This is a genomic window from Candidatus Methylomirabilota bacterium, assembly GCA_035709005.1.
In the GTDB taxonomy this organism is placed as follows: domain Bacteria; phylum Methylomirabilota; class Methylomirabilia; order Rokubacteriales; family CSP1-6; genus 40CM-4-69-5.
The window spans coordinates 1-53,458 of record DASTFB010000076.1 but is presented as its reverse complement, the minus strand read 5'-3'; the positions used below and the strand labels follow the sequence as shown (position 1 = coordinate 53,458).

The following is a 53,458-nucleotide window of genomic DNA, read 5'->3' as shown; positions in this document are numbered from 1 at the left end:
CTAGCGCCGGTACCGCGGCAGCGTCTTGAGCGGTCCGAAGAACACGGGCCGGGCCATGCGGCCGACGGGCACCTCGATGAGCACCGGGCGGTCCATCTGCACGGCGTCGGCCACCAGCCGGCCGACCTCGGTCGGCTCCTTGGCCCGGCGGCCCACGACGCCGTAGGCCTCGGCCAGGCGGACGAAATCGGGGTTGTGCAGGTCGGAGGCGAACTTTCCGCCCCAGTGCTCGTCGAGGTCCCGGCCGACGTTGCCCAGGGCGTTGTCGTTGAACACGACGGCGACCACGTTGATCTGCTGCTGGACCGCCGTCGCCATCTCCTGGCCGTTGTAGAGAAAGCCCCCGTCGCCGCAGATGGCCACCACGGGCTGGCGGGGGCAGGCCACCTTGGCCCCCAGCGCGGTCGGGTACTCGAAGCCGAGGTTGCCGGAGTACGACGACGTCAAATACGTCCGCGGCCGGTAGACCGGCCAGAACGGGCGTGAGAAGTAGCCGATCTGTGTCATGCCCGCGACGACGATGGCGTCCTCGGGCGTCCCGGCCCGCAGCGATTTCAAGATCGACGTGTTGGGCTCCTGCGTCATGTGCGAGGCGGTCTCGGCCCGGAGCGCTTCGCGCTCGGCCTTGCGCGTGGTGCGGGCCGCTCCTCCCGCGCGCAGTCGCTCGAGGAGCTGCTCGAGCGTGGCCCGGGCGTCGCCGACGAGCCCGACCGTCTTGGCGTGGTTGCGGCCGATCTCCGCGCCATCGACGTCGATCTGAATCAGCTGCTGCGCCGGTTGCAGCGCGGCCAGGGCCAGGCGGCTGCCCACGGCCAGCACGACATCGGCGGCGTCGAGATACGCGCGCAGCGGACTCTTCGGCCAGAGCCCGGCCCCCAGCGACAGATCGCTGGCGTCGCTGACGGCGCCTTTGCCCTCGGCGGTGGTGGCCACGCCGGCTTCCAGATAACCGGCCACGGCGGCCAACGCCTCGTGGGCGCCCGAGAGATGGATGCCGCCGCCCGCGTAGATCACGGGGCGCCGGGCGGCCAGCAGCAGCTCGGCGGCGCGGGCCACGTCGGCGGCCGGCGCGGCCGGGCGGGGCGGGTGGCCGGCAGCCACCAGCTCCACCTCGGCCTCGTCTTCCATCACGTCCCAGGGCATGTCGACGATCACCGGCCGCGGCCGGCCCGTGCGGAGCTGGCCGAAGGCCTCGTGCACCAGGCGGGGGGCGTCGGCGACCTGACGAATGCCCGCCCGCCACTTGCTGACGCCGGCCATGGCGTCGAGCTGGTTGTCCAGCTCGTGGAGCACCCCGATGTGCTTGCCGATCTGATGACGGGGGATCTCGCCCGCGATCATGAGCACCGGGGACGACGCCGAATACGCGGTGTTCAGCCCGGACGCCGCGTTCAGCAGCCCGGGCCCCGGCACCACCAGCGCCACGCCCACGCCGCCGCCCGCCCGGGCGTAGCCGTCGGCCATGAAGCTCGTGGCTCCTTCGTGACGGCAGGTGATGAATCGGAGCTCGGGCTCGTCGCGCAGGGCGGCGATGATGCCGTAGAGCTGCACCCCGGGCAGCCCGAACACCACCCGGGCGCCCTCCCGGACCAGCGTCTTGACGATCGCCTCGCCGCCGGTCATGTCACTTCCCCTTGATCTTCACGTAGCCGTTCCTCCGTGTCGCGGGTTTTCCGGCGGCTGGCAGCATGGAGCCGCAGGGTAGACAAGTCAAGCCGGATACTCACCAGCACGGCATTGCCACGAGAGACGCCGTGAGCGTGTCCCGCGAGCGCGTGCTGGCCCTGATCCTCGTCGGCCTCACCATCCTCACCTTCTATCTGTGCTACCTGTTGGTGCGACCGTTCCTGCCCGCCCTGGCCTTCGCCCTGGCGCTGGCCGTGATGACCCACCCGCTGCATCGGGCCATCAAGCGTCGCGTCCGCTGGCGCGACGGCGCGGCCGGCCTGGCCGTGGCCGCCGTCGGCCTGGGCGTGGTGACGCCGCTCATTCTGGTGGGCCGCACGCTGCTGGTCCAGCTGGGCACCGGGATCAAGCTCCTGCAGACGGAGCTGCAGAGCGGCCACTGGCGCGAGGTGCTCGGGCGCAGTCCCGCCCTGGCGAGCGTGATCGAGTGGCTCGAAAGCGAGGGAGCTCAGGGAGCGGCCGCCGAGAAGGCAGGCGAGACGTGTGGCGGCGCCGCACGGCCCACGGCCGCGTGGCCGAGACGCCCGTCGACTGATGCTCAGCCCTCGAAGAACGCGCGAAGCTCCGTGTACGTCTCCTCGGGAGCCTGCTCGGCGGGGTAGTGTCCGCACGGCAAGGCCACGCAGCGCACGAGGTCGCTCACGTAGGCCGCCCAGGCCTTCTCGTAGCCGAACAGCCGGGCGGTGTGGCTCTGGCCGCCGACCAGCACCAGCACCGGGCACGTGATCCGGTGCCCGGCCTCGAAGTCCTTGGTGTCGAGCTCGAAGTCGATGGTGGCCGCGGCGCGGTAGTCTTCGCACACGCCGTGGATGCTCTCGGCCGTGCAGCAGCGGATGTACTCGCGGAGCGCCTCCTCGGCGATCCCGCCCTTGCCCATGCCGTGGGAGCCGAGCTTGAGCCGGATGTAGTACTCCTCGTGCCCGGCCAGGAGCCGCTCGGGAAAGTCGTAGGGCTGGGCCAGGAAGGCCCAGTGGTAGGAGTTGAGCGCCCACTCGCGCGTCACGTGCGTCCACACGTGGTGGGTGGGCAGGATGTCGACGGCGGCGAGCTTGAGGATCCTGTCCGGATGGTCGAGGGCCATGCGGCACGCCGTGCGGGCGCCCCGATCGTGACCGGCCACCATGAACCGCGCGAAGCCGAGAGCCTCCATCACCTCGACCTGATCCAGCCCCATGCGGCGGAACGAGTAATTGGCATGGTCGGGCCGACCGCGCGGCTTGCCGCTGTCGCCGTAGCCTCGCAAGTCCGTCGCCACGACGGTGAACTCCTGGGCCAGCCGGGGCGCGATCAGACGCCAGTGGATGTGCGTGAGCGGATTGCCGTGGAGCAGGAGCAGGGCCGGCCCCGAACCGCCCACGACGCCGTGGATCGTGACCTCGGGATCGCTGGTCGGGATGTCGAAGCGGCGGAAGTCCTCGTACATGGCGGGCGTCATAGTAGCGTCATTGCCTCGAAAGCGCACGCCCCAGCGCCGCCCGCAGGCGCGCGGGAGACACCCGGCGCAGCACCACGGCGTCCCCACCGACGAACCCGGCCAGCGATCGCAGGGCCTCGGCCAGCCCGTCGAGCGCCTCGTCCGGGTCGAGGCCGGCGGGGAACCACGGCTCGAAGTGCACGTGACGAACCTCCAGGTGACGCTCGGCGCGGTGGGCCTTGGCGTCGACGCGCCCGATGAGCCGCCCCCGGTGGAGGATCGGTAGCGTGTAGTAACCGTGCACCCGCTGGTCGCCCGGAGTGTAGACCTCGATGCGGTAGTCGAAGTCGAAGAGGCGCCGGACGCGCTCGCGCGACCAGAGCAGTGAGTCGAAGGGCGAGAGCAGCGTCGTCCCGGCCGCGAGCGGACCGCCCGGCCGCGTGCGGGCCAGCGCCGGCAGGTCGCGCGTCAACGCGAACCAGCGGCCGGGCCGGCCCTCGACCACGACCTCCGTGACCTCGCCGCCGGCCAGCATGGCGCGCAGCACGGCCCGGCGCCCGCTCGGGCCGAACCGCGGGAACGTCAGATAGGCGGCCAGGTCACGCTCCGTCGCCGCGCCCATCGCGTGCAGCGAGCGCTCGAGATGCCAGCGCGCGAAGTCCTGCGCCGAGACCGGGGCGCAGCCCAGCACGGCAGGAAGGGCGCGCTCCAGGAGGTCGTAGCGCTTGTGGAAGTGCCGGCGGGAGTGGACGGTCAACGCGCCCGTCATCCACAGATAGTGCAGGGCGTGCTGCACCGGCTTCCACGACCACCACCCGCCTCCGCCGGACGGGCGGCGCCCGTCGAAGTCGGCGCTACCCATGGGGCCCTGGGCCGACACCTCCGCCTTCACCCGGGCCAGCACGCGCGGATTCCGGCGAAGGTAATCGGACCAGCCGGTGTGTCGCAGGCGGTAGTCGAGCATGGCGCGGCGCCACCACGGCAACATCGTCGTCGGCACCAGGCAGGCCGCGTGCGCCCAGTACTCGAAGAGCAGCCGACGCCGATACACGACGCCGTCGAGCCACGCGCGATCGTACGGGCCGAACCGGCTCCACACGGTCAGGTAGTGGGCCCGGTCGAGGACGTTGATGGAATCGAGCTGGAGCCCGCCCACGTCCTCGACGAAACGGCCCAGGCGGCGGGCCGTCAGCCGGGCCGCGCGTGGCCGGGCCAGGTGCTGGCGCTCGAGAAACAGGGCGGTGACGGCGCCCGGTGAAAGCAGCCGGTCGGCGGACTTCACCGGCCCCGGCACGAGCCCCCACCGGCCGCGAAAAGTGGCGTATAGTCGCGACCCCGGGCGCGGACGACGCCCGGGCTCGGGAGGAGATGCCCATGCGAGACGGTTTTCGCGCGTTCGACGCCGACACGCACGTCAACCCCGCCGCCGAAGTCCTGGAGCGGTACGTCGATACGAGCTTCCGGCCGCGCCTGGCCGAGCTGGCGCCCTATCGAATGCCGGGCAGCCCGATCGGCGGGACTCCGAACACCCACCAGTACCGGGTGGGCACGAAGTTCTTCCGGCGCGTCCTGGGCCAGGCGGGCCCGCACGAGACCTTTACCGGCCGCGGCACCACCTGGCGCGGCGCCCAGCAGCCCCGGCCGGGCGTGCAGGACGATCGGGCCGAAAACCGTATCAAGGACATGGACGACGAGGGCACCGACGTCCATTTCCTGGTCCCCACCCTCTGGCTCAGTGCCGTCGGCTTGCCCGACGTCGAGCTCGAGCTCGGGCTGATTCGGGCCTACCACCGCCATGCTGCCGAGTTCTGCGGTCAGTTTCCGGAGCGGCTCAAGACCGCGATCGTGGCCTCCACCCGCGCCGTCGACGAGGGCGTGCGCGAGATCCGCCGGTGGGGCACCTCGAAGTGGGCGGCCGCGGTCATGCCCCTGCTCGGCAAGGACATTCCCGTGGACCACCCGGACCTGGAGCCCATCTGGCAGGCCGCGGAGGAACACGACCTGGCCGTGGTGCACCACAGCTTGACCTGGGACGCCCCCTACTTCCCCGGCTACCAGGATCTCTGGGACAACATCTTCCTCGGGCGTCTGGCCTCCCATCCCTGGGGCGGCATGCGGTTCATGGCGGCCTTCATCGGAGGAGGCATCATGGACCGCTATCCGCGCCTGCGCATGGGCATCCTCGAATGCGGGTTCGGCTGGCTTCCCTTCTGGGCCAAGCGCATGGACGAGCAGGCCGTCTACGTCGGCGGCATCGCGCCGCTCAAGCACGCCCCCAGCGAGTACATCACGAGTGGGCGATTCTTCTGCAGCATCGAGCGGCACGAGGGTGAGGACATGTTCAACTACGTGACCAGCGTCCTGGGAGACGACATCCTCATGTACGGCTCCGATTTCCCGCATTCGGAATGCCAGTTCCCCAACTCCGTGGACAACATCCTGCGCTGGTCCAGCCTGAAGCCGGACACCAGGCGCAAGTTGCTCTGGGACAACGCGGCCCGATTCTACAAGCAGACCTGAGGGCCGCGCCCGCGGCGTATCGCCTCAGAGCTCGGCGACCTCGACGGCCTGGCCGCTGGCCGCGCTGCGGGCCACCGCGTCGGTGAACTCCATGTAGCGGACGCCGTCCTCGAAGGTCGTGTGGGTGACCTTCTCCCGGCCCCGGATGGCGTTGACGAACTCCTCCTCGACGCGCCAGCCGATTCGCTGGGCGGCCGGGATGGCGATCTCGCCCAGCGCCTTGTCCCCGCCCCGGCCGCCCGACAGCCGCCTGGCGTCGGGCTCGATCCGCAACGTGCCCTCGCTGCCGAAGATCCAGGCTTCAGCCGGGGGCGCCAGAGCGGTGAGGGCGCTGAAGCGCAGGTGGCCGACGGCGCCGGTCGTCAGGGTGATCAGGATATCCACGTGGTCGGGGACCTTCACCTCGTGCCAGGCGCCGGTCTCGTCCTTGCGGCGCGGCACGGCGATACGGGTCATGGCCATGACGCGACGGGCCGGACCGACCCAGCGCATCATCGCCTCGTACCAGATCCCCATGTTGAGGATGTTGTGGCCGCTGCGCCGGATGTCCTGCCGCCAGTGCAGCGACTCGCCCAGGTCGGCGAAGCGCGCCTGCTGGGTCGCCTGCACCTCGATGGCTTGCACCTCGCCCGCATAGCCCTCGGCCAGCAGCCGCTTGAGCGTCCCATCCAGCTCCAGCGTGTGGGGGGCGGGAACGAGCTGGGCGATCAGGTGCGGCGCCCGCCGGGAGGCCTCCAGCATCCGCCGCCCCTCGGCCGCGTTCATCGCCATCCGGGCTTCGCACAGCACGTGCTTGCCGGCGGCCAGCGCCGCCAGCGTGACCTCGCAGTGGATGTACGGCCAGGTGCCGATGCAGACGGCGTCGACGTCCCGGGCCTCCACGACCGCCCGCCAGTCGTCGTGCACGCGCGCGATGCCGAACTCCTTGGCCACCCGCTCGCCCGATTCCCGGGTGCGATTGGCCACGGCGATCACCTCCACGCCGGGCTGGGCCTGGAGCTTCGGGAGATGGTGACGCCGGCAGTTGGCTCCGGCGCCCACGAATCCCACGCGGATCGGCGTGTCGGTCATGTCGGCTTGCCTCCCGTGGCCTTCCAGCGATTCACCTTATCTTGAAGCCGCGGCAACCGCTGGGCGCCGTCGACGATGAACCGCTCGTGGGTGCCGCGGCCCGCCTCGTCGAGCTCGTCACGGACCTGCACGCGGAAGGCCAGCCGCCGCCGGTCGATCTCGGTGAGCTCGATGGTGATGGTGACGGTCATCCCGACCGGCGTCGCCGCGAGGTGTGCGACGTCGACCCGGGTGCCCACGGTCGCCTGGCCGGCCGCCAGGTAGGGCTGCACCGCCTCGATGGCCGTCTGCTCGATGAGCCGGATCATGTCCGGAGTGGACAGCACGCGAATCGGCTCGCCTCGCAGGTGCGCGGGCGTCATGTCGTCCGTGACCGTGACCGTGCGCACGTGCCTGAGCCCCACGGCCAGCTGCCGCGTCCTGGCGTCGCTCATGTCATCTTCCCGGCGGTCGCCGCCTCGAACACGCGCATGACGTTTCCTCCGAGGAGCCTGGTCAGCTCGCTCTCGCCGTACCCGCGGGCCAGCAGCGCGGCCGGCAGCGGCGCGAAGTCCCGGTAGGTCGGGATCACGGTGAACCTCGACAGGCCGGCCATGTCCGTGCCGATCCCGACGTGGTCGAGACCCACGAGGCGGCGCACGTGCTCGATGTCCGCCAGCATCTGGTCGAGCGAGCCCAGCCCGCCACGCGACAGCGGCCAGATGCCGATGACGCCGTCGCGGGCGGCAACGGCCTGCAGGAGGTCGTCGGCGAGATGCCGGGCGTAGGGCCGCAGGGCCGCCGGCCCCGTGTGGGAAACGATGATCGGCGCGCGCGAGGCGGCGAGGATGTCGCGCAGCGTCTGCGGCGCGGCGTGGGCGCCGTCCACCACGAGGCCGAGCCGGTTCATCTCGGCCAGCACGTCGTGGCCACGCGGGGTGAGGCCCCCGTGCTGCGCCGGCGCCGTCTGGATGTCGCCCAGCTCGTTGATGCGGTAGTGCATGAGCTGGATGGACCGCACGCCGAGCGCGTGGAACTCGCGCACGCGGGCCACCCGGCCCTCCAGCGCGTCGCCGCCTTCCAGGGCGAGCAGCGCGCCGGGCAACCCGGCGCGACGCGCCGTGGCCAGGTCGCCGGGCTCGAGCAGCAGCGTGAGCCGTCCTTCGTGCGCGCGCACTCGCACCCGCTCGGCCTGGCCGAGCGCCGAGCGATAGAGCTCACCCGGGCGCGGCTCCCGGTACGTGCGGATGCCGCCCGGCTCCCGGCGGATGACGGGCCCGTCCGTCACCACGCTGAAGAACGCGGCGTCGACACCGCCGCGCCGCATGTCGTCGAGGGCCGTCGTGGAGAGCTGACCCGTACGGGCGCGCGTGAAGCCGCCGGGGTGCGCGTGCAGATCGACGGTCGGAGAGCCGGTCACGACCGACGCCGCCTGCGCCATGAGGTCGCGCTCGCGCTGCGCCGACCCGGTGGCGGTGGGACCGGCGCACGCCGCCGCGACGGCGCCCAACAGCGACATTAGGAAGGCCCGTCTGGTGGCGTCGCTGGCCAGGCAACAACACGGCGCGGGCTCGGTCATGGCCAGCCGAGGGTACCACGTCGACGACATCCTGGCCGCCCTGCCCGACTGAGCCGGGCGTCAGCGCGCGCCGCCGGCCTGCATCGCCCCCCACACCCGTTCCGATCGTAGCGGCATGTCCAGGTGCTTCACGCCCAGCGGCCGCAGCGCGTCGACCACGGCGTTGACGACGGCGGGCGTCGAGCCGATGGTCGCGGCCTCGCCGATGCCCTTGGCGCCCATGGGGTTGTGGGGCGTGGGCGTCACGGTCTCGGCGGTGACGAACGAGGGCAGATTGTCGGCGCGGGGGACCGCGTAGTCCATCAGCGTGCCGGTGAGGAGCTGGCCGTCCTGGCCGTAGACGACTTCCTCCAGCAAGGCCTGGGCGATGCCCTGAGCCAGCCCCCCGTGCACCTGACCGCGCACCAGCACCGGGCTCACCCGGACGCCGCAGTCGTCCACCGAGATGAAATCACGCACGCTCACGTCGCCCGTCTCGCGCTCGACCTCCACGACCGCTACGTGGGCGCCGAAGGGATAGACGAGCTGGGGCGGCCGGAAGAAGTCGGTCGCCTCCAGCCCCGACTCGGTGTCGGGCGGCAGGTCCCCGCCGTAGGCCTTGGCGGCGATCTCGGCCAGCGTGAGCGCCCGGCCCGGCGCGCCGCGCACCTGGTAACGCCCGGTTTCCAGGATGATGTCCTCCGGGGCCGCCTCCAGCATGATGGCCGCGAGGCGGCGGGCCTTGCCCTGCACGGCGGTGGCGGCGCGCAGGATGGCCGAGCCGCCGACGGCCAGGCTGCGGCTGCCCCCCGTGCCGTTGCCCATGGGCGTGTTGAGCGTGTCGCCGTGGCGCACCACGATCCGGTTGAAGTCCACGCCGAGATGGTCGGCGATGATCTGGGCGAACGTGGTCTCGTGACCCTGCCCGTGGGCCGACGTGCCCGTGTAGGCGGTGACGTCCCCCCCCGGCTCCACCCGCACCACCGCGCTCTCGAACGGCCCGAAGCCGCACATCTCCACGTAGCAGGCCATGCCGATGCCCAGCAGCGTGCCGTCGCCGCGCTCCAGGCGCTGCTTCTGCTCGTCGCGCAGGACCTTGACGCGAGCCAGCTCCAGCGCCTTGGTCAGGGCCCGGTCGTACTCGCCGCTGTCGTAGTTCTGGCCGGTAGGCGCGGCATAGGGAAACGCCGACGGCGGAATGAAGTTCTTCCGGCGCACCGCCTCGGGGGCCAGGTTGAGGTCGACGGCAATGATGTCCACGAAGCGCTCGAGGTAGTAGGCCGCCTCGGGTCGGCCGGCGCCCCGGTAGGCGGCCACCGAGGTGCTGTTGGTGAAGACGCAGGTCGCCTTGAGGTCGATGTGCTTGATCTGGTAGACGCCGATGCCCATGAACAGCGTGAGCTCGGGGATGAAGGTGAAGATCGGATAGGCGCCCACGTCGGCCGTCACCCGCATACGAAGCGCGGTGATGGTGCCGTCGGGCTCCACCGCGGCCTCCAGGTCGGTGACCTGGGCCCGGCCGTGGGTCGTGGCGCTCATGTGCTCGTGCCGCGTCTCCGTCCAGCGCACGGCAATGCGATGTCGGTGCGCGATGGCGGCCAGGGTGGCCGTCTCGGGGTAGAGCCCGAACTTCACCCCGAAGCCGCCCCCGACCTCGGGCGCGATCACCCGCACCATGTTCTGGCTGAGTCCCAGGGCGGTCGCGAGGTCGTTGCGGAGGCTGTGCGGCGCCTGGTTGGTCTCCCACACCACGATGCCGCCGGTCAGGGGATCGGGCGCGGCCAGGGCCGCGCGCGGCTCCAGCGTGATCCCGGCCAGGCGCTGGCTGACCATCCGCTGCTTGATCACGCGGTGGGCGCGCGCGAAGGCGGCTTCGGGATCGCCGGCCCGCACCTCCTTGCTGTGCTCGACGTTGCCGGGGGCGTCGTCGAACAGCTGTGGGGCGCCGGGCGCCATCGCGTCGAAGGGATTGGCCACGGCGGGCAGCGGATGCCAGTCGACTTCCACCGCCGCCGCCGCGTCGACGGCGATCGCTTCCGAGACGGCGACGACGGCCGCCACAGCCTCGCCCACGTGGCGCACCACCTCGGTCGAGAGGGGAAAGTGCTTGCGCCCCACGTTGTCGGGATTGGCGCTGCCCCCGCCCTCGCTGCTGCTACCGCCGAGCGGCAGGGCGGCGCAGTGGCCGCGCAGATCGCGACCGGTGAGCACCAGCCGCACCCCCGGCAGCCGGGCCGCCGCCGAGGTGTCGATGCTCCGGATGCGGGCATGGGCGTAAGGGCTGCGAACGAACGCCACGTAATGCAGACCGGGCACGCCGATGTCCGCGACATACGCGGAGGTGCCGGTGATCAGCCGGGGATCTTCCTTGCGCTTGACCTCGGCGCCGACCAGGGCCATGGGGACCTTCCTTTCACCTTTTCGCGCATCATAGACCGCCCGCCGGCTGCTGGCCACCGACCGTGGTAGAGTCCCCGCCCGTGGCGCTCGATCTCCTCGTCGGGCCGCTCTCCACGGAACCGCTGCCGGGCCCGGCGGGCGAGACGGCGCCGCGTCCGACGCTCCGGTTCAAGGTCGACACCTTCGCCTTCCGGAACGACAGCCGCATCCACGACCGGGGCAAGCCCGATCTCTACGCGAGCTGGTGCTTCGTGCTGGCCCGCGCCGTCACGCAGTTCCTGAAATTCGCGCGCTTCGAGCCCGCCGCACCCCGCCGGGAGCCGGGTGCCTATACCGCCCTGGTGCAGCGGGTCGTCGCTCATCGCGTCTGGCGCGAGCCACTACGCCCGGCGGCCCGCGTCGTGATCCCGGGGTTCGCCTCGCTGTACGAGCTGTCCCGCCATGAGGAGCCGGCAGTCAAGGCCGGGCTGGGCCGGCGCCTGTGGACGCTGGTACATCCGACCACCTGGCGCATCGTCTACCCCGCGCGCCGGTCGGCGCAGTTCCGGGTGGCCGTCAGCATCGTGCAGGAGCTCAGAGCCGGCCGCCCCCTGCAGCTGCTGATCTCCGACTTTCCGAGACTGCGCCTGAACCACTCGGTGCTGGCCTATGACTACCGGATTGCCGACGCCGACACGCTGGAGTTCCTGGTGTACGATCCCAACGATCCCACGGCGCCCGGGGTCGTGAGCTTCGACCGCGGCACGGCGCGCTTCCGGCCCGCCCGCTTGCCGGGCGTGGACGTGCCCGCCTTCCGGGTATTCCGGATGTTCCGCTCGCTGCTATTCTAGCGGCGCCGACGTGTACCTCGATCGCACCCTCCTCGGCTTCACCTCCGGCCTGCGGGCCCGCGTGGCGGCCTCAGCGGCGCTGGGTCTCGTCGGCGTCGGCCTCGGGATCGCGCGGCTCGCGCTGCTCGGCTGGCTGCTGGCGCGCGTCTTCGCCGGCGCCAGCCTGGCCGCCCTGGCGCTGCCGATCGCCGTGACCGCCGTCGTCATCGCCGCGCGGTCGGTCGTGGAATACGCGCGCACGATGATCGCCCACCACACGGCCTTCCGCGTGCAGGGCCGGCTCCGGCGCCGGCTCTACGACCACCTGGCGCGGCTGGGCCCCGCCTACCTCACCCACGAGCGGACCGGCCCGGTGGCCACGGCCATGGTGGAAGGCGTCCAGCAGCTCGAGATCTACTTCGGCCAGTTCCTGCCCCAGCTCATCGTCGCCGTGGCCACGCCGCTCCTCATCTTCGCCTTCGTCGCCTTCATCGACCTGCCGGTGGCGGTTACGCTGGTGGGCGCCGCGCTGGTGACGCTCGTCGCCCCCGCGCTCTGGCATCGGCGGGACCGGGCCGCCAGCTATGCGCGCAACCGGGCCTACGCCGCCTTCGGCGCCGAGCTGCTCGATGCGCTCCAGGGCCTGGCCACGCTGAAGGCCTTCGGCCAGAGCGGCGAGCGCGCGCGGCTGCTCGAGCAGAAGAGCCACGCCCTGTTCCAGAGCACCATGTGGCTGCTGGGCGCCAACACGCTGGCTCGGGGCATCACCGACGCCGGCATGGCCATCGGCGCGGCCGCCGCCCTCACGCTCGGAGCCTGGCGCGTGAGCACAGGGGCCATGGACCTGCCCGCCCTGCTAATCATTCTCATGCTGGGCGTCGAAGTGTTCCGGCCGCTCCGCGAGCTGCGCGTGCTGTTGCATGCCGGCATGCTCGGCGCCGCCGCCGCCCAGGGCATCCGCGACATCCTGGAAGCCCGGCCCGCCGTTACCGACCCCATCGCCCCGGAGACGCCGGCGGCGCTAGCGCCCACCGTCACCTTCGAGGGTGTGACGTTCTCCTATCCGGGCGCTCGCCGCATCGCCCACGACGGGGTGTCGTTCCACGTCGGCGCCGCCGAGCGCGTGGCGTTCGTCGGTCCCAGCGGCAGCGGCAAGTCCACCGTCGTGCGTCTCCTCCTGCGCTTCTACGATCCCGACGGCGGAGCGGTCCGGATCGGCGGCCGCGACCTTCGCGAGGTGCCGCTCGCCGAGCTGCGCCGCCGCATCGCCGTGGTCAGCCAGGACACCTATCTCTTCCACGGCACGGTCGAGGACAATTTGCGGATGGGCCGGCCCGACGCCACGCCGGCCCAGCTCGAGGCCGCGGCGCGGGCGGCCAACGCCCACGAGTTCATCGTCCGGCTGCCCGAGGGCTACCGCACCGTCGTCGGCGAGCGCGGCGTGCGGCTCTCCGGCGGCCAGCGTCAGCGCATCGCCATCGCCCGGGCCCTGCTCCGCGACGCACCCATCCTCGTGCTGGACGAGGCGCTCTCGTCCGTCGACGCCGAGAGCGAAGCGCTCATCCAGAAGGCGCTGGACCGGCTGATGGAGGGGCGCACCACGCTCATCTTCGCCCACCGGCTCTCCAGCGTGATCGGCGCCGATCGTATCGTAGTGCTCGACCGCGGCCGCGTGATGCAGACGGGGTCCCATTCCGAGCTCTTGGAGCGCGAGGGCCCGTACCGGCGCCTCATGGGCCCGCAGCTCTCGGCCGACCCCACCGATCGCGTGGTGGCCCGCGCCGGCGGCCCGGCCGCGACGGAGGGCGCCGAACGCGACGGCGCCGGCCCCGCGACCGCCGAGGACGACGTCGTGCGCGGGGTGGACCTCGGCTGGCGGAGAGCCCTGCCCATCCTCTCGCGGATGATCCGGGGCTACCGGGGCCGTCTGGGCGTGACCTTCTCGCTCGGCGTCGCCCGGGTCGCCGCCATCATCGCCGTCGGCGTGCTCAGCGCGCTGATCGTGCGCGCGGTGAGCCACGGCGGCCAGTACGGCGGGCTGGTGGTCACGCTCGCGGTGACGGCGCCCCTGGCCGGGCTGCTGCACTGGCTGGAGTCGTGGCTGGCCCACGACATGGCCTACCGCCTGCTGAACGACATGCGCCTGGCCCTCTTCCGCAAGCTCGACGCGCTGGCGCCCGCCTATCTCACGCGGCGCCGGAGCGGGGACCTGGTGGCGGTGGCCACCCACGACGTCGAGCTGATCGAGTACTTCTTCGCCCACACGGTCACGCCGGTCCTGGTCGCCGTCATCGTGCCGCTCGCCGTGCTGGCGACGCTGGCCGCCTTCGGATGGCCGCTGGCGCTGGCGCTCCTGCCCTTCCTGATCTACGCCGGGCTGAGCCCGGTGCTCCGCCGGGCGCACATCGACCGGCTCGGCTCGTACGCCCGCGAAGTCTCAGGCGACCTCAGCGCCCACGCCGTGGACTCGATCCAGGGCATCGCCGAGATCGTGGCCTTCCAGCGCGAAGCCGCCCGGGGCGAAGAGCTGGCCGCGCGGGCCCGCGCGTATCTCAACGCGCGGATGCCGTTCCTGGCCGACCTGTCGCGTGAGCACGCCGTGCACGAGGCAGTGACGGGCTGGGGCGGGCTCGCCGTGATCGCGGCCGGCGCCGCGCTCGTCGCGGCGGGCCGGCTCGACACGCCCATGCTGCCGCTCCTCACGCTGCTCGCGCTCTCGGCGTTCATCCCGTTGTGGGAGGTGGCCCAGGTCGGCCGCCAGCTCGCCGACACCCTGGGCGCCACCCGCCGCGTGCACGCCATCCACTCGGAGCCGGTGCCCGTCCGCGACGGTCCCGGTATCGGCGGTCCCCGCGCGATCGAGGCGATGCTGGTCCTGCGTGAGGTGACCTTCACCTACCCCGGCCGCCGGCGCCCGGCGCTGGCCGGTGTGTCGCTGGTGGTCCCCACCGGAGCCACGGTGGCGCTGGTCGGCTCGTCGGGCGCTGGCAAGACCACGATCGCCCATCTCTGCCTGCGGTTCTGGGATCCCGACGCGGGCGAAATCCGGCTGGCCGGCCACGATCTGCGCGCCTGGCGCCTCGACGACCTCCGGCGGCAGATCGCCCTGGTGGCCCAGGACACCTACCTCTTCAACGACACGCTGCGCGCGAATGTGCTGCTGGCGCGCCCCGGGGCGACCGAGAGCGAGCTCGCCCAGGCGCTGGAGCGCGCGTCACTCGGGGATCTGCTCGAGTCGCTGCCCCAGGGCCTCGACACGGTGGTGGGCGAGCGCGGCCTGCAGCTCTCGGGCGGCCAGCGCCAGCGCGTGGCCATCGCCCGCGCCTTCCTCAAGGACGCGCCGGTGCTGATCCTCGACGAGGCCACCTCGCACCTCGACGCGGTGAACGAGGCGGTGGTGCACCGGGCGCTCGATACGCTGGCCCGGGGGCGGACGACCCTGGTGATCGCGCACCGTCTGTCGACCGTCCGCGACGCCGACCTGATCGCCGTCCTGCACGAGGGGCGCATCGCGGAGACGGGCCGTCACGACGAGCTCTTGTCGGCGGGTGGCTTCTATGCCCGCCTGGTGTCGCGGCAGATCGCACCGGTCGCGACGCCCGGCACGTAGAGAACCGGCTGGATCTTGGCCTTTCCGAGCTCCTCGGCGCAGGCATTCGCCACTCCGGAGTTCGGGGTCGTGCCTCCGCGCGGCGTGGCCCAACCGCCCTCTTCGACGAACTGCGCCTGCCTCCACGAGTCGATCTTCTGGAACTCGGCGAGCTTCAGGGCCGCGTTGGGCTGTTGCATGAAGCGCGCGACGCAGGCGGGGGTGAGGGCGACGATCACAGCCGAGTTGGAGCGCTCCGCCGCCATTCGCTCGGCAGTGCCGCCGAGGACCCATCCCATCCATGAAAACCCGATGATCATTGTTCCCACCGAGCCGACGATCGCGCCCCAGACTGCTGGTTTGAGCCATGGCGCCTGTACTTGCATGGGATGCCTCCTGGTTCTGGGGGAAGGGAATTCCTCCCAGTGCTGCACGAAGGAGGATGAAGCCTACTTGGTCCGGCGGGCGTCGTTCTCGGAATGCCCCTCGACCGGACGCAGCGAGCTACCGCATTCACGCTGAGAGCCACGGACGAGGTGCACCGTGTAGAGGGGCACACTATAGGGCCAGTACGTGACAGTGACGTCGGCCCCACAGGTGGGGCAGACAGCGTGTCGAAGCCTCATCGTGGGCCGCAGCATAGCACGATGCGATGGCATCGCGTGACCCTCTTTCGCATGCGTTGACAAGTCCGACGCCCCCCGGCATAACACCGCGCATGGACCTCGAGCTGACGGACAAGGTGGCGATCGTCGGTGGCGCCAGCAAAGGCCTGGGCCGCGCCTGTGCGGAGGTGCTGGCCCAGGAGGGCGCCCGGGTGGCGATGTGCAGCCGGTCGAAGCCGGACCTGGACAAGGCCGCGCAGGAAATCCGCGACGCGACCGGGCGCGAGACGCTGGCCTTCGCCGGTGATCTGGATCGGCCCGAGACCATTCGCGACCTGATCGCGGCCGCCGTCGCCCGGTTCGGGCGTCTGGACATCCTGGTCAACAACTCCGGCGGTCCCCCGCTGGCCCGCGCCCAGACCGCCACGGAAGAGCAGTGGGCGACCGCGGTGCAGCGTTCGTTGCTGTTCTTCGCCCGGATGTCCCGGGAGGCGCTGCCCCATCTCAAACGGCAAGGCGCCGGTCGCATCATCAACATCCTGGCCAGCACCGTGTTCCAGCCCATCCCCAACCTCGCGCTCTCCGGCGTCACCCGGATGGGCGTGGTGGCGTTCGCCAAGAGCCTGGCCGATGAAGTCGGACGCGACGGCGTCCTGGTGAACAACGTGTGCCCGGGCGTCATCCGGAGCGAGCGGATGCTCGCCAACACGGCGGCCCGGGCCAAGGAATCCGGCATCTCGCTCGAGGACGCGCTGGCCCAGCGCGCCCGGGAGACGGCGGTGGGCCGCATCGGCGAGCCCCGGGAGCTGGCGCACCTGGTGGCCTTCCTGGCCTCGGCGAAGTCCAGCTACATCACCGGGACTACCATCCTGGTGGATGGGGGCCTGGTGCGCTCGGTGCTCTAGGACCGCTCGGGAGGACGACATGGACGCGCGAGACCTGTTTCTGGAGCAGCACGCGGCCGTGCACTCGGCTGCGGTGGGCGGCAACAAGATATCGGCGGCCGAGCGCACGTTCGGCGGCCTGAGCGACGAGCAGATGCGCCTCCGCCCGCGCGAGGACCTCAACTCCCTGGCGTGGTTGCTGTGGCACATCGCCCGCGCCGAGGACGTCGTCGCCAACCGGGTGCTGGCCGGGCGCGCAGGTCCTGGACGACGGGTGGCTCAAGCGCTTGGGCGTCGCCCGCCGCGACATCGGCGCCGGCGTGACGAGCGCCGAGGTGACGGAACTGACGCGGCAGATCGATCTCGCCGCGCTGCGCGAGTATCGCGACGCGGTGGGCCGCCGTACCCGCGAGTACGTCGGGAGCTTCAAGCCCGAGGACTGGCGGGGCGAGGTGCCGGCCGCGAGCGTGGAGCGCGCCGCCGGTGAAGGCGCCTTCGGCGTCCGCACCGGGCGGGGTCTGACCCGAGGGTCACTCTCCCTCCGGCTGACTGAGATTCGACGCCGCGAGACGCCTCTTCCGCGCTCACACCAGGAGCGCCGGCTCCTCGATCAGATCGGCCAGCGCTTCCAGGAACTGGGCGCCCCGCGCGCCGTCGAGCGCGCGATGGTCGCAGGACAGCGTCAGGACCATCGTGGGCTGGACGGCCGGCTGGCCGTTGAGGGCGACGACGCGGTCGGCGATGCGGCCGACGGCGAGGATGGCGGCCTGGGGCGAGTTGACGATGGCGCTGAAGGCGTCGACGCCGAACATGCCGAGGTTGCTGATGGTGAACCCCCCGCCCTGGATGTCGGCTGGACGGAGCTTGCCCGCCTGGGCTCGCGTCACCAGATCCTCGCGACGGGCGGCGATCTCGGCCACGCCCAGCGTGTCGGCGCGATGGAGGACCGGGACCACGAGCCCGTCCTCGACGGCCACCGCCAACCCGATGTTGATCTCGGCGTTCTGGACGATGGCGCCGTCTTTCCACGAGGCGTTCGCCCGCGGATGCTGCGACAGCGCGGCGGCGACCAGCCTCACCAGCAGGTCCGTGTAGGTGACCCGGGTGCCGGGCGGCTTGCTCAACCGCTGGCGCCAGGAGACCAGGCGGCTCACGTTCACCTCGCGAACCAGATAGAAGTGGGGGGCGGTCGTCCAGCTCGCGGTCATGCGCTCGGCCATGATGCGCCAGACGGTGCTGGCGCCGGCCGCCGCCGGCTGCGGGGCGGCGGTCGCTTTCGCGACAGGGACGTCGGCGGCCAGGACGGCGCCACCGGGGCCCGAACCGTGCAGGGCCGTGATGTCCAGACCGCGCTCGGCGGCCAGGCGCCGCGCCTTGGGGGACGCCGCGGTGAGGCGCGCGGCCACGCCGTCGGCGACGCCGGCCGTCTTGCGGCTGTCGAGGTAAGCCAGGACGTCCGCCTTCTCGATCCGTCCGCTGGTGGTCTTCACTCGGGCGAGATCGACCCCGTGCTCTCGAGCGATCTTCCGGGCCAGCGGCGATGCCTTGACCTCAGGAGACGGCGACGGGATGGCACCGCCCGCGGTGGTTGCCGGGATGACGGGCGCCGGCGCCGCCGGGCCGGACCCCGCCTCACCGGCCGCCGCGATCAGCGCGATCGTCCGGCCCACCGGCACCACGTCTCCTGCCCGGGCGCTGACCTCGCGCAGCACGCCCGAGGCCGGCGCCTCGATCTCGACGGTGACCTTGTCCGTCTCGATCTCGACGAGAGGCTCGCCCTTGCTCACCGTGTCGCCGGGCGCCTTGAGCCACTTGAGGATCTTGCCGGTCTCCTGGGCCAGCTCCAGGGCCGGCATGATGACGTTGGTCGGCATCGGCGAAGCGTCCTCCCGCTCAGGCCTTTCCGCAGAGGGTCCGGGCCGCCTCGAACACCATCTTGTCCGACGGCACCGTGAGGTCCTCGAGCACGGGCGAGAACGGCACCGGCACGTCTCTGGCGCCGATGCGCTTGACCGGCGCATCGAGGTGATAGAAGGCCCCCTCGGCGATCACGGACGCGATCTCCGCGGTGGTGCCGTAGCGCTCGTACCCCTCGTCCACCACGATGGCCCGCGAGGTCTTCTTGGCCGAATCGATCAGGGTCTGCTTGTCCAGTGGGTAGGTGGTCCGCGGATCGATCACCTCGGCGCTGATGCCGGTCTCCTCGAGCAGCTTGGCCGCGTCCAGCGCGACCGCCACCATGCTGCTGGTGGCCACGATGGTGACGTCCGTCCCGGCGCGCTTGATCTCGGCCACCCCGAAGGGAATCGTGTAGTCCTCGGCCGGCACCGGGCCTTTCACCCGGTACATCATCTTGTCCTCGAAGATCACCACCGGGCTGTCGTCGCGAATGGCGGTCTTCATGAGCCCCTTGGCCTCATAGGGGCCCGAGGGCAGCGCCACCTTGAGGCCGGGAATGTGGCTGACCCAGGCGTGCAGCGACTGGGAATGCTGGGCGGCGGACCGCCGCGTGGCTCCCAGCGTGGTGCGGAAGACGATGGGCACCTTCAGCTTGCCGCCCGACATGTAGTGAACCTTGGCGGCCTGGTTCACGATCTGGTCCATGGCCAGCGTGATGAAGTCGCCGAACATCACGTCGACGATCGGTCGCATGCCGGTCATGGCCGCCCCTACGCCGATGCCGGCATAACCCGGCTCGGAAATCGGGGTGTCGATGACCCGCTTCGTCCCGAACTCCTGGACGAGTCCCAGCAGCGTCTTGAAGGGGTGGCCGGCCTCGGCCACATCTTCTCCGATGAGGAACACCCGTGGATCGCGCCGCATCTCCTCGGCGATCGCCTCCCGGACCGCCTCACCGTACGTCAGCTCTCGCTCGCTCATGACTTTCTCCTGCCGATGGCGCTCACGCCGCGCGCCGGAACACGCCCTGGTAGTCGAGCACCACACCGTCCTCGTCGACGGGCAGCTCGGCGCGAAAGCCGCTGCCCTCGAGGTTCTCGTACAGATAGCGCCGGTCGCCGAGCCGTGTGTAGCCCTGCCGCATGGGCCGGACGGTCAGTGCCGGCGCCGACACCCACGCCATGACGAACTCGCGCCGCTCGCCGACGGCCAGGGGCTGCCGCCGGATCGGGAACGTGTTGGTGAAGGGCGTCGGCCAGATGTCGATGTCCAGGCAGCCGTCGAGCTCCGACAAGGCCCGGCCTCCGCCGTCGGTCCAGCGCCCCTTGCCGTCGCTCTGCAGATGGAGCGACCGTGTCCCGTGCTCGCTCGTCACCTGGAGCCGCGCCTCGCCCAGCCGCCACGCCGCATCCCACGCGAGCTGATAGGCGAGCCGGAACGGGCGGCCCTGCTCGTCGAAGGCGAGCAGCACGCTGTCGGCCGAGCCCTCGCGGAGCAGGAGATGCTCGAGGCCCGTGCCCGAGCGGTGCGTGTCCCAGATGGGCGCCCAGCAGATTGCGCGGGGAATGCCACTACCCTCCGGCCACCGAGGCCGCGGCCTGCGCCACCGTCGGCCCGTCGCCGACGAGGGTCGTACGGCGCACGTCGCGCGGCTCGTGCGCCGGGAAGGGTCGGCCGCGGTGCATGGTCCGGCGGTTGTCCCACATCACCAGGTCGCCGACCCGCCACTTGTGGACGTAGACGAACTCGCGCTGGGTCGCGTGCTCCACGAGGTCGCGCAGGAAGGCCCGCGCCTCCGGGACCGGCCAGCCGATGATGCTGCCCGCGTGCGAGGAGAGGTACAGCGACTTCCGCCCGGTCGACGGGTGGGTGCGGACCAGGCGCTGCCGCACCGGCTTGAAGCGCTGGCGCTCCTCCTCGGTGAACTCGGTGAACCCGAGCTGCTGGCGCGAGAAGAGCTGCGAATGCTCGCAGAGGAGGTCCTCGATCTCGGCCTTGGTCTCGCCATCGAGGGCGTCGTAGGCCGCGCGCATGTCCGCGAACTCGGTGTCGCCGCCCCGGGACGGAATGCTGCGGGCGTGGAGGATCGAGTACTTGGCCGGGACCACCTTGAACGAGCTGTCGGAGTGCCAGAGCCGATTGCCGATGGCGAACAGTCGCCGGCGGTCGTCACGGGCGAACGGCTTGTGGTCTTTGTCGAGGTTGGACACGTCGGCAAAGGTGGTGGGCAGCCGGTACTCGTCCGGGGCGCGCAGGCTCGTGCCCACGGCGCGCTCGAGCTCGCCCAGGCTGCGGCTGAAGGCCAGCTGCTGCTCGTCGTCGATGGGCTGGTCGTGAAACACCAGGACGGCATGCTCGTTCATGCCGGCATGGATAGCGCCCACCTCCGCGGGAGAGAGCGGCTTGGTGAGGTCCAGACCCTCCACCTCGGCGGCGAAGCAGGGGCCGATCCGACGCATGGTGACGGGCATGCCGGTCGCCTCCTACCGTTTGAAGGTCAGCTTCTCGAACAGCGCGCTGAGGACCTCGTCGACCGCCGCCGAGGCCCAGACGTCGAAGAACGGCGATCGCTGCATGGCGAGGAACTCTCGCTGATCGCGCTCCCTGGCCTGGGTCTCCGTCTCGCCGGCCCGGACGGACTGCTGGTGGCCGCGGATCAGGTCCTTGTGATAGATGGCCGGATACTCGATGTAGCGGTGCAGCTCGCGGAAATCCTTCGTGTAGAAGACGGCCACCGGCACCGACGCCCACTCCCCACCGTTCTTGGCGTTCATGAACGCCAGCATGAGGTCGTGGTTGCCGTCGGGGTGGGCGGCGGGATCGGGACGCCGCGTGGCGAGGATCTTCTTGCCGTCGCGGTTGAAGATGCGCAGCTCGAGGCCCCCGGCCTCGGCCAGCCGCGCCATCATGGGCACGTCGCGCCGGCAATCGGACGACCAGTCCTCGGAGATCATCAAAATGCTCGCCGGACCGTCGGGCTGTTCGGCGAGCCAGCGGATGGCGGCGGCCTGTTGCTCGCTCAGACGAGCCCGGGCGTAGCGCTCGCGGAACACCGCGCTGTTGTCCTTGCGCGCCGTGGGCCGGGACCCGCCGTCGGGAAAGTATCCGCCCCAGGCCTCGCGGGCCAGGTTCTCGGGACTGGCGGTGTACGTCACGTACGCGTCGAACGTCATGCCGCGGGCGAACCTCGCCGGGGTCACGGCGCTCGGGGCGTTCACGCGTAGACGTCCTGATCGACCTGGTCCGGCGCCGGGTACGGCGCCGCGAGCGCGAACTGCACCCCGCCGTCGATCTCCGCCTTCACGTCCGTGAGGATGCGCTCGAAGACGCTGGCGTCGACGAGCCCCTGGGCCATGAGCCGCCCGGTCAGGGTCTGCAGCGGATCGTGCCGGGTCATCCACTCCTGCTCCTCGTCCCGGGAGCGATACTCGCGGTTGACATCCCCGACGTGGTGGCCGAAGTAGCGGTAGGTCTTGCACTCGAGGAAGCCCGGGCCCTCGCCCCCCCGCGCGCGCTCCACGAGCCGGCGCATCGTCGCGAGGACCGCCTGGACGTCCTGGCCGTCGACGGTCTCGGCGTGGATGCCGAAGGCCCGGGCCCGGGCCAGGATCTCGCCGGCGACGGTCTCCCCGCACGGCGTGTACTCTCCGTACAGGTTGTTCTCGCAGACGTAGATGACCGGCAGCTTCCAGAGCGCCGCCATGTTCATCGCCTCGTAGAGCAGGCCCTGGCCCAGCGCGCCATCGCCGAAAAAGCAGACGGCGACCTGGTCGCTGCCCCGCATCCGGGCCGACAGCGCGGCGCCGGTGGCGATGCCGGCGGAGCCGCCCACGATGGCATTGGCCCCCAGGTTGCCCGTCTCGGGATCGGCGATGTGCATCGAGCCGCCCTTGCCCCGGCAGTAGCCCGGCTCCTTGCCGAGGAGCTCGGCGAACATGCGGTTGACCGAGGCCCCTTTGGCCAGGCAGTGGCCGTGCCCGCGATGCGTGCTGGTGATGAAGTCGTCGCGGCGCAGGGCCTCGCAGACGCCGACGGCCACGGCCTCCTCCCCGGTGTAGAGGTGGGCCAGGCCCGGCATCTTGGCGCTCTTGTACAGCTCGTGCACCTGCTCCTCGAAGGCTCGGATCTTCGCCATCTGGCGGTAGAGGTGCAGGTTCTGCTCCAGCTCCATCCGGGGCTCGATCGTTCGGGTCGTCATCGCCGGTCCCTCTCGCGTCATCGGAGTTTCAGGGCCCCCACTGTACCCGAGACTCCGCCGGAGCGTAAAGCCGGCTGCCCGGGCCTTGTGGTACCTTCTGGCCTGACGTGAGCACCTCCACTTTGGCCCCTTGGGGACCCGAGCTCGCCCTGGCGCCGGGCGAGTTCGTCGACAGCGGCCACCCGGCGATCCGGGCGTTCGCCGAAGAGACGACCGCCGGCGCCGTCGATGCCCTCGCCCGGGGCGTGAAGCTCTACTACGCCGTTCGCGACGGGATCCTCTACGACCCTTACTGGGTGGGCGAGGCCCCCGCCTACTACCGGGCCAGCGACTGCCTGCGGGCCAAGCGCGGCTTCTGTATCCCGAAGGCGGCCCTGCTGGCGGCCGCGGCCCGGGCCAGCGGCATTCCCGCCCGCGTCGGCTACGCCGACGTCCGCAACCACCTGGCGACGAAGAAGCTCCTCGACCTCGTCGGGACCGATCTGTTCGTCTGGCACGGCTACACGGAGCTTTACCTGGAGGGAAACTGGGTGAAGGCCACGCCGGCCTTCAACCTGACCCTGTGCGAGCGCTTCGGCGTCCGGCCGCTGGAGTTCGACGGACGCCACGACTCGCTCTTCCACGAATACGACCGGGCCGGCCGCCGGCACATGGAGTACGTCAGGGAGCGCGGATCCTACCCGGACGTGCCCTACGCCACCATCGTGGCCGACTTCAAGCTGGCGCACCCCCGCTGGCTCGAGGTCCGCGCGCGCGGCGAGCAGGGAGACTTCGCGAGAGAACCGACCGCCGGGCGCTGATCAGGCGTAGGGCACGTCGATCAGCCGGTCGCGCCCCGAGCGCATGTCCTCCTGGAGCAGCCCGCGCAGCGCGCGAGCCACGGGGCCGGGTTTGCCGTCCCCGATGGGCTTGCGATCCCATTCGACGATGGGCGCGACCTCGATGGAGCTGCCGATCAGCATCATCTCCCGGGCCGCCCGGGCCTCGCCCACCGGAATGTCGCATACCTGAACGCCGGTGATGAGCTTGCGGGTCTGCAGGGTCGGAGCTAGCTCGAGCAGGCGCAGCGACGTGCACCCGGAGAGGATGTGGTCGAACTTCGGGTGTTTCAGCACCCCGTCGGCGCTCACGAAGGCCACGTTCATGTTGGAGCTCTCGCCCACGTTCCCGGTATCGTCGACGAAGATGCCGTTGTCCAGGCCGGCCTCCTGCGCTTCCATCTGCATGAGGACGTTGGGCAGGTAGTTGGTGCTCTTGGTGACGGCGTAGAGCGGCGGCTTGATCGGATAGGTCGTCGTCATGACCCGCAGGCCGTCCCGGTACCAGGCCTCGGGGTAGACGAGGCCGGCGAAGATGATGACGAAGAACCCGGGCTGGGCGCCCGCCGCCGGGGTGAGGCTCAGATTGCCCGGCCCCGCCGACGCCCAATAGCGAATGGAGCCGTCTCGCCGGCCGCTGGCCACCGTGGTCCGGACGATGATGTCGCGCATCTCGTCGCGGGCCGGGAGTCTTAGCCTGGCGTTGCGCGCCGACCGGACGAAGCGATCGAGGTGCGCCTCCAGGTCGTAGATCTTGCCCCCCACGATGGCGGCCGTGTCGAAGATGCCGTGGCCGCGGTGCACCATGTGGTCGTCGAACGGGATGATCATGAGCCCGGGGTCGGTGACGATGCCACCGAGCTGGCTCGAATAGAAGGCCGAGTAGGTCACCGGCTGCCGGGTCCGCAGGGCCCGGAGCTGCTGCACCACGTCGTCGGCGGTCAGGATGCGAAGGGTGGTCGTCGCTGGCATCCGGCTCCTCCTCCCGGGCCCGGCGGCGTCGGTGCGCCACGGCCCACGCTCCGGCTCCCCAGACTGTAGCATCCCGCGAATCTCGGCCGGCGCTTGACTTTGGTCGGCGCCAGGCGCGATCGTGCTGCCCCGACGCCATGGACACGACTCCGCTCGCCGCCCAACTCGGGGCCTTCGTCGCCCGGCTCCGCTTCGAGGATCTGCCGCCGGCGGTCGTCGACAAGGCCCGGGCGGTCGTCAATCACGCCCTCACCGTCGCCATGGCCGGCTTCGGCAACCCGCGAGCCGACGCGGCGCGGCGGGCCGTGCTCGAGCACGAGCGTCTCGGCGACCGCCGGGTGGGACGCGGCCAGGGCGCGACGGTGTGGGTGGACGGCGCCCGGGTGACCCGCATCGGCGCCGCCTTCGCCAACGGCGTCGCGGTGGCCGTCAACAACCAGTGCGACTCGTACCACATGCTGACTCACCCCGGCGTGCTGATCGTCCCCGCGGGCCTGGCCACGGCCGAGGGCGAGGGGCGGACGGGCCGCGAGCTGCTGACCGCGCTCGTGGCCGGCTACGAGGTCCAGTGCCGGTGCGCGCGCGACTTCATCCCCTCCACGCCCGCTCGAGGGTTCCGGGCCAGCCCCGTCTACGGCATCCTGGGCTGCGCGGCCACCACCGCCAAGCTCCTGGGGCTCGATGCGGCGCCGACCGTCAGCGCCATTGCGCTGGCGGCGAGCTTCGCGGGCAGCCTCATCGAGGGCCAGCGCACCGGCGCGCGCGACGCCGATTTCGCCGAGGCCCAGGCCGCCCGCAGCGGCATGTGGGCCGCCACGCTCGCCGGCCAGGGCTTCTACGGCCCGCTGACGGCGCTCGAAGGCCCGGGCGGCTTCTACAACGCGTTCACCGGCAGTCACCGCGGTGACCTGACCTACAGCTTCACGGGCCCCCTCACGGCCGATCTCGACCAGGTCGTGGCCGACCTCGGCCGGCGCTGGGAGATGCTGGACGTCAAGTTCAAGATCTACCCCACGCCCGGCTTCAACCAGCCCGTGATCTGGCTGGCCCGCGAGATGACCGCCAACCACGCCCTCGAGGCCGAGGCGATCGAGCGCGTCACGCTCGAGATGAATTACCTGGAGACGCTCTATCCCTCGCCCCGCTTCCCCCGCCCGGCCGCTGCCGACGGCAGCGGCTTCGGCCGCACCGCCTACATGCTGGCCTACACGGTGGTCACCGGCGACTATCCCGTGCTGGAGAAGAACGTGGAGGACCCCCACGATGCGGGAGCCGCCGCCCGCGCCGATGTGGCGGGGCGCGTGGCCGCGCTGCAGAAGCGCGTGGAGGTCCTCGGCGTGGTCGGCCGGGAGTGCTTCGCGCCCCGGATGACGGTGGTCCTGCGCGACGGGCGCCGGCTGAGCGGTGAATACCACGGCCGTGAGCTCATGTGGGACTTCGCCCGCGACGCCGCCGAGCTACGTCGGTTTCAGCCCGGCCTGCCCATCCCGCCCGCGCAGTACGACAAGCTCGTCGCCGCCATCGCCGGGCTCGACGCGGCCGCGTCGGTGGACGACGTCGTCCGCTTGACCCTGCCCGGCTAGGAGCTGAGCTTCACCGCCTCGCCCGTCCGGGCCGAGTGCTCGATGGCCAGCGTCACCTCGAGCGTCAGCCGGCCCTCGCGCAGCGTCGTGTGCGCGCAGGGACGGCCCGTGACGAGGTGGTCGAGCCAGGTGCGCGTCTCGTTGGCGATGGGGCCCCAGTAGTCCCCCACCGCCCAGTCCCCCGACGAGTTGCTCTGCATGAACAGCATCGGCGCGGAGTGGCCCGGCACGTAGGCGTGGGGGACGCCCCGGTCGGTGAAGAGCACGCTGTCTTTATTGTCCATGTCGAGCAGGATCACGCCTTCCGTGCCCAGCACCTCGAAGCGCGCGCTCTGGCCGTAGGTCGGGTAGAGCGCGGGCAGGATGTAGCAGACGCCCAGGTTCACCACGGCGCCGTCCTCGAAGGTGAGGATGGCCCAGGTGACGTCCTGCGCGCTGTAGCCTTTCTCCTTGAAGAGCTTCCACTGGCCTCGGGCCACTACCTCGACCGGCCGGTGGCCCTCCAGGAACCAGCAGGCCATGTCCACGTAGTACGTGAGGACGTCGGTGATGGGCGAGGCCTCGGGCGAGCGCTTGAGGATCTCGAACATCTGGGCCCGGCTGTTGTAGACGCGGGCCGTGGCCCCCACGATCTGGCCCAGCCGTCCCTGGAGGATCTGCTCCTTGGCCAGCATCCAGCGGCGGTCGTGGCGGCGCGAGTAGCCGATGCGGATGTCCACGCCCCGGCGCTCGGCGGCGGCCACGACCCGATCGGCATCCTCCAGTCGCAAGGCCAGGGGCTTCTCCACCAGGATCGGCTTGCCGAGCTCGATCGCCTGCAGCAAGGGCTCGGTGTGCTCGTGCTCGCTGGTGGCGACGATGACGGCGTCGACCTCGGGGTGGGCCAGGACGTCGCGGTTGCTGCCGGAGGCGAGGTGGGCGCCCACAGCCTGGGCCAGGGCCCGGGCCCGCTCGGGGTCCTTGTCGGAGACGGCCAGGAAGCGAACCGAGGGATGGCGCGCCGCCATGTGCGCGCGGAGGGTTCCGATCCGGCCCGAGCCCACGACCGCCACGCCGATCTGTCTGGGCGTCGTCACGCCGGGCAGGATACCCTACTCCGGCCACCAGGAGGTGCGCCCGTGAGCGACGACCGCACGGCGCTTCGGCACCATCTGGGACCGCCCTCACCTCGATCTGAAGATGCGTGAGCTGATCGTCATCGCCACTGCGGCCGCCCAGGATCTTCCCGAGGAAGTCGAAGTCCACGTGCGAGGCGCGCTCAACCGGGGCGGCCAAGCGCATCTTCGACCAGTGGAGCCGCCGTGAGGACTGGCGTCCGCTGTGAGCTTCGCGCTCAGGCCGCGCGCACCTTGTCCTTGAACTGCTCCACCGTGAGCACCCAGGCGATCGTGCGCCCCATCAGCTCCAGGGCCATCCAGTGGTGGTCCTTGCCGCGCATGCTGGCCACGCAGTCCGAGATGACCACGGTCTGGTAGCCGCGGTTGGACGTCGAGAAGGCCGTGGAGTACACGCAGGTATCGGTGTTGATCCCCGCCAGCACCACCGTCTCGGCGCGGTACACGCGTCCCAGCAGCGCGTCGAGATCGGTATAGAGGAAGCTGTCGAGCGATTTCTTGCTGGTGACGTGGACGTCGTCGGGCGCGACCAGGATGGCTGGCACCTCGGCCTGGGGCGAGCCTTCCCTGCGATCGGGGATGCGCCGCACGGGCGCCTGGGCGTTCTGGCTGAGCCCGTGCTCGCGGCTCACCCGCATCGACTGTCCGGACAGGGCGCTCTGCAGCTCCACCGCCCGCCGCCGGACATAGGCGTGCACCACCGGCAGGCCTTCGCTGCGCGCGAAGTCGAGCAGATCGCGGCTGTACTTGAGCACGCGCTCGGCGTCGTCGGCGGCTACCGGGGCGCCGCCCACCTCGAGGTCGAGGTAGTCACGCTGCATGTCCACCGTCATGACGACCGTGCGGCGGGGGTCGATCTTCAGCAGCGCGTTCATGGCGTCCTTGTAGGCATTGCGATCCTGAAACTCCACCGGTGGCTTCATCGGCGTTATCCTCCCTGCGGCGCGATGCGCCGTACCCAGTACGTGCGCGCGATCCGCCAGACGTCGGCGGCGGCCACGCGATTGATCAGGACGGTCGTGCCCTGCACGCCGCTGACGACGCCGTAGCTCTGGAACAGGCGGATGTGGAAGTCCTCGGGAGCGAACGGCAGCGTCACCGCGATGTCGACCGGAGTCCCCTGCCGGAGCGCGCGTTCCAGCGCGTCGTCGATCCGGCCCGGGGCCGACAGGCGCAAGAAGGCCTCCCAGCCGAGCCAGGCCGCGAGGGCCACGGTCAGGAACACGACGGTGCGACGCGGCATCTCTTCACGGCCCCGTGGACACCAGACCCCAGCGCTCGATCGTCCGCCGCTCCAGGGGCTGCAACACGAGCCGGTCGGTGGCCAGCCAGAGCGTGCCGATCGTCAGGATGCCCACCAGGATGGTGTCGGTCTGATGGAAGTTGGACGCGTCGTAGATGAGGAAGCCGAGCCCGGTCGTCGTGGCGATCATCTCGGCGGCGATGAGGGCCCGCCAGCCGAAGCCGATGCTCATGCGGATGCCCGTCACGATGCTGGGCATGGCGCCGGGGAGCAGCACCTCGAAGATCACGTGGCGCCGGCCGCCGCCCAGCGTCAGCACGGCATTCTCGAAGATCTTGGGCACCGTGCGCACGCCGACCAGCGTGTTGAAGAACACCAGGAAGAAGATCGTATTGAACATGATAAAGGTCACGCTGACCCAGCCCAGGCCGAACCAGGTGATGGCCAGGGGCAGCCAGGCGATGCCCGAGAGCGCGTTGAAGAAACCCACCACCGGCTCCACGATCGGGGCCAACCACCGGTTCAGCCCGACCAGCACGCCCAGCCCCACGGCCAGCGGCACGCTCACCACCAGGCCGATGAGCACGCGCCCCAGGCTGGCCCCGATGTTGACCCACAGCGAGCCGTCGCGCCCCAGCTCCCAGGCGATCCGCGCCACGTCGGTCGGGGGCGGCAGGAACAGGACCGGCACCACTCCCGTACGGCTGACCAGAGTCCAGGCCGCGATGAGGGCCACGAAGGGCACCAGCCCCCGGATGGCCGTGGCCAGGGACTTCACCGCTGCACCAGCCCCCAGCGCGCGATGGTGGCCTCTTCCATCGGCCGCAGCACGAAGTAGTCCAGGAGCAGCCACAGGAGCCCGATGATCGCCATACCCAGCATGATGCGCGCGGTCAGGTGGAAGTTCTGGGCGTTGAAGATCATGAAGCCGAGGCCGTGGGCCCCGACCAGCATCTCCGCGGCGATGAGGGCCCGCCAGCCGTAGGCCAGCCCCAGGCGCATGCCCGTGGCGATGCTGGGCAGCGCCCCCGGCAGCAACACGTCCCGCACGATCCGCCAGCGCGAGCCGCCCAGCGTACGCAGGGCATTGACGTAGATGCGAGGCACGCTGCGCACCCCCAGCATCGCGTTGAAGATGACGGGGAACAGGACGGTGTAGTTGACCGCCGCCAGGATGGTGCGCTCGCCGAAGCCGAACCACACCAGCATCAGCGGCAGCCAGGCGATGCCCGACACCGACTGGAAGAAGTTCAGGAGCGGGTACATGAGATCGGCGATGCGCCGGCTGAGCCCCAGCACCAGCCCCACCGGCACCCCGATCAGCATGGCCACGCCGGCGGCCAGGACGATGCGGCGCAGACTCTCGCCCACGTACATGGGGAGGATCCCGTTGACGACCAGCTCGGTGCCCGAGGAAAGCACGGTGAGCGGCGAGGGCAGGTAGTACGGGGGCAACGGCAGTGTGGCCGCGGCCAGGCTCCACGCGACCAGCGCGCCGCCCAGAAAGACCACCCACGTGGCGGCGAGCTCCCAGCGCACCATCTAGCCCTCCTGCCCCCCGACCTCTTCCCGCACCAGGCGCAGGACCTTCTCCTTGATCGCCGTGAAGTCGGGGTCGGACGTGAACATCTTCCACGTCCGGGCCTGGCGGGGGATGCGCACGGGCACCAGGGTCTTGACCCGGCCGGGATGCCGGGACAGCACACAGCAGCGGTCCCCCAGGAACACCGCCTCCTCGACGTTGTGGGTGACGAAGAGGATGGTCGTGCCGGTGGCCTGGGAGATCACGTTCAGCTCTTCCTGCAAGGTGATCCGCGTCTGGGCGTCGACCGATGCGAAGGGCTCGTCCATCAGCATGACCTCGGGATTCGCGGCCAGCGTCCGGGCCACGGCCACCCGCTGCTTCATGCCGCCGGACAGCTCGTGGGGATACTTGCCCTCGAAGCCGGTGAGCCCCACCAGCTCCACGAAGCGGCGGACGCTGGCGGCGCGCTCGGCCCGCGGCACGCCCTGGATCTCCAGGCCGTGGGCGATGTTCCGCTCGACCGTGCGCCAGGGCAGGATGGCGAACTCCTGGAACACCACCCCCCGATCGCGGCCGGGGCCGGCCACGGGGCGGCCATCCAGCAGGACGGCGCCCCGCGTCGGCGGGATCAGCCCGGCCAGGATGTTGAGCAGGGTGGTCTTGCCGCAGCCGCTGGGACCGACGACGGTGAGGAACTCGCCGGTCCCCACCTCGAGATCGACGCCGTCCAGGGCGACGATCCGCTCGCGCGTGAACGGGTTGACATACTCGTGCCCCAGGCCGCGGACGACGATCTTCGCAGCCACGCCGGCCCGCGACCCGCGCCGCTCAGGGCACCGGCTTGAGGTCGGAGAAGAACTGCGGGTGACTCTTCATCACCTTCTCGATGAACCGGGGCTCGACGCCCTGCTGCCAGGGCACGGGCTTCCGCAGCTTCTTCTGCTCGATCAGGATCCCGACGTTCTCCTCCCACGCGGCGATCGTGTGCTTGGTGATGCGGGAATCGTAGACCATGTGGCGGATCGACTGCTTGGCCACTTCCTCGTCCAGGCCCCGGACCCAACGCGTGGCGATCTGGGCCGCTTCGTCGAGATGCTGGCGGGTGTACTGGGAGGCCTCGGCCATCGCGATCACGTAGCGCTCGACCAGCTCCGGCTTCTGCTCGATCACATCGGTGCGAAACGACATGTTGATGTAGTAGCCGATGTTCCCGCCCCCTCGCGACACCAGGACGGCGTCGGGGATCCGGGCCTGCACCAGCGTACCGAACGGCTCCCAGCACGAGACGGCCTCGACGCCCCCGCCTTGCAGGGCCGACACGAGGTTCCCCGGCGGCACGTTGAGGACGGAGATCTTGTCGCGGGTGATCCCCGCATTCTTGGCCGCCACCCGCAGGTACTCGTCGGCGGTCCCGCCGACCGGCGTGCCGACCTTGCGGCCGGCGAGGTCGGCGACCTTCGTGATCCCGGTCCCCTTGCGGGTCCAGATGCTGACCGGCGAGTCGGAGTGACGGGTGGTCCGGTCGCCCATCAGCCCCACCACGCCCTTGGCCTCCATCCCCCGCTCGACGGCGACGGGAAAGTTGGAGTAGGCCGCGCCGATGATCTGCACCTCGCCGGCCTGCAGGGCCTTGGACATCTCCTGCCCGGTGTTCAACACCTTGAGCTTCAGGTCGATCCCGTGCTTGAGGAAGATGCCCTTCTCCACGCCCACGAAGCTGGGGATGTGGTTCATGTTGCCGCCCACGGCGGCCGCCAGGGGCGTGGGCGCCTTGGCCAGGGCTGGGCCGCCCATGGCCAGCAGCGCGGTCGCGAGTGCCACAGCCAGTGCATGCATCATGGTCTGCCTCCCACGGGTAGCCGTCTCCCGCGCGCCGGCGCCAGCAGCCGGCCCGCGGCGACCTCAACTCTTACCACAATTCGTTTCGCCGAGCCTCGGCGGACATAATGGAAGCCATGCGTCCGGTGGGCCGGCTCCCCTCGTGGATGAAGGCCGTCGAGACGCTCGCCCACCGCGTCGGCATGGACAGCATCAAGACGAAGCTCCTGGTCTTCGCCCTGCTGGCGACGCTCCTGCCCTCGCTGGCCCTGGGCTGGCGGTCCTACGTGCTCAACCAGGCGTTCGTGACCGAGAAGATCGCGGGCGATCTGAGAACGATCACCGGTCAGACGGCCCGGGAGATCGATCTCTGGCTCAAGGAACGTTTGTACGAGATGCGGGTGTTCTCGTCGTCCTACGAGGTGACCGAGAACCTCGAGAAGCTCGGGGGCGGACGCCGGGCGGCGGCCCGCCGGGCCGAGCCCCGGCGCCGGCTGGCCCAGTTCCTGGGCTCGGTCCGGGCGAAATTCTCCGACTACGACGAGTTGCTGGTGGTCAACCCGTCGGGGACGGCCCTGGTCAGCACGGCGGCGCGCCCGGGCGCGCTGCGGCTGCCGCCGGACTGGCTGAAATTGGCCCGGGCCGACCAGCCGATCCTCGGCGAGGCGCACTGGGACCAGGCGCGTGGCAAAGCGGTCCTGGGGATCGGCGTGCCGATCACCGCCGTCGACGGCGCCCTGCTCGGGGTGCTGGCGGGTACCGTCAACTTCGGCGCCGTGGAGCGGATGCTGGCGAGCCTGGACCCGGGCCCCGAGGGCCACGCCTATCTGGTCCGACGCGATGGGACGGTCCTCGTCAGCCCGCGCCCGGAGGCGGCAGGTCGCCTGAGCACCCGGGTCGAGGCTGTGCCCGCGCTGTTCGACACGGTGGGCAGCTCGGTCGAGTACGCCGACTATCGGGGCCGGGCGGTGGTCGGACAGGTCGCGCCGATGTCCCTGATGCGGTGGGGCGTGGCGGCGGAGGTAGGGCGCCAGGCCGCCTACGCGACGATCGCGCGGATGCGCAACGTGACGCTCGCCCTCATCGGCAGCGTGCTCGTCGGGATCGGGCTCACCGCGTACCTCCTGGCGTTGACGATCGTGCAGCCGCTGAACCGGCTGACGGCGGCGGCAGCCCGGGTGGCGGCCGACGACCTCGAGGTCGATCTCCCCGTCGTGAGCCGCGGCGAGGTCGGCTATCTCACGGCGGTGTTCAACCGCATGGTCAGCCGGCTACGCCACGGGCGGGAGGAGCTGCAGAAGCTCTCGATCACCGATCCCCTCACCGGCCTCTACAACCGGCGGCACCTCATGGAGACGCTCGCCCTCGAGGTCGAGCGGGCCCGCGAGCTCTATCCGGTCTCGGTCCTCATGATCGACATCGATCACTTCAAGCAATACAACGACAGCCGTGGGCATCTGGCGGGCGACGCCCTGCTGGTGTGGGTCGCCACCCAGTTCATGGGGGCGATCCGCGACGACGACTATGCCGCGCGCTACGGCGGAGACGAGTTCCTCGTCTTGCTCCGAGCGACCGGTCACACCGACGCCGTGCCCATCGCCGAGCGGCTGCAGGCCCACGTGGCCCAGGGCCGGCCGGCGGGCCGTCACGAGGGCGTCACCGTGAGCATCGGGGTGGCCGCGTTTCCCACCCACGGGCAGACGCCCGAGGCCGTGATCGCGCGCGCGGACGCTGCGCTGTACGAGGCCAAGAAGACGGGCCGCAACCGGATCGCGCTGGCCAGTGGCCGCGCCTCTGCGCGCGTGGCCCGCTGAACGATCGGAAAACAACTCGGTTCGAGCGGCGGCTTTGCCGCCGCAATCCCGGTCTGGGGGGCGCTCGGAGGGGGCCGTCGCGCCCCACAGGGCGCGCCTGTGAGGTGCCCCCTTCGATCTTTCAGCGGAGGCCGATCCGGTTGTAGTAGATCCAGCCCGAGCGGCCGTCCTCCCGGCTCACCCGCACCCACAGGTCTTTCTGCGAGTATCCGGTGAGGGCGCCGCCATCCTCGACGACGAAGGCGATCTTCTGGTTGAGGGCCGGGCCCTCGCGCACGTTGCTCCGGCTCACGGCCTTGAGCGGCAGCGGGAAGGCGAAGCCGGTTTCCCCGTCCAGGCGGAGCATGGTCCCGGGGCTCGCCGCTCGTGACTGTCCGCTGGCGCTCAGCGCCTTGACCCGGCCGCTCAGGTAGATCGTGCCCGCATAGTTCGATTTCTTGAACTCCGCGGTCGCCATGCTCATCAGCTGCCGGGCCTGCTGCACCTCCTGGTCCCGTCCCCGGCCGGCCGCCTCCTTCTCGAGCTGCCGCAACGCGATCTCGGCCTCGGCGAAGTTGGCGGCCGCCTCGGCCTTGCTCTCGACCCCCCGCAGCTTACCCATGGCGCGGACGACCTCGAGCGTGGCCAGGTCCAGCTTCTCCTGCAGGGCGCGGATCTGGGCCTCGCGCTCCAGGACGGCCAGGTGGGCCCGGGCCAGCTGCAGCTCCAGCTCCTGATTGCTGGCGGCCTGCCGCCGCAGCTGCTCGGTCGCCGTCGCTCGCTCGCGGGCCGCGCGGTCCTGTGCCGCACGGTCCTGAGCCCCGTGGTCGCGCTCGGCGGCGGGGCCGACGAGCTGGGAGAGGGCGGCGCAGCCTCCCAGCAGGCTCGCCGCGATCAGCGCGCCGAGCTTGCCGCTGCCTCCGATCAGTGCGCGTCTGGCGATCGTCGTCATCACGGCGGAGGCAGAGTGCAACCCCGGTACCAGACCTCCCCGGGCGATAACGGCACGTTTTCGAACGAGATTGCAGCGCGAGGGTGGCTCGGCCGCCGCACCGGTTGGGCCAGAAAGTCCCCGGCCCGTCGATTTGACGCCGTTCGTTCGGCTGTGGAATAGTGCGCCGGGATGGCTGCCCACGCGGCCGCGGCGCCCCTTCGCACGCTGATCGGCGCCGAGGTGCGGAGACGAGAAGACCCCACGCTCGTCCAGGGCGCCGGACGGTTCGTCGACGATCTCCTGCTACCGCGGACCGCCGTCATGGCGGTGCTGCGCTCGCCTCACGCCCACGCTCGGCTGCGGCGAGTCGCCGTGCAGCGCGCGGCGGCGCTGCCCGGCGTGCTGGCCGTGCTCACGGCGGCCGACGTGCAGGGGCAGGTGGATCCCGAGCCCGCCGTCGGCATCCCCCCCGGCGCCCGACACCCCGCTCGCCCGCTCCTCGCCGCCGACATCGTGCGCTACGTGGGCGAGCCGATCGCGGTCGTCGTCGCCGAGCGGCGGGACGTGGCGGCGGACGCCTGCGAGGCCATCGCGGTCGACTACGAGCCGCTGCCCGCGGTCGGCGATCCCGAGAGCGCGCTGGCGGGCGGCGCGCCGCGCGTGCACGAGTCGTTTCCCGACAACGTGGCGCTGCGCTGGGAGTGGACGCACGGCGATGTGGACGGCGCCTTTGCCGGGTCTCGCCACCGGGTGGGCCTGCGCCTGGTGAACCAGCGGGTGGCGGGGATGGCGATGGAGCCACGCGGCTGCCTGGCCGAATGGCGGAACGGGATGCTCACGGTGTGGGCGGGCACGCAGACGCCGCATCGGCTGCGCTCGGGGCTCGCCCAGATCCTGCGCCTGCCCGAATCGGCGGTGCGCGTCATCGCTCCCAACATCGGCGGCGGCTTCGGATGCAAGATCGGCTACTACGCGGACGAGACGCTCTGCGCCCTGGCCGCGCTGCGCGTGGGCCGCCCGGTGCGGCTGGTGCTGACCCGGCGCGAAGACTTCCTGACCACCACGCAGGGGCGCGGCCAGGTCAACGAGATCGAGGCGGCCGCGGCCGAGGACGGCACCGTGCTCGCCCTGCGTTGCCGGACCATCGCGGACCTGGGCGCGTATCTGGAATCCCTCACGCCGTACCCGGCGATGCTCACGGGCCGGCTCCTGACGGGCCCCTACCGGATCGCCGCCGCGCGCTACGAGCTGGTGAGCGTCTTCACCAATGCCATGGCCACCGCGCCCTATCGCGGGGCCGGCCGGCCGGAGGCCTCGTACCTGCTCGAGCGCGTGATGGACGCCGTCGCCCGCGTCTGCCGCCTGGATCCCGCGGACGTCCGCCGCCGCAATCTCATCCCGGCCGCGGCGTTTCCCTACCGGGCGCCTTCGGGGCTCGTCTACGACTCGGGCCAGTACGAGCTCGCCCTGGATCGCGCCCTGGAGCTGGCGGATTACGCGGCGCTCCGCGAGCGACAGCGCCGGGCGCGCATCACGGGGCGCCTGATCGGCGTCGGGCTGTCGACGTTCATGGAGACCGCCGGCGTGGGACCGTCCCGGACGGCGCCCATCCCGGGTTGGGAGAGCGGCTCCGTGCGCGTCGAGCCGTCGGGCAAAGTGACCGTGCTCACCGGCACCAGCCCGCATGGCCAGGGGCTGGAGACCGTCTTCGCCCAGATCGTGGCCGACCAGCTCGGTGTGGCGTTCGAGGACGTGGCGGTGCTCCACAGCGACACGGCCATCGTCGCGACCGGTGTCGGCACCTTCGGCAGCCGTTCCGTCGCCGTCGGCGGTCCCGCCGTCGCCGCCTCCGTCCAGAAGGTGCTGGACAAGGGCCGCCGGATCGCGGCGGCGCTGCTGGAGGCGGCGGCCGAAGACGTCGTGTGGGACCAGGGGCGCTTCGTGGTGCGCGGCGTGCCGGGCCGCCATGTAACGCTGGCCCAGGTGGCGGCCGCCGCCCACGCGGGCCGGGCGCTGCCGGCGGGCATGGAGCCGGGCCTGGAAGCGTCCACCGTCTGGGACCCCGAGAACTTCACGTATCCGTCCGGCTGTCACATCGCGATCGTGGAGGTCGATCCGGACACCGGCGCCGTGAAGCTGGAGCGAGTCGTGGCCGTCGACGACTGCGGCCGCGTCATCAACCCGATGCTCGTGGAGGGCCAGATCCACGGAGGCCTGGCCCAGGGCATCGGCCAGGCGCTCTGGGAGCACATGATCTACGAAGGCTCCGGGCAGTGCCTCACGGCATCGCTCATGGACTACGCGGCGCCCCGGGCCGACGCGCTGCCCGCCTTCGTGCTCGACCGGGTCGAGACGCCAACCCCCGTGAATCCGCTGGGCGCCAAGGGCTGCGGGGAGGCGGGCACGATCGGGGCCACGCCCGCGGTGGTCAACGCCGTCCTCGACGCGCTGGCGCCGCTGGGCGTGACGCATCTGGACATGCCGCTCACGCCGGCTCGAGTGTGGACGGCCGTCCAGGCCGCCCGCGCCGACGCCGCGACGCGCTGATCAGTCGCCCAGGCGCTGCAGGATCCGGTGCCGGAGCAGCGTCATCGAGCGTTCCCACGACGTCCGCGGGCGTCCCTCGTGCGCGATGACGAGCAGGGTCCCGAAGCCGCCCACCTCCTCGCGCAGCTCGGCCAGGCGCGCCGTGACCGTGTCGGGGCTGCCCACGATCCAGATGTGCTCCAGGAGATAGTCCAGCGTGATGTCGGCATCCGGCATGGCCGGATCGACCTTGAGGATGTCGAATCCCCGGATCTTCTTGAGCAGCGGCAGGAAGTAGTCGCGGTAGTCGCGCGCCAGCGGGCCCTCCAGCGCCTCGCGCCGGGCCTGGGCGTCCGTGTCCGAGACGTGCACGTCGCGGGCGATCCGCCACTCGCTGCGGTCGGCGACCCGGGCGGCGCGCTCGGCGCCCTGCTCCACGGCCTCCCAGTGCGTGCGGAGCACGCGGGTCGGGACGAAGTTGATGCTCATGGGGAGGTAGCCGCGCTCGCCGGCCAGCATCAGGGTCTCCGACTTCGGCGTCACGCCCGCCACCGCGATGGGCGGATGGGGACGCTGATAGGGCTTGAGGTGCAGCCGTAGACCGATGTCCTCCTGCGGCTCGGGGATCTGGAAGCGCCAGTGCTTCGACTTGTAGAGGCCGGGCTTGGGATCGTTCCACAGCTCGAGCACGAGGTCGAGCACGGCCCGCGTGATCCCGCGCTGCTTGCCGCTCTTCGGGTCGATCCCGAAGAGCTCGAAGTCGCCGGGGAACCCCCCCGAGCCCACGCCCCAGTAGAAGCGGCCGCGGGCCATCTGATCGAGCTGGGCGATGCGCTGGGCCAGCATGAGCGGGTTGTGGTTCGGCAGGCAGGACACGCCGGTCGCCAGCTTCATCCTCCGCGTCACGCCCAGGGCCCGCGCGATGAACAGATCGGGGCACGGGATGTTCTCCCACTCGGCGGTGAAGTGCTCGCCGATCCACGCCTCGCCGAAGCCCAGCCGGTCGAGCGTGGCGAGCTGCTCGAGATCCTCGTCCATGGTCTGGGCCGGATCGGCGCCGGGCGGATGCAGGGGCATTGCGAAGTAGCCGAGGCGCATCGGCGAGAATTCTACTATCGCCGCTGGGCCATGGCCACGATATCGGTCCGGGTCACCGGAACCCGGGTGACCCGGGCGCCGAACGGGGCCAGGGCGTCCTCGACGGCCTGGGCGATGACGGGGTGCACCGGCATGATCCCGCCCTCGCCGGCGCCTTTGGCCCCCAGCGGGTTCAGCGGCGTCGGGGACTCCAGATGGCGGATCTCGAACGTGGGTGGCGCGTCGGCCGCCGTGGCCAGCGCGTAGTCCATCAGCGTGGCGGTCAGGCGCTGTCCGCCACCGTCGTAGACGAGTTGATCGTTGAGGGCATCGGCCAACCCCTGGACCACGCCGCCGTGGATCTGGCCGTCGACGAGGCCCGGATTGAGGACGCGGCCGCAGTCGTGAGCGACGACCCAGCGCAGGATGCGCAGCGCGCCCGTCGCGGGATCGACCTCGATGACCGCCGCGTGCGTGCCGTTGGCGAACGTCGATCGCGACACGGTGAACACCTGGGTGTCCTCGAGCCCCGGAGCTTCCCCGGGCGCGCGCCCGGCGTGGGCGGCCGCGGCGATCTCGCCCCAGCCGACCGTCCGGTCCGGGAAGCCGCGCACGGCGAACCGTCCGGCCGCGCCCACGACGTCCTCGGCGGCGGCCTCGAGCAGATGCGCGGCGATACGGCGCGCCTTGTCGTGCACCGCGCGCGAGGCCAGCACGGCGGCGCTCCCGGCCAGCGCGGTGCTCCGGCTGCCGAAGGTGCCGCCGCCGGTGGCGATGAGGCTGGTGTCGCCGGTCAGCACGTCGATGGCGGCGGGGTCGACACCGAGCAGCTCACCGACCAGGCGGGAGAGCATGGTGACGTGGCCCTGGCCCTGGGGCGAGGCTCCGGTGATGACGGTGATGCCACCGTCGGCGCCCACCCGCACCGCCACGCTCTCGAGGGGCGCCGTGCCGGTCGCCTCGATGTAGTTGACGACCCCGACGCCGAGCCAGCGGCCCTGGCTCCTCAGCCGGATCTGCTCCCGGCGCACGGCCGGGTAATCGAGCGCCTCCAGCGCCAGCTCGAAGCACCGCGGGTAGTCGCCGCTGTCGTAGACCACGGGCCCTCGCCCTACGGTCGTGAGCCCCGTGTCGTACGGGTGCGCACCGGCGGGAATGAGGTTGCGCCGCCGAACCTCGACGGGATCGAGTCCGAGCTGGCGGGCCACCGCGTCCACCGCGCGCTCGGCCACGAAGGCGCCCTGGGGACGGCCGGCGCCCCGGTAGGAGCCGACCGGAGTCGTGTTGGTGAGGACGCCCCGCATGGCCAGCTCCACGTGGGGCACGCGGTACGGGCCGAGGGAGTGGATCATCGTGTTCTGGGGGAGGTTGAGCCCGGAGACGGTATAGGCGCCCAGCTCGTGGACGAACCGGTCGCGCAACGCGAGGAGCCGACCCTCGCGCGTGGCCGCCACCTCGATCTCGTGCACCTGCTCGCGCTCCACCCACGAGCACGCCAGGTGCTCGCGGCGATCCTCGATCCACTTCAGCGGCCGGCCGAGCCGCCGGGCCAGCGCTGCCACGATGATGTCCTCCGGGTAGAACTGCCCTTTGGTGCCGAAGCCACCGCCCACGTCGGGCGGGGCGATGACGCGCACGCGCTCCTCGGGCAGGCCGAGCTGCCGGGCGACGAAGCGGCGGTGGCGATGGACCATCTGGATGGCCGCCCACACCGTGAGCCGGTCGTCCTGCCAGTGGGCGATCAGGCCCCGTGTCTCGAGCGGCTGGGCGCCGCCGCGAGCCAGCCGCAAGGTGGCCCGCACGACGACCTCGGCCTGGCGGAACGCCGCGTCCGGATCGCCCACCTGTTGGCGCCACTGGGCGGCCACGTTGGACCCCAGGGCTTCGTGCACCAGCGGAGCGCCGGCCGCCGCCGCCGCGGTGACGTCGGCGACCGCGGGTAGCGGCTCGTAGTCCACGACGACCAGCTCGGCGGCGTCCTGGGCCAGGTAGCGGTCCGCCGCTACGACGGCCACCACCGGCTCGCCGACGAATCGGACTCGCTCGCCGGCCAGGGGCCTGATCCCGCACGGGCGCGGTAGTCCGGGATGCTCGTTGAAGACGGGAAGGGGCGCATTGGCAGCGCCGAGATCGGCGCCGGTCATCACGGCTACGACGCCCGGCGCCTTCGCCGCAGCCGCCGTGTCGATGGCGCGGAGGCGGGCATGGGCGTGCGGCGACCTGACGATGGCCACGTGCAGACAGTCGCCCAGCCGCAGATCGTCGATGAACTGGCCGGCGCCGGTGATGAGCCGGGGGTCCTCTCGGCGGCGGATCACCTGCCCGGCGTGTTCGGCCATCGTGGCGGATGATAGCGCAGGCCACGCGCCGGCGGGCCCCCTTGACAGCGGCCGCGGAACAGCGGAGTCTCCCGTCACACGAGCAGGCCTCATCCAACCCGGGGAGGATCGGCTATGCACAAGATGCTTGCCCTGGTCCCTGCGCTCGCCCTCGCTTTCGGCCTCGCCACGCCGGCCTTCGCCCAGCAGTGGAAGCCCGACGTGAAATTCATCAAGATCGGCGTCTCCAGCGCCGGCGGCGACTGGTTCCGTGGCGGCGCAAAGCTCTCGACCATGATCCCGGAGGTCTTGCCCGGGGTGTCGGCAGGCACCCTCCTGGGTGGGGGCGTGGTCAACGTGACGAAGGTGGGCAAGGGCGAGGCCCAGATCGCCTTTGCGCTCACCCCGTACCCCGAGGACGGGTACAACGGCCGCGGCAAGTACAAGGAGCCGTACAAGAACGTGCGCCTGATCGCCTCGAATATCGGCCGTTCGGTCGTCATCGCGCTGTTCGTGATCAAGGACAGCCCGATCAAGACCTTTCAGGACATCAAGGGCAAGCGGATCGTGCCCGGCGACCGCGGCTGGGGCACCACCGAGCTGGCCGAGGCCGTCATGACGGCCGCCGGCATGCCGCCCGACAGGTTCAAGGCGGAGGGGGGGACCATCAGCTACACCTCGATCACCGACCGCTCCAAGGCGCTTCAGGACCGGAACGTCGACGCCATCTTCATTCCGGGCCAGGTGACCTACCCGGACCTCATGGCGGTCCAGCAGGCGGTCGGTATCCGGGCGATTCCCCTGCCGACGGACGCCGTGGAGCGCACGCTGTCGATTATGGGCGGCCTCTCCCGGGCCAAGGTCCCGAAGGGACTCTACGGCGTCGTGAAGGAGGACCTGCCCTCGCCCGGGTTTCTCCAGCAGCTCATCGTCGATGCCGGCCTCTCGGACGAAGTGGTCTACCGGCTGACCAAGCTGTGGTGGGAGCGGGCGAAGGAGATCGGGGAGATCGCCCCCAGCCTCGCCCAGTCCGACGTCAAGACGGCCATGGAAGGCGCCACGATCCCCTTCCATCCCGGGGCGCTGCGCTACTACAAGGAAATCGGGGTCGCTCGGTAGGCCGCGGGTAGGTCGTCGGCGCGATGACCGACGCCCCGCCCGTCGAACGGTCGGCCGTCGACTGGCTCCTCGGGCGGGGCCGCGGTCCTCAGCGCGGGATCGCGTTCGTCATCGTCGTCCTGTCGGTCGGGCTCGGTCTCTTCCACTTCTACAGCACGCTGTTCGGCCAGGCCGAGGGGCACACCCATCGTTCCACGAGCCTGGCCCTCATGAGCTTGCTCGCGTTCCTGGTCTTCCCGCTCGGGCGCAAGAGCTTCGCCGACTCGCTGACGTGGCACTTCGCCATCGACCTGGCCGCGATGGCAATCGTCCTGGGAGCGCAGGTGTGGACGCTGCTGCACATCGATCGCTTCGTCGATCCGGGCTACACGGCCACCACCGCCGATGTGGTGATCGGCACCCTCCTCATCCTCGCCGTGCTGGAGGGCACGCGCCGGACCGTGGGGTGGGGCCTGACCCTCACCGCCGTCTTCTTCATCCTGCAGACCCTGCACGCCGACTGGTTCTTCTGGATCTTCTACGGGCCGCCCACGCCCTGGCGGACGATGGTCGAGAGCTTCTTCGGCAAAGAGGAAGGGCTCTACGGCATTCCCACGGCGATCATGAGCTCGGTCCTCATCCTCTTCATCCTCTTCTCCGCCTTTCTGGCCACGACGGGGATCGGGGAGTTCTTCGTCCGGCTGGCTACCGCGCTGGCCGGACGCCTGACCGGCGGCCCGGCCAAGGTCTCGGTGTTCTCCAGCGCGTTCCTGGGCACCATCTCGGGCAGTGGCGTGGCCAACGTGCTGATGGACGGCGTGTTCACCATCCCCATGATGAAACGGGCCGGCTACCGGGCGACCTTCGCCGCGGCGGTCGAGGCCACCGCGTCCATCGGGGGGCAGATCATGCCCCCCATCATGGCGGCGGCCGCGTTCATCATGGCGGACTTCGTGGGGGTGCCGTTCCGCCAGGTGGCGCTCGCGGCGGCGATCCCGGCGATCCTCTATTTCTTCTGTGTGTTCATGACCGTCCATTTCGAGGCCCGGCGCCTAGGCCTGCGGAAGGTCCCCCGGGAAGAGATGCCGAGCCTGCCCGGCACCCTCCGGCAGGACGGCTACCTGCTGCTGCCGATCGTCGCGCTGCTCTGGTACCTCTACCAGGGCTTCACCGAGGAGACGGCGGGACTCATGGCCATCGCCACCACGTTCCTGGTCAGCTTCGTCCGCCGTCGCTCGAGGCTCGGACCGGAACGGCTTCTGAGAGCGTTCGAGACCGGCGCGCGGGCGTCCGTCACCGTGGCCATGGCGGTGGCCGCGGCCGGCCTCATCATCGGGTGCGTGTTCCTGTCCGGGATCGGGATGCAGTTCTCCTTCGTGCTGATCAAGCTTTCGGGCGGGGAGTTGTGGCTGGCCCTGGTGTACACGGCCTTCGCCGCCTTCATCCTGGGGCTGTCGTTGCCGACCACCGCCGTCTATCTGACCCTGGCCATCATCGTGGCGCCCGGCCTGGTCCAGATGGGGGTACCCAAGATGGCCGCGCACATGTTCATCCTCTACATGGGGGTGACGTCGGACCTCACACCGCCGACCTGTCTGTCGCCGTTCGCGGCCGCCGGCATCGCCGGCTCGCCGCCCATGGCCACGGCATGGCAGGCCATGCGCCTGGGCGCGGTGCTCTACATCGTGCCGTTCATGTTCGTGTACTCGCCCGCGCTACTGGCGATGGGCTCGCTGCCGGACATCGTCCTGGCCACGCTCACGGCGGCGCTCGGCATCTTCTGCCTGGCCGCCGGCCTGCAGGGCTGGCTGCGGCGAGCCGCCACCCCGGTGGAGCGCGCGCTCCTGCTGGGCGCGGCGGCTGCCCTGATCAGTCCCAGCCTCTACACCGACATGGCCGGCATCGGCCTGCTGGTCGCCGCCCTCGCGCTGCAGATGTCCCGCAGGCCTCGGGAACCGGTCCATGCGGTCGGCGCTCAGGTCGATTAGCCTCGCCGCTACGGGCGTCATCCTGTACGCCCTCGGGGCGACCGGCTTCCACCATCGGCACTTCGACGTGTTCCTGGCCACCGTGCTGGGGCTGGCCGTGTTGACGGTCACCGTGTTCGTCGTGACGGCGACCGGCCGGGCCGAGGGCGATTGACAAGCCCGGACGCTAGCGGATAATGATGCAACTTCCCGGCGGTTTCGCTCCTTCTCGTGCTCTCGACCGATTCGGTGTGGGTGAGGAGGACATCATGATCATCGTCAAGGGATTCCTGGCTGTCGCTGCCGCGCTGACCCTGCTCCTCACGACCGGCGGCGCGGCGCTCGCCCAGAAGCCGATCCTGTCCGGGCCTCTGGCCAGGCTGGACATCAAGCCGGCCGTGATCGAGAGGAACACGGGCCCGGCCAAGGGCACGCTCACCATCGCCCAACATTTTGCCCTGGACCCCGGCTGGCTGGATCCCCAGAACCACATCACCGCCCTGACCCAGCAGCATTACGACTACCTGGTCCACGACGCCCTGATCAAGCCGATGCCGCAGGGCATCCACACCTATAGCCTGGCCGAGCACGCCGAGATCGCCGTCGACTTCAGCAAAGCCGGCTTTCGCCTGCGTCCCGGCCTCACGTTCCACGACGGGAAGCCCCTCACCACCGCGGACGTGAAGTGGACGTACGAGAACTACCGGGGCATCCACTTCAAGACCTTCCACGACCGGCTCCAGCGCATCGAGGTCGTGGATGATCGCACGATCATCTTCCATTTCAAGAAGCCCTTCCTGGATTTTCTGGACCTCTTCCACGGTGGGGCCAGTGGCATCGCCTGGATCGTCCCCAAGCACCACTACGAGAAGGTCGGCAAGGACGCGTTCCGGAGCCATCCCATCGGCGCGGGGCCGTACAAGTTCGTCAGCCAGCAGGCCGGCGTGCAGATGGTCTTCGAGGCCTGGGATGGCTACTGGCGCCGGATCCCGGCCACCAAGACCATCGTCGTCAAAGGCATCCGCGATCCCGCGACCCGCCTGGCCGGGCTCCAGACCGGCGAGCTGGACCTGGTCTACGGCATGACGGGCAAGCTCCTGCCCCGGGTGATGTCCGACCCCAAGCTCCGGTGGGATCGCAACTTCACGGCCGTCTGGTATCTGAAGTTCCCCGGCTACACCGAGAAGGACAGCCCCTTCCACGACAAGCGGGTGCGCCAGGCGGTGAGCCTGGCCATCAACCGACCGTTCCTGGCCAAGCAGGAGAGTCAGGGGATCGGCGTCCCCATGGGGAACTGGTTCACGCCAGAAAATCCGGAAGCCTTGAAGGGCGACGGGACGGATCTGCCGGTCCCCGAGCACAATCCGGCGAAGGCCAAGCAGCTCCTGGCTCAGGCCGGGTTCCCCAACGGCTTCGACTTCGACTGGTACGTGCCCTTCGTCCCCTACTTCGACATGGGCGAGCGCATCCTCACCGACCTCCGGGGCGTCGGCATCCGGGGCAAGCTCATGAGCCTGGAGGGCCCGGCCTTTCGGTCCATGATCCTGCGGGGTCGCAAGGGCTACAGCGGCAACCGGACCATCGTGCAGAACATCGACCCGCGGCCGGGAGTCAGGTCGGGCATCGGCGTCTTTGCCCTCTGCACCTCCTCGGCCTCGTTCATCTGCGACGAGCGGATCGACGCAGCGTGGGCGAAGTACGATGCCAGCATCAACCCCGAGGAGCGGAACCAGCTTCTCAAGACGATGCAGCGCATCATCATCGAGGAATACTACGTCGTGCCCATCTACCTGAACCCCTTCGTTTCCGCCGTGGGGCCGAAGGTACTTCCCGAGGGCAAGGGAATCCATCGGTACTGGGATACCCTCCACGCCCCCTACCCGTGGCCGTGGGAGGTGTGGGCGGTCAAAGAATAAGCGCCTATGAAGCGGTATCTCCTGGCCCGGATCGTCTATAGCCTCATCACGCTCTGGCTGCTGGTCACCATCATCTTCGGGATGGTCCGGCTCACCGGCGACCCGGTCAAGATGCGCGGCGAGGTAGGCGCGGATGCGGCGTTCCTGGACCAGATCCGGCGTGACTGGGGCCTCGACCAGCCGCTCCACGCGCAGTACCTGAGCTTCATGGGGAATCTGCTCACGGGCGATTTCGGCCACTCCTTCGAGAAATCCCTGCCCGTCAGCACGATCTACTTCGAGCGGTTGCCCAACTCGCTCAAACTGGGCTTCGCAGCATTCCTGATCTCGATGCTACTGGGGGTGCCGCTCGGGATGCTGTCGGCGTTGAAGGTGAACACCTTCTGGGACAATGCCGGCAAGGCCGTGGCCCTGCTCGGGCTCTCCATCCCGGGCTTCTTCGTGGGCTTGGTCCTGATCCTCGTCTTCGGCGTCCAGCTAGGCTGGCTCCCCGTTCTGGGCAAGGGGCCCAGCGCGTTCGTCTGGCACGACCCGCTCACCTGGATGACGTTCTGGTTCCGGGACTGGTCCCATCTGGCCATGCCGGCCTTCGCCCTGGGCTGGTACTTCTCTGGCGCCATGGTGCGCATCACCCGCTCCGCCATGCTCGAGGTGCTGGGCAGCGACTACATCAAGCTCGTTCGTCTCAAGGGCGTGCCCGAGCGCATGGTCGTGGTGAAGCACGCCCTGAAGAACTCCCTGATCCCCGTCCTCACGCTGGCCGGGCTGAACCTGCTCGTGATGGTCAACGTGGCCGTCGTGGTCGAGGTTATCTTCAACTGGCCCGGCGTCGGCCAGTTGCTGTACGACGGCTTGAGCAACCGCGACTTCCCCATGGTCCAGGGGGTCGTGATCATGTCCGGGCTATTCATCGTGGTGCTCAACTTTGTCATCGACACGCTCTATGGATACGTGGACCCGCGCATCCGCCTGTCGCGTTAGGAGGAGGTGTCAGCGATGGCCACGATCCTGACGCGCGCGCCCTCGCTGGGTGGGGTCTCCCGGGCCGCCCGGCGGAGCTATGGTGTGGCCCGCGAGCTGCCGCTCGTCCCGCTGCTCGTGCTGGGCCTGCTCGCCAGCGTGGCGATTCTGGCCCCAGTCCTGGCGCCTCACAGCAAGCTCGACCCCGTGCCTCCCGCCCAGGCGCAGTGCCTGGCGGCGTTCGGTACGGCCAGCTGTCCCTATATCGACAACGTCCCGCCGTTCTGGACCGGCACCGGCAACCTCGCCACCCCGCTGGGGACCGACTCGCTGGGCCGCGACGTGCTGAGTCGGCTGATGTACGGCGCCCAGATCTCTCTCGTCGTCGCCCTGACCGGCACGCTGGCTGCCGGCGCCATCGGCACCCTGCTGGGCATGCTCGCCGGGTACATGGGGAAGTGGTGGGACCAGATCATCATGCGCGTCACCGATGCCTGGCTGACGCTGCCCTCGCTGGTCTTTGCGATTCTCTTGTCCAGCGTGCGGGGTCCCGGCCTGTGGAACGTGGTCATCATCCTGGCCCTGGTGTTCTGGAGCCGCTACGCGCGCGCAGTTCGGGGCGAGGTGCTGAGCCTCCGGGAGCGCGACTTCGTGAAGCTGGCCGAGATCAACGGGGTCAAACGGCTCAGGATCATTCGCCGACACTTGCTGCCCAACGTCATGAACACCGTCATGGTGCTCTTCAGCCTGCAGGTCGGGGTGGCCGTCATCATCGAGGCCTCGCTCAGCTTCCTGGGCGTCGGGGTGCCTCCCCCCGAGCCGTCGTGGGGTCTCATGATGGCCCAGGAACGCGAGATGCTGATGGTCGGCAAGTGGTGGTTGGCGGTGTTTCCCGGCGTCTGCATCACGATGCTCGTGCTGTCGGCCAACATGCTGGGCGACTGGCTGCGCGTGCGCCTGGACCCGCAACTGCGCAACCGGTAGGTCCGGATCGCGTGTCCCCGCCGCTGCTGCGCGTCACCGACCTCCACACCCACTACGTCGGGTTCCGGGGCACGCGCGTGGTAAAGGCTGTGGACGGCATCAGCTTCACGCTGCAGGCGGGGGAGACCCTGGGCCTGGTGGGGGAGTCCGGCTGCGGCAAGACCACGACCTGCTATTCGCTCGTGCGCCTGCTGCCCTCGGCGGCCCGGATCCTGCGCGGGCGGATCGAGCTGGACGGCGAAGACCTGCTGGCCAAGCGTCCGGCGGAGATGCGCGAGATCCGCGGGCGGCGGATCGCCACGATCCTGCAGGATCCCATGGCTTCGCTGGACCCGCTGTTCTCCATCTACGATCAGGTGGCCGAGCCCGCTTATTACCACCGCGCGCTCCGGGGCCAGACCCTGCGCCGGCGGGTGGCCGAGCTGCTGACCGCCGTGCGCATCCCCTCGCCGGAGGCGCGGATGAAGAACTTCCCCCACCAGCTCAGCGGGGGGATGCGCCAGCGGATCGTCGGCGCCATCGCGCAGGCGGGCGTCCCCCAGCTCATCATCGCCGACGAACCCACCACCAACCTGGACGTGACCATTCAGCTCCAGTACCTGAACCTATTGAAGGACCTGCAGCGCGCCACCGGGGTGGCCCTGATCTTCGTCACCCACAACCTGGGGATCGTGGCCAAGATGTGCGACAAGGTCGCCGTGATGTACGCGGGTCGGATCGTGGAGCTGCAGTCGGTGCGAGGGCTCTTCTACCACCCGCGACACCCCTACACCCGCGCCTTGCTGGATTCCATCCCGAAGCTCGGCACCAAGGAGCCGCTGTACGCGATTCCCGGCCAGCCTCCCGACCTGTCGGCCCTGCCCCCGGGGTGCGCCTTCCATCCCCGCTGCCCGCAGGCCATGGATCGCTGCCGCAGCGAAGCGCCTCCGGAGTTCTCGGTGGCCGGCAACGGGACCGTCGCCACCTGCTGGCTGCTCGCGGCGGAGACCACTCGTGGGTGAGCCGGTGCTGCAGGTGCGCGACCTCACGAAGCACTTCCCGGTCGGCATCTCGCTGCTCGGGCGGCCGCAGGGCTGGGTCAAGGCCGTGGACGGCATCAGCTTCACGATCAACAGCGGGGAGACCCTGGGGCTCGTCGGCGAGTCCGGCTGCGGCAAGACCACGACCTCCAAGCTCGTGCTGGCCGCCGAGGAGCCGACCGCCGGCACCATCGAGTTCGAAGGAAAGAACATCGCCGCGCTCGACCCCCGGGCCCGGATGGACTACCGGCGCAAGGTTCAGGTCGTGTTCCAGGACCCCTTCAGCTCGCTCAGCCCTCGCATGCGGGTAGGCAGCATCATCGCCGAGCCGATCGAGACCCACGAGGCGATCCCCCGGCGCGCGGTGCAGGCCCGGGTGCAGGAGCTGCTGGCCATGGTCGGTCTCCGACCCGATGCGGCCCGGCTCTTCCCCCACGAGTTCAGCGGCGGGCAGCGGCAGCGGCTGGCCATCGCCCGCGCCCTGTCCACGAACGCGCGGTTGATCGTGCTCGACGAGCCCGTGTCGGCTCTGGACGTGTCCATCCGGGCGCACATCATCGGCCTCCTGGAGGACGTCCAAGCGCGGCTGGGGGTGAGCTATCTCTTCATCGCCCACGACCTGGCCGCGGTGTCCCATCTCAGCCAGCAGACGGCGGTGATGTACCTGGGCAAGCTCGTCGAGGTTGCGGACAGCCTGGAGCTTTGCGCCAGGCCGCTGCACCCCTACACCCAGGCGCTCTTCGCCGCGTCCCTGCCGTCCCATCCGGACGAGCGCAAGGACGAGATCGTGCTCAGCGGAGAGGTGCCCAGCGCCCTCAACCCGCCGCGCGGCTGCCACTTCCACCCGCGCTGTCCCTTCGTCATGCCGCGCTGCTCGGAGGAGGAGCCCGAGTTGGTCGAGCAGAGCCCCGGGCATCAGGTCGCCTGTCATCTCTACTGACGCTCGGGGCGGTCACCACCGAGGAGGAAGCCACCATGGCGAGCGTGAGACGCTACAGGGTGGGCGGCGTGCTGCTGCCGCGGCCGTTCAAGATCCTGGGTGCCCAAGGACACCGACCTCGGCGATACCTGCGGCTACTTCACGCGCCACGGGACGGATCATCACGCCTTCGTGATCTTCAACCGGAAAGTCCTGGCCCACCGCCCGGACCGGCGGCGGTTCGGACCCGACGTGACCATCAACCAGATCACCTGGCAGTGCGGCAGCCTGAAGGAGATCGTGGACGCCCACGCCTACTTCCAGGACGCCGCTATCCCCATCCAGCGCGCCGGCCGCGACATGCCGGGATCGAACTGGCACGTCTACGTGTACGATCGCGACGGCCACACCAGCGAGCTCTATTACGGCATCGAGCAGATCGGCTGGCAGCAGATGAGCAAGCCGGTGGCCATGTACTATCGCGGCTTTCGCGAGAGCCCGTCGCTGCCCCAGATGTCGGAGAGTTCTGAGGTCGCCGAGGCTCTGGACAAGGGGCTGGACATCTTCTCCGGCCACCGCTCGCGCGAGGCGCTGCCCGAGACCTACGACGTGGAAGGCGTGTGGCTGCCCCGGCCCTTCAAGATCACGAAGACCGGTCCGGTCGGGCTCTTCGTGAGCGACGTCGAGCGCGCCGAGCGCTTCTACACCGAGCGCCTGGGGTTCGTGACCACCGAGGCGACGAGCTACGGCGGGGCGCGCTGCGTGTTCCTCCGCTGCGGCGCCGAGCACCACAGCCTGGGGCTTTTTCCCAAGGAGCTCCGGGCCCGGCTCGGGCTCGCCGAGCACACGACGTGCATGTCCTTCGGCATCGAGGTGGGCAGCTACACGCAGCTGCGCGAGGCGGTCGCCTTCCTGAAGTCGCAGGGGGTGACTTTCATCGACGCGATCCCGCCCGAGCTGTATCCCGGCATCGACTACGCGGCGTTCGCCGTGGATCCCGACGGACACTGCCTCCAGCTCTATTACTACATGGAGCAGGTGGGCTGGGACGGACGGGTCCGCACGCCCGGCCAGCGGCGCGCCGTCACGGCGGTATGGCCCCAGACCCTGGAGCCGCTCTCCGACACCTACGTGGATCAGGTATTCCAGGGACCGCTGGGGTGAGCGCGCCAGGCGCCGGCCCGATGCGGCCGGCGCCTGGCAACGAGGCGACGTTACTGCAGCGGGGAGAACGCCGCGGGAAGCAGGACCTTGTTCTCCTGCGTGAGCAGCCGGTCGCCGCCGCCCGGCGGCGGCCACACGCCCTTGGCCCGCGCCTCGTCGCGGACCTTGGCCCGCTGATCGAGGCCGGCGTACGCCCAGATGTGGATGAAGCCGTTGGCCTTGCCGAACTCCACCGGGCCGGCCAGCACCAGGGGCGACAGCTTCGTGCGCTCCGGGATCTTGGCCTCCCAGCCCTTGGCCAGATCGGGCAGCGTGCCGGGCTTGAGGGTGTAGTAGCGGAGCTCGAAGATCGGGCCGACCTTGCCGGGACGCACCGGAGGCAGGAACGCGAAGGGCGCCACGATCTCCGAGCGCATCTCGCGGATGAACTCACCGATCTTGGGCGGCCAGTTCGCGTCCTTGGCCGCCTCGGCCCGGATGCGCGCGCGCTCGGCCAGGTCCTGGTACCCCCAGATGTGCACGATCTCGTTGAGCGGCCCGATCTCGGTGTGCAGAAAGGCGGTGAGCTCCGAGTACTTCTTGCGGTACTCGTAGGCTTCGCCGAACCGCTTCTCCACTTCGGCCAGGCTCCCGGGGGCGATGCGATAGGTGCGGATCTCGTAGATCACTGGTGCGCTCCTTTCCGTGCATTGGGGCGGATGAGCGGCAGGCGCCCCGGCGAAAGACACGCGACTCGAGTGGGCGAGACTATACCGAGCCGGTTCCGGGATCGCAAGGAGGAAGGATCTGTGTTATAGAGCGACGACGTGAGGCAGACGGCCACCCTGATCGTCACGGGCAAAGACCAGAAAGGGCTCGTCTACCGCATCTCCGAGTTCATCTTCCGCCACCAGGGGAACATCCTGCACGCCGACCACCACATCGACTTCGAGACGGGATTGTTTTTGTCCCGGGTCGAATGGGACCTCGACGGCTTCCGGCTGTCGCCGCCCGAGACCGCGCGCGCCTTCACGCGCCTGGCCGACGAGCTGGAGATGCGCTGGGAGGTGCGGTTCTCGGACCGGCCGCTGCGCACGGCCATCTTCGTGTCGCGGCTGGACCATTGTCTGGTCGACCTGCTGCACCGCCATGCCATCGGGGAGCTGTCCACCGAGGTCGTGGCTGTCGTGAGCAACCACCCCGATCTCGGACCCATCGCCGAGCGCTACCGGATTCCCTTCCACGTCTTCCCGATCACGGCCGAGACCAAACGGCGGCAAGAGGATCAGGAGCTCGCGCTGCTGGCCGACCTCCGCGCGGACCTCGTCGTCCTCGCGCGGTACATGCAGATCCTCACGCCCGACTTCATCGCCCGGTTCCCGAACCGGATCATCAATATCCACCACTCGTTCCTGCCCGCGTTCAGCGGCGCCCGGCCCTACGCGCAGGCCCATGCCCGCGGCGTCAAGATCATCGGCGCCAGCAGCCACTATGTGACCGCACTCGTCGACGAGGGGCCCATCATCGAGCAGGACACGATCAGGGTCAGCCACCGGGAGACCGTGGAAGACCTCGTGCGCAAAGGCCGGGACCTCGAGCGCATCGTGCTGGCGCGGGCCGTACACTTGCACCTCCAGGGCCGGGTCCTGCCCTGCGGCAATCGCACCGTCGTGTTCGACTGACATGCGACGCAGCACGACACACGTCCTCACCACGCACACGGGCAGCCTCCCCCGCCCGGACGACCTGATCCGGATGATGTTCGCCAGGGAGGAAGGCGTGCCCGTCGACGCCCCGGCGGTCGGCGCGCGCGTCCGCGCCGGGGTGGCCGAGGTGGTGGGTAAGCAGGTCCAGGCCGGCCTCGACGTCGTCAACGACGGCGAGCTCAGCAAGCCGAGCTACGCCACCTACATCAAGGACCGGCTGAACGGGTTCGACGGCACCAGCCAGCCCCTGCAGTATCAGGATCTGGTCGACTTTCCGGGCATGGCCCGCCGTGTGTTCGGCGATCCCGGCCGGTCCCGGCGCAAGACGCCGGCCTGCACGGGGCCCATCAGCGTGCGCGACGCCAGCGCGGCCCAGGTCGACGTCGACAATCTGAAAGCGGCGCTGGCCCAGGCCGGGGCCGCCGAGGCCTTCCTCACCGCCGCCTCGCCGGGGGTCGTCTCCCTGTTCTTCCGCAACGATCACTACCCCAGCCACGAGACCTATCTCTTCGCCATCGCCGAGGCCATGCGGCACGAGTACGAGACCGTGGCCCGGGCCGGGATCGTGCTCCAGGTCGACTGCCCGGACCTGGCCATGGGCCGCCACATCCAGTTCGCCGCCCTCTCCCTCGACGACTTCCGGCGCATGGCCCGCCTGCACATCGAGGCTCTCAACCACGCCCTGGCCAACGTCCCGCCGGACCAGGCGCGCCTGCACCTGTGCTGGGGCAACTACGAAGGCCCGCACCACCACGACGTCCCGCTGGCCGACATCATCGACGTCGTCTTCACGGCCCGACCGAACGGCATCTCCTTCGAGGCCGCCAATCCCCGTCACGGCCACGAGTGGAAAGTCTTCGAGCGCGTGAAGCTGCCGGCCGGCAAGGTCATCATCCCCGGCGTCATCGATTCCACCACCAATTTCATCGAGCATCCCGAGCTCGTCGCCGAGCGCATCGGGCGCTACGCGCGACTGGTCGGCCGTGACAACGTCATCGCGGGTACGGACTGTGGATTCGGCACGTGGGTGGGCCAGGCCGCCGTGGATCCCGACATCGTGTGGGCCAAGCTGGCGAGCCTGGCCGCCGGCGCCCGCCTGGCCTCCCGCGAGCTCTGGTAAGCAGGAGCGAGACATGGCACAGGCGCGCGGTCTGCGGTCCGTCGGCTTTCTCGACTGCCCGGGCGGTGGTCAGGTCGTGGTCAGCGGCACGAGGGCCTACGTCGCCCACATGAAGGCGCCCCACGGGACGACGATCGTCGACGTCAGCGACCCCGCCCGCCCCCGCAAGCTGGCCGAGCTCACCATCCCCGCCGACGTGCACTCCCACAAGGTGCGTGTCGTCGACGGCGTGATGCTGGTGAACCGGGAGGCTCCGCCGCGGACCCAGCCCGGGCCCGGCTTTCGCGGTGGC

48 protein-coding genes and 1 pseudogene are annotated in these 53,458 nt (G+C 70.4%); 23 read left to right on the top strand and 26 right to left on the bottom strand.

Annotated elements, in window-relative coordinates:
- Positions 1-1,623, bottom strand: a complete 1,623-nt coding sequence (locus tag VFR64_13040; protein ID HET9490666.1) for a thiamine pyrophosphate-dependent enzyme — start codon at positions 1,621-1,623, stop codon at positions 1-3.
- Between the two features lie 131 nt (positions 1,624-1,754).
- Between VFR64_13040 and VFR64_13035 the strand changes: the two genes are divergently transcribed.
- Positions 1,755-2,288 carry a hypothetical protein gene (locus VFR64_13035; GenBank protein ID HET9490665.1) on the top strand — a complete coding sequence of 178 codons (534 nt, stop codon included), beginning with the start codon at positions 1,755-1,757 and terminating at the stop codon, positions 2,286-2,288.
- Here VFR64_13035 and VFR64_13030 read toward each other — a convergent pair.
- Both VFR64_13030 and VFR64_13025 read right to left on the bottom strand, forming a co-directional pair.
- Positions 2,225-3,121, bottom strand: coding sequence for an alpha/beta hydrolase (locus VFR64_13030; GenBank protein ID HET9490664.1), 897 nt, complete (start codon positions 3,119-3,121; stop codon positions 2,225-2,227). The two genes, VFR64_13035 and VFR64_13030, sit on opposite strands and share 64 nt — an antisense overlap.
- Positions 3,122-3,128: 7 nt before the next feature.
- Positions 3,129-4,382, bottom strand: coding sequence for a crosslink repair DNA glycosylase YcaQ family protein (locus VFR64_13025; GenBank protein HET9490663.1), 1,254 nt, complete (start codon positions 4,380-4,382; stop codon positions 3,129-3,131).
- Between the two features lie 92 nt (positions 4,383-4,474).
- On the opposite strand from VFR64_13025, the gene VFR64_13020 reads away from it, so the two are divergent.
- A complete protein-coding gene (locus VFR64_13020; protein ID HET9490662.1) occupies positions 4,475-5,620 on the top strand; it encodes an amidohydrolase family protein in 1,146 nt (381 codons plus the stop codon).
- 24 nt (positions 5,621-5,644) lie between these two features.
- Here VFR64_13020 and VFR64_13015 read toward each other — a convergent pair whose 3' ends face one another.
- Genes VFR64_13015 through VFR64_13005 form a run of 3 tightly spaced genes read right to left on the bottom strand, consistent with a single transcriptional unit; the run spans position 5,645 to position 8,090 of the window.
- Positions 5,645-6,691, bottom strand: a complete 1,047-nt coding sequence (locus VFR64_13015; protein HET9490661.1) for a Gfo/Idh/MocA family oxidoreductase — start codon at positions 6,689-6,691, stop codon at positions 5,645-5,647.
- On the bottom strand, positions 6,688-7,125 hold the full coding sequence (locus tag VFR64_13010) for a thioesterase family protein (protein HET9490660.1): 438 nt from the start codon (positions 7,123-7,125) through the stop codon (positions 6,688-6,690). Before VFR64_13010 ends, VFR64_13015 begins: the two co-directional genes overlap by 4 nt.
- Positions 7,122-8,090 carry a membrane dipeptidase gene (locus VFR64_13005; protein HET9490659.1) on the bottom strand — a complete coding sequence of 323 codons (969 nt, stop codon included), beginning with the start codon at positions 8,088-8,090 and terminating at the stop codon, positions 7,122-7,124. The genes VFR64_13010 and VFR64_13005 overlap by 4 nt, the downstream gene beginning before the upstream one ends.
- A 19-nt stretch (positions 8,091-8,109) precedes the next feature.
- Here VFR64_13005 and VFR64_13000 point away from each other — a divergent pair, with 19 nt between their 5' ends.
- On the top strand, positions 8,110-8,301 hold the full coding sequence (locus tag VFR64_13000; protein ID HET9490658.1) for a hypothetical protein: 192 nt from the start codon (positions 8,110-8,112) through the stop codon (positions 8,299-8,301).
- An 8-nt stretch (positions 8,302-8,309) separates the two neighbouring features.
- Here the strand turns inward: VFR64_13000 and VFR64_12995 are convergent, their stop codons facing one another.
- Positions 8,310-10,628: a molybdopterin cofactor-binding domain-containing protein gene (locus tag VFR64_12995; protein ID HET9490657.1), complete on the bottom strand. Its 2,319-nt coding sequence runs from the start codon at positions 10,626-10,628 to the stop codon at positions 8,310-8,312.
- A gap of 80 nt (positions 10,629-10,708) precedes the next feature.
- Between VFR64_12995 and VFR64_12990 the strand changes: the two genes are divergently transcribed.
- Both VFR64_12990 and VFR64_12985 read left to right on the top strand, forming a co-directional pair.
- Positions 10,709-11,458, top strand: a complete 750-nt coding sequence (locus tag VFR64_12990; GenBank protein HET9490656.1) for a hypothetical protein — start codon at positions 10,709-10,711, stop codon at positions 11,456-11,458.
- 10 nt (positions 11,459-11,468) lie between these two features.
- Positions 11,469-15,047 (top strand): ABC transporter ATP-binding protein, encoded by a 3,579-nt coding sequence (locus tag VFR64_12985; protein ID HET9490655.1) that lies wholly within the window; start codon positions 11,469-11,471, stop codon positions 15,045-15,047.
- Here VFR64_12985 and VFR64_12980 read toward each other — a convergent pair.
- Complete coding sequence (locus tag VFR64_12980) at positions 14,993-15,412, bottom strand: hypothetical protein (protein HET9490654.1); 420 nt, start codon at positions 15,410-15,412, stop codon at positions 14,993-14,995. The two genes, VFR64_12985 and VFR64_12980, sit on opposite strands and share 55 nt — an antisense overlap.
- Before the next feature lie 332 nt (positions 15,413-15,744).
- Here VFR64_12980 and VFR64_12975 point away from each other — a divergent pair, with 332 nt between their 5' ends.
- A complete protein-coding gene (locus VFR64_12975) occupies positions 15,745-16,536 on the top strand; it encodes an SDR family oxidoreductase (GenBank protein HET9490653.1) in 792 nt (263 codons plus the stop codon).
- Positions 16,537-17,099: 563 nt separating this feature from the next.
- Here VFR64_12975 and VFR64_12970 read toward each other — a convergent pair.
- From VFR64_12970 to VFR64_12945, 6 genes are read right to left on the bottom strand one after another with little or no spacing between them, the layout of a single operon-like run.
- Entirely contained in the window at positions 17,100-18,389 is a 1,290-nt protein-coding gene (locus VFR64_12970) for a dihydrolipoamide acetyltransferase family protein (GenBank protein ID HET9490652.1), read from the bottom strand.
- 19 nt (positions 18,390-18,408) lie between these two features.
- On the bottom strand, positions 18,409-19,395 hold the full coding sequence (locus VFR64_12965) for an alpha-ketoacid dehydrogenase subunit beta (protein HET9490651.1): 987 nt from the start codon (positions 19,393-19,395) through the stop codon (positions 18,409-18,411).
- A 22-nt stretch (positions 19,396-19,417) separates the two neighbouring features.
- On the bottom strand, positions 19,418-19,954 hold the full coding sequence (locus VFR64_12960) for a putative glycolipid-binding domain-containing protein (protein ID HET9490650.1): 537 nt from the start codon (positions 19,952-19,954) through the stop codon (positions 19,418-19,420).
- A 31-nt stretch (positions 19,955-19,985) separates the two neighbouring features.
- Positions 19,986-20,885 (bottom strand): TauD/TfdA family dioxygenase, encoded by a 900-nt coding sequence (locus VFR64_12955; GenBank protein ID HET9490649.1) that lies wholly within the window; start codon positions 20,883-20,885, stop codon positions 19,986-19,988.
- 12 nt (positions 20,886-20,897) lie between these two features.
- A complete protein-coding gene (locus tag VFR64_12950; protein HET9490648.1) occupies positions 20,898-21,632 on the bottom strand; it encodes a thioredoxin family protein in 735 nt (244 codons plus the stop codon).
- On the bottom strand, positions 21,629-22,612 hold the full coding sequence (locus tag VFR64_12945; protein ID HET9490647.1) for a thiamine pyrophosphate-dependent dehydrogenase E1 component subunit alpha: 984 nt from the start codon (positions 22,610-22,612) through the stop codon (positions 21,629-21,631). The genes VFR64_12950 and VFR64_12945 overlap by 4 nt, the downstream gene beginning before the upstream one ends.
- 122 nt (positions 22,613-22,734) lie before the next feature.
- Here VFR64_12945 and VFR64_12940 point away from each other — a divergent pair, with 122 nt between their 5' ends.
- Positions 22,735-23,412, top strand: coding sequence for a transglutaminase domain-containing protein (locus VFR64_12940; protein ID HET9490646.1), 678 nt, complete (start codon positions 22,735-22,737; stop codon positions 23,410-23,412).
- Here the strand turns inward: VFR64_12940 and VFR64_12935 are convergent, their stop codons facing one another.
- Positions 23,413-24,402, bottom strand: a complete 990-nt coding sequence (locus VFR64_12935) for an aminotransferase class IV (protein ID HET9490645.1) — start codon at positions 24,400-24,402, stop codon at positions 23,413-23,415. It lies immediately after the preceding gene.
- 137 nt (positions 24,403-24,539) lie between these two features.
- Here VFR64_12935 and VFR64_12930 point away from each other — a divergent pair, with 137 nt between their 5' ends.
- A complete protein-coding gene (locus VFR64_12930; GenBank protein ID HET9490644.1) occupies positions 24,540-25,985 on the top strand; it encodes an MmgE/PrpD family protein in 1,446 nt (481 codons plus the stop codon).
- Here VFR64_12930 and VFR64_12925 read toward each other — a convergent pair.
- On the bottom strand, positions 25,982-27,061 hold the full coding sequence (locus VFR64_12925) for a Gfo/Idh/MocA family oxidoreductase (protein ID HET9490643.1): 1,080 nt from the start codon (positions 27,059-27,061) through the stop codon (positions 25,982-25,984). The two genes, VFR64_12930 and VFR64_12925, sit on opposite strands and share 4 nt — an antisense overlap.
- Positions 27,062-27,122: 61 nt before the next feature.
- Here VFR64_12925 and VFR64_12920 point away from each other — a divergent pair.
- A pseudogene (locus VFR64_12920) lies at positions 27,123-27,290 on the top strand (carboxymuconolactone decarboxylase family protein).
- Between the two features lie 28 nt (positions 27,291-27,318).
- Here the strand turns inward: VFR64_12920 and VFR64_12915 are convergent.
- The 6 genes from VFR64_12915 to VFR64_12890 are packed head-to-tail and all read right to left on the bottom strand — an operon-like array spanning position 27,319 to position 31,689.
- The gene (locus VFR64_12915) at positions 27,319-28,023 is read right to left on the bottom strand and encodes a cysteine hydrolase (GenBank protein HET9490642.1); all 705 of its coding nucleotides are present in this window, start codon (positions 28,021-28,023) and stop codon (positions 27,319-27,321) included.
- A 5-nt stretch (positions 28,024-28,028) separates the two neighbouring features.
- Positions 28,029-28,343, bottom strand: coding sequence for a hypothetical protein (locus tag VFR64_12910; GenBank protein ID HET9490641.1), 315 nt, complete (start codon positions 28,341-28,343; stop codon positions 28,029-28,031).
- Between the two features lie 4 nt (positions 28,344-28,347).
- Positions 28,348-29,121: an ABC transporter permease gene (locus VFR64_12905; protein HET9490640.1), complete on the bottom strand. Its 774-nt coding sequence runs from the start codon at positions 29,119-29,121 to the stop codon at positions 28,348-28,350.
- On the bottom strand, positions 29,118-29,885 hold the full coding sequence (locus VFR64_12900; GenBank protein HET9490639.1) for an ABC transporter permease: 768 nt from the start codon (positions 29,883-29,885) through the stop codon (positions 29,118-29,120). Before VFR64_12900 ends, VFR64_12905 begins: the two co-directional genes overlap by 4 nt.
- The gene (locus tag VFR64_12895) at positions 29,886-30,674 is read right to left on the bottom strand and encodes an ABC transporter ATP-binding protein (protein HET9490638.1); all 789 of its coding nucleotides are present in this window, start codon (positions 30,672-30,674) and stop codon (positions 29,886-29,888) included.
- Between the two features lie 22 nt (positions 30,675-30,696).
- Positions 30,697-31,689 carry an ABC transporter substrate-binding protein gene (locus tag VFR64_12890; GenBank protein HET9490637.1) on the bottom strand — a complete coding sequence of 331 codons (993 nt, stop codon included), beginning with the start codon at positions 31,687-31,689 and terminating at the stop codon, positions 30,697-30,699.
- Positions 31,690-31,823: 134 nt separating this feature from the next.
- Here VFR64_12890 and VFR64_12885 point away from each other — a divergent pair, with 134 nt between their 5' ends.
- Positions 31,824-33,500, top strand: coding sequence for a diguanylate cyclase (locus VFR64_12885; protein HET9490636.1), 1,677 nt, complete (start codon positions 31,824-31,826; stop codon positions 33,498-33,500).
- Positions 33,501-33,621: 121 nt separating this feature from the next.
- Here VFR64_12885 and VFR64_12880 read toward each other — a convergent pair whose 3' ends face one another.
- On the bottom strand, positions 33,622-34,431 hold the full coding sequence (locus tag VFR64_12880) for an SH3 domain-containing protein (protein HET9490635.1): 810 nt from the start codon (positions 34,429-34,431) through the stop codon (positions 33,622-33,624).
- 171 nt (positions 34,432-34,602) lie between these two features.
- Here VFR64_12880 and VFR64_12875 point away from each other — a divergent pair, with 171 nt between their 5' ends.
- Positions 34,603-36,960 (top strand): molybdopterin cofactor-binding domain-containing protein, encoded by a 2,358-nt coding sequence (locus tag VFR64_12875; GenBank protein ID HET9490634.1) that lies wholly within the window; start codon positions 34,603-34,605, stop codon positions 36,958-36,960.
- On the opposite strand, the gene VFR64_12870 is transcribed toward VFR64_12875, so the two are convergent.
- Together VFR64_12870 and VFR64_12865 are read right to left on the bottom strand one after the other, a co-directional pair.
- A complete protein-coding gene (locus tag VFR64_12870) occupies positions 36,961-38,037 on the bottom strand; it encodes an LLM class flavin-dependent oxidoreductase (GenBank protein HET9490633.1) in 1,077 nt (358 codons plus the stop codon).
- Between the two features lie 14 nt (positions 38,038-38,051).
- Complete coding sequence (locus VFR64_12865) at positions 38,052-40,355, bottom strand: xanthine dehydrogenase family protein molybdopterin-binding subunit (GenBank protein HET9490632.1); 2,304 nt, start codon at positions 40,353-40,355, stop codon at positions 38,052-38,054.
- A gap of 114 nt (positions 40,356-40,469) precedes the next feature.
- On the opposite strand from VFR64_12865, the gene VFR64_12860 reads away from it, so the two are divergent.
- From VFR64_12860 to VFR64_12820, 9 genes are all read left to right on the top strand, one after another.
- Positions 40,470-41,453 (top strand): TAXI family TRAP transporter solute-binding subunit, encoded by a 984-nt coding sequence (locus tag VFR64_12860; GenBank protein ID HET9490631.1) that lies wholly within the window; start codon positions 40,470-40,472, stop codon positions 41,451-41,453.
- Positions 41,454-41,476: 23 nt separating this feature from the next.
- A complete protein-coding gene (locus VFR64_12855) occupies positions 41,477-43,420 on the top strand; it encodes a TRAP transporter fused permease subunit (GenBank protein HET9490630.1) in 1,944 nt (647 codons plus the stop codon).
- A complete protein-coding gene (locus VFR64_12850; GenBank protein ID HET9490629.1) occupies positions 43,395-43,574 on the top strand; it encodes a hypothetical protein in 180 nt (59 codons plus the stop codon). Before VFR64_12855 ends, VFR64_12850 begins: the two co-directional genes overlap by 26 nt.
- Positions 43,575-43,668: 94 nt before the next feature.
- On the top strand, positions 43,669-45,315 hold the full coding sequence (locus VFR64_12845) for an ABC transporter substrate-binding protein (GenBank protein ID HET9490628.1): 1,647 nt from the start codon (positions 43,669-43,671) through the stop codon (positions 45,313-45,315).
- Positions 45,316-45,321: 6 nt separating this feature from the next.
- On the top strand, positions 45,322-46,296 hold the full coding sequence (locus VFR64_12840) for an ABC transporter permease (protein HET9490627.1): 975 nt from the start codon (positions 45,322-45,324) through the stop codon (positions 46,294-46,296).
- Between the two features lie 15 nt (positions 46,297-46,311).
- Positions 46,312-47,259, top strand: a complete 948-nt coding sequence (locus VFR64_12835; GenBank protein HET9490626.1) for an ABC transporter permease — start codon at positions 46,312-46,314, stop codon at positions 47,257-47,259.
- Between the two features lie 11 nt (positions 47,260-47,270).
- Entirely contained in the window at positions 47,271-48,260 is a 990-nt protein-coding gene (locus tag VFR64_12830; GenBank protein HET9490625.1) for an ABC transporter ATP-binding protein, read from the top strand.
- Positions 48,253-49,218: an oligopeptide/dipeptide ABC transporter ATP-binding protein gene (locus VFR64_12825; GenBank protein HET9490624.1), complete on the top strand. Its 966-nt coding sequence runs from the start codon at positions 48,253-48,255 to the stop codon at positions 49,216-49,218. Before VFR64_12830 ends, VFR64_12825 begins: the two co-directional genes overlap by 8 nt.
- Positions 49,219-49,317: 99 nt before the next feature.
- Complete coding sequence (locus VFR64_12820; GenBank protein ID HET9490623.1) at positions 49,318-50,361, top strand: VOC family protein; 1,044 nt, start codon at positions 49,318-49,320, stop codon at positions 50,359-50,361.
- Positions 50,362-50,411: 50 nt separating this feature from the next.
- Here the strand turns inward: VFR64_12820 and VFR64_12815 are convergent, their stop codons facing one another.
- A complete protein-coding gene (locus tag VFR64_12815; GenBank protein HET9490622.1) occupies positions 50,412-51,029 on the bottom strand; it encodes an NIPSNAP family protein in 618 nt (205 codons plus the stop codon).
- Between the two features lie 138 nt (positions 51,030-51,167).
- Here VFR64_12815 and purU point away from each other — a divergent pair, with 138 nt between their 5' ends.
- From purU to VFR64_12800, 3 genes are all read left to right on the top strand, one after another.
- Complete coding sequence (purU, locus tag VFR64_12810; protein HET9490621.1) at positions 51,168-52,022, top strand: formyltetrahydrofolate deformylase; 855 nt, start codon at positions 51,168-51,170, stop codon at positions 52,020-52,022.
- 1 nt (position 52,023) lies between these two features.
- Entirely contained in the window at positions 52,024-53,166 is a 1,143-nt protein-coding gene (locus tag VFR64_12805; protein HET9490620.1) for a cobalamin-independent methionine synthase II family protein, read from the top strand.
- A gap of 13 nt (positions 53,167-53,179) precedes the next feature.
- Positions 53,180-53,458, top strand: a 279-nt coding sequence (locus VFR64_12800) for a hypothetical protein (GenBank protein ID HET9490619.1), incomplete at its 3' end; no start/stop codon positions are given.

Bases quoted from the DNA above. Each gene is read 5' to 3' on its own strand.
- VFR64_12915 (HET9490642.1), bottom strand. From the start codon at position 28,023: ATGAAGCCACCGGTGGAGTTTCAGGATCGCAATGCCTACAAGGACGCC.
- VFR64_12995 (HET9490657.1), bottom strand. From the start codon at position 10,628: ATGGCCCTGGTCGGCGCCGAGGTCAAGCGCAAGGAAGATCCCCGGCTG.
- VFR64_12875 (HET9490634.1), top strand. From the start codon at position 34,603: ATGGCTGCCCACGCGGCCGCGGCGCCCCTTCGCACGCTGATCGGCGCC.
- VFR64_12930 (HET9490644.1), top strand. From the start codon at position 24,540: ATGGACACGACTCCGCTCGCCGCCCAACTCGGGGCCTTCGTCGCCCGG.
- VFR64_12835 (HET9490626.1), top strand. From the start codon at position 46,312: ATGGCCACGATCCTGACGCGCGCGCCCTCGCTGGGTGGGGTCTCCCGG.
- VFR64_12850 (HET9490629.1), top strand. From the start codon at position 43,395: ATGCGGTCGGCGCTCAGGTCGATTAGCCTCGCCGCTACGGGCGTCATC.
- VFR64_13020 (HET9490662.1), top strand. From the start codon at position 4,475: ATGCGAGACGGTTTTCGCGCGTTCGACGCCGACACGCACGTCAACCCC.
- VFR64_12860 (HET9490631.1), top strand. From the start codon at position 40,470: ATGCACAAGATGCTTGCCCTGGTCCCTGCGCTCGCCCTCGCTTTCGGC.
- VFR64_12805 (HET9490620.1), top strand. From the start codon at position 52,024: ATGCGACGCAGCACGACACACGTCCTCACCACGCACACGGGCAGCCTC.
- VFR64_13015 (HET9490661.1), bottom strand. From the start codon at position 6,691: ATGACCGACACGCCGATCCGCGTGGGATTCGTGGGCGCCGGAGCCAAC.
- VFR64_12900 (HET9490639.1), bottom strand. From the start codon at position 29,885: ATGGTGCGCTGGGAGCTCGCCGCCACGTGGGTGGTCTTTCTGGGCGGC.
- VFR64_12865 (HET9490632.1), bottom strand. From the start codon at position 40,355: ATGGCCGAACACGCCGGGCAGGTGATCCGCCGCCGAGAGGACCCCCGG.
- VFR64_12955 (HET9490649.1), bottom strand. From the start codon at position 20,885: ATGCCCGTCACCATGCGTCGGATCGGCCCCTGCTTCGCCGCCGAGGTG.
- VFR64_12845 (HET9490628.1), top strand. From the start codon at position 43,669: ATGATCATCGTCAAGGGATTCCTGGCTGTCGCTGCCGCGCTGACCCTG.
- VFR64_12840 (HET9490627.1), top strand. From the start codon at position 45,322: ATGAAGCGGTATCTCCTGGCCCGGATCGTCTATAGCCTCATCACGCTC.
- VFR64_12970 (HET9490652.1), bottom strand. From the start codon at position 18,389: ATGCCGACCAACGTCATCATGCCGGCCCTGGAGCTGGCCCAGGAGACC.
- VFR64_12980 (HET9490654.1), bottom strand. From the start codon at position 15,412: ATGCAAGTACAGGCGCCATGGCTCAAACCAGCAGTCTGGGGCGCGATC.
- VFR64_13000 (HET9490658.1), top strand. From the start codon at position 8,110: ATGAGGTCGCGCTCGCGCTGCGCCGACCCGGTGGCGGTGGGACCGGCG.
- VFR64_12965 (HET9490651.1), bottom strand. From the start codon at position 19,395: ATGAGCGAGCGAGAGCTGACGTACGGTGAGGCGGTCCGGGAGGCGATC.
- VFR64_12910 (HET9490641.1), bottom strand. From the start codon at position 28,343: ATGCCGCGTCGCACCGTCGTGTTCCTGACCGTGGCCCTCGCGGCCTGG.
- VFR64_12975 (HET9490653.1), top strand. From the start codon at position 15,745: ATGGACCTCGAGCTGACGGACAAGGTGGCGATCGTCGGTGGCGCCAGC.
- VFR64_13010 (HET9490660.1), bottom strand. From the start codon at position 7,125: ATGAGCGACGCCAGGACGCGGCAGCTGGCCGTGGGGCTCAGGCACGTG.
- VFR64_12855 (HET9490630.1), top strand. From the start codon at position 41,477: ATGACCGACGCCCCGCCCGTCGAACGGTCGGCCGTCGACTGGCTCCTC.
- VFR64_13030 (HET9490664.1), bottom strand. From the start codon at position 3,121: ATGACGCCCGCCATGTACGAGGACTTCCGCCGCTTCGACATCCCGACC.
- VFR64_12885 (HET9490636.1), top strand. From the start codon at position 31,824: ATGCGTCCGGTGGGCCGGCTCCCCTCGTGGATGAAGGCCGTCGAGACG.
- VFR64_12870 (HET9490633.1), bottom strand. From the start codon at position 38,037: ATGCGCCTCGGCTACTTCGCAATGCCCCTGCATCCGCCCGGCGCCGAT.
- VFR64_12945 (HET9490647.1), bottom strand. From the start codon at position 22,612: ATGACGACCCGAACGATCGAGCCCCGGATGGAGCTGGAGCAGAACCTG.
- VFR64_12880 (HET9490635.1), bottom strand. From the start codon at position 34,431: ATGACGACGATCGCCAGACGCGCACTGATCGGAGGCAGCGGCAAGCTC.
- VFR64_12935 (HET9490645.1), bottom strand. From the start codon at position 24,402: ATGCCAGCGACGACCACCCTTCGCATCCTGACCGCCGACGACGTGGTG.
- VFR64_13040 (HET9490666.1), bottom strand. From the start codon at position 1,623: ATGACCGGCGGCGAGGCGATCGTCAAGACGCTGGTCCGGGAGGGCGCC.